62 protein-coding genes, 1 tRNA gene, 2 pseudogenes and 1 other annotated feature (1 of these 66 running past the window's edge) are annotated in these 57,359 nt (G+C 37.8%); of the genes and pseudogenes, 50 read left to right on the plus strand and 15 right to left on the minus strand.

Annotated features, from left to right (window positions below; genetic code table 11):
* The first annotated feature begins 62 nt into the window (after positions 1-62).
* Positions 63-548: a gamma carbonic anhydrase family protein gene (locus AB3I27_RS12460; protein WP_002310223.1), complete on the plus strand. Its 486-nt coding sequence runs from the start codon at positions 63-65 to the stop codon at positions 546-548.
* A 104-nt stretch (positions 549-652) separates the two neighbouring features.
* Here AB3I27_RS12460 and clpP read toward each other — a convergent pair whose 3' ends face one another.
* The gene (gene clpP / locus AB3I27_RS12465; RefSeq protein ID WP_002289402.1) at positions 653-1,246 is read right to left on the minus strand and encodes an ATP-dependent Clp endopeptidase proteolytic subunit ClpP; all 594 of its coding nucleotides are present in this window, start codon (positions 1,244-1,246) and stop codon (positions 653-655) included.
* 179 nt (positions 1,247-1,425) lie between these two features.
* On the opposite strand from clpP, the gene AB3I27_RS12470 reads away from it, so the two are divergent.
* From AB3I27_RS12470 to AB3I27_RS12505, 8 genes and pseudogenes are all read left to right on the plus strand, one after another.
* Positions 1,426-1,953, plus strand: coding sequence for a hypothetical protein (locus AB3I27_RS12470; protein WP_002289403.1), 528 nt, complete (start codon positions 1,426-1,428; stop codon positions 1,951-1,953).
* A gap of 90 nt (positions 1,954-2,043) precedes the next feature.
* Positions 2,044-2,781, plus strand: coding sequence for a glycerophosphodiester phosphodiesterase (locus AB3I27_RS12475; protein ID WP_002290344.1), 738 nt, complete (start codon positions 2,044-2,046; stop codon positions 2,779-2,781).
* A gap of 3 nt (positions 2,782-2,784) precedes the next feature.
* Positions 2,785-3,702, plus strand: a complete 918-nt coding sequence (gene miaA, locus AB3I27_RS12480) for a tRNA (adenosine(37)-N6)-dimethylallyltransferase MiaA (RefSeq protein ID WP_002310224.1) — start codon at positions 2,785-2,787, stop codon at positions 3,700-3,702.
* 1 nt (position 3,703) lies between these two features.
* Positions 3,704-4,933: a GTPase HflX gene (hflX, locus tag AB3I27_RS12485; protein WP_002310225.1), complete on the plus strand. Its 1,230-nt coding sequence runs from the start codon at positions 3,704-3,706 to the stop codon at positions 4,931-4,933.
* Between the two features lie 228 nt (positions 4,934-5,161).
* Positions 5,162-5,554 (plus strand): MerR family transcriptional regulator, encoded by a 393-nt coding sequence (locus AB3I27_RS12490; RefSeq protein WP_002290339.1) that lies wholly within the window; start codon positions 5,162-5,164, stop codon positions 5,552-5,554.
* Positions 5,555-5,581: 27 nt separating this feature from the next.
* Positions 5,582-6,922 (plus strand): type I glutamate--ammonia ligase, encoded by a 1,341-nt coding sequence (glnA, locus tag AB3I27_RS12495; protein ID WP_002287001.1) that lies wholly within the window; start codon positions 5,582-5,584, stop codon positions 6,920-6,922.
* 407 nt (positions 6,923-7,329) lie between these two features.
* Positions 7,330-7,515 (plus strand): annotated as a pseudogene (locus AB3I27_RS12500) (hypothetical protein); the annotation flags it as partial.
* 178 nt (positions 7,516-7,693) lie between these two features.
* On the plus strand, positions 7,694-9,304 hold the full coding sequence (locus AB3I27_RS12505) for a CTP synthase (RefSeq protein WP_002310226.1): 1,611 nt from the start codon (positions 7,694-7,696) through the stop codon (positions 9,302-9,304).
* Here AB3I27_RS12505 and AB3I27_RS12510 read toward each other — a convergent pair.
* A complete protein-coding gene (locus tag AB3I27_RS12510) occupies positions 9,281-9,493 on the minus strand; it encodes a hypothetical protein (RefSeq protein ID WP_083325476.1) in 213 nt (70 codons plus the stop codon). The genes AB3I27_RS12505 and AB3I27_RS12510 overlap by 24 nt on opposite strands.
* A gap of 102 nt (positions 9,494-9,595) precedes the next feature.
* On the opposite strand from AB3I27_RS12510, the gene AB3I27_RS12515 reads away from it, so the two are divergent.
* From AB3I27_RS12515 to AB3I27_RS12530, 4 genes are all read left to right on the plus strand, one after another.
* Entirely contained in the window at positions 9,596-10,465 is an 870-nt protein-coding gene (locus tag AB3I27_RS12515) for a class II fructose-bisphosphate aldolase (protein ID WP_002290335.1), read from the plus strand.
* A 164-nt stretch (positions 10,466-10,629) separates the two neighbouring features.
* The gene (locus AB3I27_RS12520) at positions 10,630-11,901 is read left to right on the plus strand and encodes a UDP-N-acetylglucosamine 1-carboxyvinyltransferase (protein WP_002290334.1); all 1,272 of its coding nucleotides are present in this window, start codon (positions 10,630-10,632) and stop codon (positions 11,899-11,901) included.
* Positions 11,898-13,193 (plus strand): transcription termination factor Rho, encoded by a 1,296-nt coding sequence (rho, locus tag AB3I27_RS12525; RefSeq protein WP_002290332.1) that lies wholly within the window; start codon positions 11,898-11,900, stop codon positions 13,191-13,193. The genes AB3I27_RS12520 and rho overlap by 4 nt, the downstream gene beginning before the upstream one ends.
* A gap of 98 nt (positions 13,194-13,291) precedes the next feature.
* Positions 13,292-13,555: a type B 50S ribosomal protein L31 gene (locus AB3I27_RS12530; protein ID WP_002290330.1), complete on the plus strand. Its 264-nt coding sequence runs from the start codon at positions 13,292-13,294 to the stop codon at positions 13,553-13,555.
* A gap of 92 nt (positions 13,556-13,647) precedes the next feature.
* Here the strand turns inward: AB3I27_RS12530 and AB3I27_RS12535 are convergent, their stop codons facing one another.
* The gene (locus AB3I27_RS12535; RefSeq protein WP_148411550.1) at positions 13,648-14,544 is read right to left on the minus strand and encodes a helix-turn-helix domain-containing protein; all 897 of its coding nucleotides are present in this window, start codon (positions 14,542-14,544) and stop codon (positions 13,648-13,650) included.
* Positions 14,545-14,921: 377 nt separating this feature from the next.
* On the opposite strand from AB3I27_RS12535, the gene AB3I27_RS12540 reads away from it, so the two are divergent.
* The 7 genes from AB3I27_RS12540 to AB3I27_RS12570 all read left to right on the plus strand — a co-directional run bounded on the left by AB3I27_RS12540 (position 14,922) and on the right by AB3I27_RS12570 (position 18,057).
* Positions 14,922-15,236 carry a hypothetical protein gene (locus tag AB3I27_RS12540; protein WP_024636481.1) on the plus strand — a complete coding sequence of 105 codons (315 nt, stop codon included), beginning with the start codon at positions 14,922-14,924 and terminating at the stop codon, positions 15,234-15,236.
* A gap of 333 nt (positions 15,237-15,569) precedes the next feature.
* Positions 15,570-15,932, plus strand: coding sequence for a thioredoxin family protein (locus tag AB3I27_RS12545; RefSeq protein ID WP_070872583.1), 363 nt, complete (start codon positions 15,570-15,572; stop codon positions 15,930-15,932).
* Positions 15,933-16,098: 166 nt separating this feature from the next.
* Positions 16,099-16,425 (plus strand): hypothetical protein, encoded by a 327-nt coding sequence (locus AB3I27_RS12550; RefSeq protein WP_070872579.1) that lies wholly within the window; start codon positions 16,099-16,101, stop codon positions 16,423-16,425.
* A 3-nt stretch (positions 16,426-16,428) separates the two neighbouring features.
* The gene (locus AB3I27_RS12555) at positions 16,429-16,812 is read left to right on the plus strand and encodes a hypothetical protein (protein WP_141762868.1); all 384 of its coding nucleotides are present in this window, start codon (positions 16,429-16,431) and stop codon (positions 16,810-16,812) included.
* 21 nt (positions 16,813-16,833) lie between these two features.
* Positions 16,834-17,235, plus strand: coding sequence for a hypothetical protein (locus tag AB3I27_RS12560; RefSeq protein ID WP_002320697.1), 402 nt, complete (start codon positions 16,834-16,836; stop codon positions 17,233-17,235).
* Positions 17,236-17,289: 54 nt separating this feature from the next.
* Positions 17,290-17,535 (plus strand): hypothetical protein, encoded by a 246-nt coding sequence (locus AB3I27_RS12565; RefSeq protein WP_002310235.1) that lies wholly within the window; start codon positions 17,290-17,292, stop codon positions 17,533-17,535.
* A gap of 156 nt (positions 17,536-17,691) precedes the next feature.
* Positions 17,692-18,057, plus strand: coding sequence for a DUF2512 family protein (locus AB3I27_RS12570; RefSeq protein WP_002289228.1), 366 nt, complete (start codon positions 17,692-17,694; stop codon positions 18,055-18,057).
* A gap of 146 nt (positions 18,058-18,203) precedes the next feature.
* Here AB3I27_RS12570 and AB3I27_RS12575 read toward each other — a convergent pair whose 3' ends face one another.
* Positions 18,204-19,412, minus strand: a complete 1,209-nt coding sequence (locus tag AB3I27_RS12575; RefSeq protein WP_002315436.1) for an MFS transporter — start codon at positions 19,410-19,412, stop codon at positions 18,204-18,206.
* An 18-nt stretch (positions 19,413-19,430) separates the two neighbouring features.
* Positions 19,431-19,709 carry a hypothetical protein gene (locus AB3I27_RS12580; RefSeq protein WP_002335524.1) on the minus strand — a complete coding sequence of 93 codons (279 nt, stop codon included), beginning with the start codon at positions 19,707-19,709 and terminating at the stop codon, positions 19,431-19,433.
* Between the two features lie 192 nt (positions 19,710-19,901).
* Here AB3I27_RS12580 and AB3I27_RS12585 point away from each other — a divergent pair, with 192 nt between their 5' ends.
* Positions 19,902-20,558: a Crp/Fnr family transcriptional regulator gene (locus AB3I27_RS12585; RefSeq protein ID WP_002289231.1), complete on the plus strand. Its 657-nt coding sequence runs from the start codon at positions 19,902-19,904 to the stop codon at positions 20,556-20,558.
* Between the two features lie 381 nt (positions 20,559-20,939).
* Here the strand turns inward: AB3I27_RS12585 and AB3I27_RS12590 are convergent, their stop codons facing one another.
* From AB3I27_RS12590 to AB3I27_RS12600, 3 genes are read right to left on the minus strand one after another with little or no spacing between them, the layout of a single operon-like run.
* Positions 20,940-21,737: a TPM domain-containing protein gene (locus AB3I27_RS12590; protein WP_002335525.1), complete on the minus strand. Its 798-nt coding sequence runs from the start codon at positions 21,735-21,737 to the stop codon at positions 20,940-20,942.
* The gene (locus tag AB3I27_RS12595) at positions 21,734-22,918 is read right to left on the minus strand and encodes a hypothetical protein (protein ID WP_002315433.1); all 1,185 of its coding nucleotides are present in this window, start codon (positions 22,916-22,918) and stop codon (positions 21,734-21,736) included. Before AB3I27_RS12595 ends, AB3I27_RS12590 begins: the two co-directional genes overlap by 4 nt.
* A 24-nt stretch (positions 22,919-22,942) precedes the next feature.
* Positions 22,943-24,190, minus strand: coding sequence for an SPFH domain-containing protein (locus AB3I27_RS12600; protein ID WP_368023014.1), 1,248 nt, complete (start codon positions 24,188-24,190; stop codon positions 22,943-22,945).
* Positions 24,191-24,404: 214 nt separating this feature from the next.
* Between AB3I27_RS12600 and dnaX the strand changes: the two genes are divergently transcribed.
* From dnaX to dinB, 10 genes are all read left to right on the plus strand, one after another.
* Positions 24,405-26,150: a DNA polymerase III subunit gamma/tau gene (gene dnaX, locus AB3I27_RS12605; RefSeq protein ID WP_002329005.1), complete on the plus strand. Its 1,746-nt coding sequence runs from the start codon at positions 24,405-24,407 to the stop codon at positions 26,148-26,150.
* A 20-nt stretch (positions 26,151-26,170) separates the two neighbouring features.
* Positions 26,171-26,485, plus strand: coding sequence for a YbaB/EbfC family nucleoid-associated protein (locus AB3I27_RS12610; RefSeq protein WP_002329006.1), 315 nt, complete (start codon positions 26,171-26,173; stop codon positions 26,483-26,485).
* Positions 26,486-26,509: 24 nt separating this feature from the next.
* Positions 26,510-27,106, plus strand: coding sequence for a recombination mediator RecR (gene recR, locus AB3I27_RS12615; protein WP_002292338.1), 597 nt, complete (start codon positions 26,510-26,512; stop codon positions 27,104-27,106).
* A gap of 63 nt (positions 27,107-27,169) precedes the next feature.
* The gene (gene tmk, locus AB3I27_RS12620) at positions 27,170-27,814 is read left to right on the plus strand and encodes a dTMP kinase (RefSeq protein ID WP_002292339.1); all 645 of its coding nucleotides are present in this window, start codon (positions 27,170-27,172) and stop codon (positions 27,812-27,814) included.
* Positions 27,815-27,828: 14 nt separating this feature from the next.
* Positions 27,829-28,158, plus strand: coding sequence for a cyclic-di-AMP receptor (locus AB3I27_RS12625; RefSeq protein ID WP_002292340.1), 330 nt, complete (start codon positions 27,829-27,831; stop codon positions 28,156-28,158).
* Between the two features lie 13 nt (positions 28,159-28,171).
* Positions 28,172-29,110: a DNA polymerase III subunit delta' gene (holB, locus tag AB3I27_RS12630; RefSeq protein ID WP_070872736.1), complete on the plus strand. Its 939-nt coding sequence runs from the start codon at positions 28,172-28,174 to the stop codon at positions 29,108-29,110.
* Positions 29,111-29,145: 35 nt separating this feature from the next.
* A complete protein-coding gene (locus tag AB3I27_RS12635) occupies positions 29,146-29,970 on the plus strand; it encodes a stage 0 sporulation family protein (RefSeq protein WP_002292343.1) in 825 nt (274 codons plus the stop codon).
* Complete coding sequence (locus AB3I27_RS12640; RefSeq protein ID WP_002288076.1) at positions 29,963-30,310, plus strand: DNA replication initiation control protein YabA; 348 nt, start codon at positions 29,963-29,965, stop codon at positions 30,308-30,310. Before AB3I27_RS12635 ends, AB3I27_RS12640 begins: the two co-directional genes overlap by 8 nt.
* 68 nt (positions 30,311-30,378) lie before the next feature.
* Positions 30,379-31,251, plus strand: a complete 873-nt coding sequence (rsmI, locus tag AB3I27_RS12645; protein ID WP_002292345.1) for a 16S rRNA (cytidine(1402)-2'-O)-methyltransferase — start codon at positions 30,379-30,381, stop codon at positions 31,249-31,251.
* Positions 31,252-31,359: 108 nt separating this feature from the next.
* Positions 31,360-32,481 carry a DNA polymerase IV gene (gene dinB / locus AB3I27_RS12650; protein ID WP_002310241.1) on the plus strand — a complete coding sequence of 374 codons (1,122 nt, stop codon included), beginning with the start codon at positions 31,360-31,362 and terminating at the stop codon, positions 32,479-32,481.
* 53 nt (positions 32,482-32,534) lie between these two features.
* On the opposite strand, the gene nrdG is transcribed toward dinB, so the two are convergent.
* Positions 32,535-33,137, minus strand: coding sequence for an anaerobic ribonucleoside-triphosphate reductase activating protein (gene nrdG, locus AB3I27_RS12655; RefSeq protein WP_002292348.1), 603 nt, complete (start codon positions 33,135-33,137; stop codon positions 32,535-32,537).
* Positions 33,138-33,451: 314 nt separating this feature from the next.
* On the minus strand, positions 33,452-35,641 hold the full coding sequence (gene nrdD, locus AB3I27_RS12660) for an anaerobic ribonucleoside-triphosphate reductase (protein ID WP_002292349.1): 2,190 nt from the start codon (positions 35,639-35,641) through the stop codon (positions 33,452-33,454).
* 319 nt (positions 35,642-35,960) lie between these two features.
* Between nrdD and AB3I27_RS12665 the strand changes: the two genes are divergently transcribed.
* The 11 genes from AB3I27_RS12665 to AB3I27_RS12715 all read left to right on the plus strand — a co-directional run bounded on the left by AB3I27_RS12665 (position 35,961) and on the right by AB3I27_RS12715 (position 47,440).
* Positions 35,961-36,728, plus strand: coding sequence for an ABC transporter ATP-binding protein (locus AB3I27_RS12665; RefSeq protein ID WP_002310242.1), 768 nt, complete (start codon positions 35,961-35,963; stop codon positions 36,726-36,728).
* Entirely contained in the window at positions 36,718-38,760 is a 2,043-nt protein-coding gene (locus tag AB3I27_RS12670) for an ABC transporter permease (RefSeq protein ID WP_002292351.1), read from the plus strand. The genes AB3I27_RS12665 and AB3I27_RS12670 overlap by 11 nt, the downstream gene beginning before the upstream one ends.
* A gap of 405 nt (positions 38,761-39,165) precedes the next feature.
* The gene (locus AB3I27_RS12675; RefSeq protein WP_002292353.1) at positions 39,166-39,315 is read left to right on the plus strand and encodes a teichoic acid D-Ala incorporation-associated protein DltX; all 150 of its coding nucleotides are present in this window, start codon (positions 39,166-39,168) and stop codon (positions 39,313-39,315) included.
* Positions 39,316-39,325: 10 nt separating this feature from the next.
* Positions 39,326-40,840: a D-alanine--poly(phosphoribitol) ligase subunit DltA gene (gene dltA, locus AB3I27_RS12680; protein WP_002292354.1), complete on the plus strand. Its 1,515-nt coding sequence runs from the start codon at positions 39,326-39,328 to the stop codon at positions 40,838-40,840.
* The gene (dltB, locus tag AB3I27_RS12685; RefSeq protein ID WP_002329012.1) at positions 40,837-42,042 is read left to right on the plus strand and encodes a D-alanyl-lipoteichoic acid biosynthesis protein DltB; all 1,206 of its coding nucleotides are present in this window, start codon (positions 40,837-40,839) and stop codon (positions 42,040-42,042) included. Before dltA ends, dltB begins: the two co-directional genes overlap by 4 nt.
* 44 nt (positions 42,043-42,086) lie before the next feature.
* Complete coding sequence (gene dltC, locus AB3I27_RS12690) at positions 42,087-42,320, plus strand: D-alanine--poly(phosphoribitol) ligase subunit DltC (RefSeq protein ID WP_002292356.1); 234 nt, start codon at positions 42,087-42,089, stop codon at positions 42,318-42,320.
* Between the two features lie 2 nt (positions 42,321-42,322).
* On the plus strand, positions 42,323-43,588 hold the full coding sequence (gene dltD, locus AB3I27_RS12695) for a D-alanyl-lipoteichoic acid biosynthesis protein DltD (RefSeq protein WP_002292357.1): 1,266 nt from the start codon (positions 42,323-42,325) through the stop codon (positions 43,586-43,588).
* 141 nt (positions 43,589-43,729) lie between these two features.
* Positions 43,730-44,812, plus strand: coding sequence for a M42 family metallopeptidase (locus AB3I27_RS12700; protein ID WP_002292358.1), 1,083 nt, complete (start codon positions 43,730-43,732; stop codon positions 44,810-44,812).
* A complete protein-coding gene (locus AB3I27_RS12705; protein ID WP_002292359.1) occupies positions 44,812-45,615 on the plus strand; it encodes a DUF975 family protein in 804 nt (267 codons plus the stop codon). Before AB3I27_RS12700 ends, AB3I27_RS12705 begins: the two co-directional genes overlap by 1 nt.
* A gap of 69 nt (positions 45,616-45,684) precedes the next feature.
* The gene (locus AB3I27_RS12710) at positions 45,685-46,425 is read left to right on the plus strand and encodes an MBL fold metallo-hydrolase (protein WP_016853388.1); all 741 of its coding nucleotides are present in this window, start codon (positions 45,685-45,687) and stop codon (positions 46,423-46,425) included.
* Positions 46,426-46,435: 10 nt separating this feature from the next.
* Positions 46,436-47,440, plus strand: coding sequence for a lipoate--protein ligase (locus tag AB3I27_RS12715; RefSeq protein ID WP_002310251.1), 1,005 nt, complete (start codon positions 46,436-46,438; stop codon positions 47,438-47,440).
* 46 nt (positions 47,441-47,486) lie between these two features.
* Here AB3I27_RS12715 and AB3I27_RS12720 read toward each other — a convergent pair whose 3' ends face one another.
* Positions 47,487-49,331, minus strand: a complete 1,845-nt coding sequence (locus AB3I27_RS12720; protein WP_002292362.1) for a hypothetical protein — start codon at positions 49,329-49,331, stop codon at positions 47,487-47,489.
* A gap of 210 nt (positions 49,332-49,541) precedes the next feature.
* Between AB3I27_RS12720 and AB3I27_RS12725 the strand changes: the two genes are divergently transcribed.
* The 5 genes from AB3I27_RS12725 to AB3I27_RS12745 all read left to right on the plus strand — a co-directional run bounded on the left by AB3I27_RS12725 (position 49,542) and on the right by AB3I27_RS12745 (position 53,526).
* A complete protein-coding gene (locus AB3I27_RS12725) occupies positions 49,542-50,060 on the plus strand; it encodes a signal peptidase I (RefSeq protein WP_002292363.1) in 519 nt (172 codons plus the stop codon).
* 127 nt (positions 50,061-50,187) lie between these two features.
* Entirely contained in the window at positions 50,188-50,871 is a 684-nt protein-coding gene (locus AB3I27_RS12730) for an O-methyltransferase (RefSeq protein WP_002292364.1), read from the plus strand.
* Positions 50,872-51,184: 313 nt separating this feature from the next.
* Positions 51,185-51,258 (plus strand) — tRNA-Arg (locus AB3I27_RS12735).
* 156 nt (positions 51,259-51,414) lie between these two features.
* Positions 51,415-51,774, plus strand: a complete 360-nt coding sequence (locus AB3I27_RS12740) for a DUF1304 domain-containing protein (RefSeq protein WP_002329013.1) — start codon at positions 51,415-51,417, stop codon at positions 51,772-51,774.
* Between the two features lie 120 nt (positions 51,775-51,894).
* Positions 51,895-53,526 carry a SulP family inorganic anion transporter gene (locus AB3I27_RS12745; RefSeq protein WP_070872805.1) on the plus strand — a complete coding sequence of 544 codons (1,632 nt, stop codon included), beginning with the start codon at positions 51,895-51,897 and terminating at the stop codon, positions 53,524-53,526.
* 61 nt (positions 53,527-53,587) lie between these two features.
* Here AB3I27_RS12745 and AB3I27_RS12750 read toward each other — a convergent pair whose 3' ends face one another.
* On the minus strand, positions 53,588-54,229 hold the full coding sequence (locus AB3I27_RS12750; RefSeq protein WP_047928086.1) for a uracil-DNA glycosylase: 642 nt from the start codon (positions 54,227-54,229) through the stop codon (positions 53,588-53,590).
* Positions 54,230-54,418: 189 nt separating this feature from the next.
* Positions 54,419-54,495 (plus strand) — a sequence feature (ribosomal protein L21 leader region).
* 19 nt (positions 54,496-54,514) lie between these two features.
* Here AB3I27_RS12750 and rplU point away from each other — a divergent pair.
* From rplU to rpmA, 3 genes are read left to right on the plus strand one after another with little or no spacing between them, the layout of a single operon-like run.
* The gene (gene rplU / locus AB3I27_RS12755; RefSeq protein ID WP_002289450.1) at positions 54,515-54,823 is read left to right on the plus strand and encodes a 50S ribosomal protein L21; all 309 of its coding nucleotides are present in this window, start codon (positions 54,515-54,517) and stop codon (positions 54,821-54,823) included.
* 27 nt (positions 54,824-54,850) lie between these two features.
* On the plus strand, positions 54,851-55,195 hold the full coding sequence (locus AB3I27_RS12760) for a ribosomal-processing cysteine protease Prp (protein WP_002289451.1): 345 nt from the start codon (positions 54,851-54,853) through the stop codon (positions 55,193-55,195).
* 12 nt (positions 55,196-55,207) lie between these two features.
* Entirely contained in the window at positions 55,208-55,501 is a 294-nt protein-coding gene (gene rpmA, locus AB3I27_RS12765; protein WP_002289452.1) for a 50S ribosomal protein L27, read from the plus strand.
* A 92-nt stretch (positions 55,502-55,593) separates the two neighbouring features.
* Here rpmA and AB3I27_RS12770 read toward each other — a convergent pair.
* From AB3I27_RS12770 to AB3I27_RS12780, 3 genes and pseudogenes are all read right to left on the minus strand, one after another.
* Positions 55,594-56,743: pseudogene (locus AB3I27_RS12770) on the minus strand (tyrosine-type recombinase/integrase).
* A gap of 11 nt (positions 56,744-56,754) precedes the next feature.
* Positions 56,755-57,066, minus strand: coding sequence for a hypothetical protein (locus AB3I27_RS12775; RefSeq protein ID WP_222896906.1), 312 nt, complete (start codon positions 57,064-57,066; stop codon positions 56,755-56,757).
* Between the two features lie 53 nt (positions 57,067-57,119).
* A protein-coding gene (locus tag AB3I27_RS12780; RefSeq protein WP_033630947.1) for an ImmA/IrrE family metallo-endopeptidase crosses the window boundary here: on the minus strand, positions 57,120-57,359 show its 3' portion. The gene runs 156 nt beyond the window's last position; only the last 240 of its 396 coding nucleotides appear in the window; its start codon lies off the right edge, out of view — the gene reads right to left on this strand; it ends in the stop codon at positions 57,120-57,122.

Genomic DNA, 57,359 nt, shown 5'->3' on the forward strand with positions numbered 1-57,359 from the left:
ATGCTATGATACATTTATTCAATAGGATTAGTTTCTACAAAAAACGAAAGGAGAAAATAGAGATGGAACGGTTTATAGCATCAAATGCTACAGTGATTGGTGACGTGACATTGTCAGAAGATGTGACGATCTGGTATCAAGCAGTTTTACGCGGGGACAGTAATTGGATAAAAGTAGGACAAAGAACGAATATCCAAGATGGTACAATCGTCCATGTCGATCATGATGCACCTGTGGATATTGCGGAGAATGTGACGGTAGGACATCAGTGCATGCTACATGGCTGTACAATCGAAAAAGGGGCGCTGATCGGGATGGGAACCACGATATTGAATCATGCGGTTATTGGTGAGAATAGTTTGATTGGTGCTGGATCATTAGTAACAGAAGGAAAAGTTATTCCTCCTAATGTCTTGGCGTTTGGTCGCCCAGCTAAAGTGATCCGACCTTTAACAAAAGAAGAAATCCAAAAAAACAAAGAAAACATCCAGCATTATGTCGAAATAGGTCGGATGCATGCGCAAGGAAAATTCAAGGAGCAAAGATAGGCAGTAGCATCCATAAAAATCAAAAAAGGATGGTCAGTTTGAGCTGGCCATCCTTTTTTATGTGGTTTAGATAAGAAGGCTTAAAAAGCTTCCTTTGAAAAAGATTAATTTAATGAAGAACTGTTTTCCATGACTTCATCAATCAATCCATATGCTTTTGCTTGTTCAGCTGTCATATAGTTGTCACGGTCTGTATCTTTTTCAATCACTTCAAGCGGTTGGCCAGTGCGTTCAGCTAAAATTTTGTTTAAGCGTTCGCGTGTTTGTAAAATATGACGTGCCGCAATTTCGATTTCGGTTGCTTGACCTTGAGCGCCGCCAAGAGGTTGATGGATCATAATCTCAGCATTTGGTAAAGCAAATCGTTTCCCTTTTGTACCAGCTGTCAGCAAGAAGCTTCCCATTGAAGCAGCCATACCCATAACGATTGTTTGGACATCAGCTTTGACAAAGTTCATTGTATCGTAGATAGCCATACCTGCTGTAACTGAACCACCAGGAGAATTGATATAAAGATAGATATCTTTTTCAGAATCTTGAGCATCTAAGAAAAGCAATTGGGCGATGATCGAATTAGCAAGATCATCAGTTACTTGGCCGCTTAACATGATGATACGGTCTTTCAATAAACGTGAGTAGATATCATAAGCTCTTTCGCCTCGTGATGATTGTTCAATGACTGTAGGAATTAAATTCATAATAGAGTTCCTCCTTGGTTTCGTTTAGAAATAGTGTACCATAATTTAGTTTCTAATACCTAAAAAGTAGTATACATTTTTGGTCAAAAAAGGTCAAATAAAAAACTTAGGCAAATTAGTCGCATAAACCTGCTTTATGGTATGATAAGCAGAGAAGCAAAACAAGGAGGAACAACAGATTGATAGTTGGTATTACCGGTCTTATCGGCGTGTTGACGGGTGCTGTAGTTGTCTATATCGGCATGATACTGCAAATGCGTCACTTGGAAAATAAAGAACAGCGTAGACGTGAATTGGAATTGAAAGTCAAAGAAATCGAGACGCTGAACCAATTAAATAAAAAGATCAACGAGATCTTGCAAAAACGGACGACGCTGATGGAAGAATATGTCAGCTTTGATGCATTCGATGATTGTTATATCACGATTGACGATTTTGCATATCTCCAATCATTTTCAGCGCAGAATAGTTTTTATCTGCCAAATTATATTTTAGACGAGCTGTTTAAGAACATCTCCCATCGAAAAGTGATTTTATCTCCAGATGAAACAATGAAGATTGGTGGATATGCTTATAAAGGCGGACGCGTGATTTTAGAGAATTTTACGGATAGTTTGACTGAAATGATCAATGAAAAAAAAGCACAGTTGAAGACTATGACGCGCCAGCCGATTGGTTTCTTCTCGAAAGATGATGTTTGGAGCTGATATTTTGAAGTATTGCCGTTGCACATGAGAGCGTGGCAATGCTTTCTTTTTTTCTTAATGATACAATAGAATTGAACGGAGTGAAGAAAGATGTTACAAATCTATGCTCATCGCGGAAGCAGCGGTACCCACCCAGAAAATACGCTTCCTGCATTTGCAGAAGCTGTACGAGTGGGTGCAGATGGTATCGAACTAGATGTTCATCTAAGCAAAGATGGTTATTTGATCGTTATGCATGATGAAGAAGTGGATCGGACGACTAACGGTAAAGGGCTGATTCGAGAAAAAACATTGGAAGAACTCAAAAAATTGAATGCAGGAGGCAAATTCAGCAAAGAATTTCCAGCAGCTAAAGTCCCTGAATTGAAAGAAGTTTTAGGACTGCTTCTCCAAAAAAATTACCGAGGGATGCTAATGATCGAAATTAAAACTGATCAGTATGAATATCCCGGTATCGAAGAAAAATTAGCCGAAACATTAAAAAGCAGAGATTGGCCTTTTCAACATGCATATTGCAGCTTTCATTTGGCTTCTTTGGAAAAAATCGCGTTATTGGAACCAGAGATACAGCTGGACTTATTGATGAGTACTTCTGATAAAAAGATCCAACTAGCAGCAGAAACCCCTTATATAGAAGGAGTACATCCAAAAAATACTTGGTTGTTCGAACATCCTGTCCAGGCAGCTGATTTTCCAAAAGCAATTCGTGCATGGACGATCAATGATGAAGAAGAAATGGCCAAATGTCAAGAACTCAAAATAGATGGAATAATAACTGATTTTCCGGAGAAAGCTCTTCGGTGGAAACAATCAACGAAAAGTAGGTAAAATATGGAAAAAGTATTAGTGATCGTCGGTCCGACAGCAGTCGGTAAAACAGCGCTAAGTGTGGAACTCGCACAACTATTTAGAGGAGAGATCATCAGCGGTGATTCATTGCAAATCTATAAAAATCTGGATATCGGTACAGCAAAAATCAAAGAAGAAGAGATGAATGATGTTCCGCATCATTTGATTGATGTGATCGAACCTACTCAACATTACTCAGCCGCTGATTTTCAGCGTTCAGGTCGACAATTGATTACTGAGATTGCGAACCGAGAGCATCTACCTATCATAGCTGGTGGCACGGGTCTGTATATCCAATCTCTTCTATACGATTACCAGTTAGGGGCGACAGAAGAAGCGAATCCTGAGATTAGAAAAAAGTATGAAACGTTAGCCGAGACAATTGGTTCCCAAGCGTTATGGAATCAGTTGAAAGAAAAAGATCCGGCAGCTGCTGAGAAAATCCACTGGAACAATCAACGCAAAGTGATAAGAGCTCTGGAAGTTTTGGAGACGACAGGGCATAGTATCACGGCACCTAAAGAAGAGCCAAAGCGATTATATGATTACCTCATGATTGGGTTAGATACGAAGCGTGATATCCTGTATGATCGAATCAATCACAGAGTCGATTTGATGCTAGCAGAAGGCTTGGTAGCAGAAGCACGTAAGGTATATGAGCTTGGAGAAGTCCAAGCCAGTCAAGGGATTGGATATAAAGAATTTTTTCCTTATTTTGAAGGGAAAGAAACATTGGAAGAAGCAACAGAACAAGTCAAACTACATTCGAGAAGATACGCGAAACGTCAGTTAACGTGGTTTCGGAACCGTTTGGATGCACAGTGGTTTGATCTTATAAGTGAGCCAAATCAAAAAAGTCAGATTGAGCAAACAATCAAAAAATGGCTGGAGGCGGAATAAAATGGAAGAAAAAGTAATCATCGTAGGGGTAGAAACCGAAGCAAACCAGCGTTACTTTTCAGAGTCAATGGAAGAGCTAGTTCAGCTGACGAACACCGCATCAGGAGAAGTCGTATTCACAATTACACAGAAGAGACCACAAGTAGATCGGCAAACGATTATCGGGAAAGGGAAATTACAAGAATTAGTTCAAAAAGCAGATGCGCATGAAGCAGATTTGATCATCTTTAATCATGAACTGACTCCGAGACAGAGTCAACTGATTACGGATGCTGTTGGCCTTCCGGTGATTGATCGAGTACAGCTGATCCTAGATATTTTTGCGATGCGTGCTCGTTCGAAAGAAGGAAAGCTGCAAGTTGAACTTGCTCAGTTAGAATATCTTCTGCCTCGTTTAGTGGGGCAAGGGAAAACATTGTCTCGTCTTGGTGGTGGGATTGGAACAAGAGGACCAGGTGAAACAAAGTTAGAAACAGACCGCCGACATATACGGAATAAAATTTTTGCTGTTAAGAAAGAATTGAAAGAAGTAGAAGCCCATCGAGAGCGCAATCGTCAAAAAAGAAAAAACAGTGAGATTTTTCAGATTGGTCTTATAGGCTACACGAATGCTGGAAAATCAACCATCTTGAATTTATTGACACAAGCGGATACTTATTCAAAAGATCAGTTGTTTGCAACGTTAGATCCATTGACTAAAAGATGGCGTTTTGCTGAAGGATTTGAGATTACAGTAACAGATACCGTCGGGTTCATCCAAGATCTGCCTACGCAACTGATCGATGCTTTCCATTCTACGCTAGAAGAAAGTCAGAATATGGATCTTTTGTTGCATGTAGTCGATGCCAGTTCTCCAGATCGCATTTTACAGGAGCAGACTGTACTAAAATTGATGGATGAATTGAATATGAAAGAAATGCCGATACTGACTGTTTACAATAAGGCAGACCAGATTGATCCAGCGATGTTTACGCCCACATTATTCCCTAATGTCTTGATTTCTGCTCAAACGAAAGAAGGGAAGACGGCATTGATCGAAGCAATCAAGCGTCAACTGATGGAACTGATGACACCTTATACACTGTCTGTGCCAAGCAATGAAGGACAGAAATTAAGTGAGTTGAGAAGACAAACGATGGTTTTGGACGAAGCCTACATGGAAGAATCAAACGAGTATGAAGTGAGAGGCTTTGCAAAAAATGATTCAAAATGGTTGAGAAAAAGCAAATAAAATTTTGTTTTTTTACAATAAAAATCACTGAGAAAGAATAGCATAGTACAATGAAAGTAAAAGGTATCTGGTACGAAAATCAACTAGATACCTTTTTTTGCGTTCATGTTTTTTGTTATTTTATAAAAAAATAGAGGTCTCATGTTAGAAAACCTAACATATGCAGTTGACAATATTTTTTTTAATTGGTACACTTTAGCCAACTTATAAAACGAAAGGGGACGTCTGATGGGAGAAAAGGAATTGCGCCGATCTATGTCCGTATTTCCAATTGGTACAGTTATGAAGCTGACTGATTTATCTGCTCGGCAAATTCGCTACTATGAAGAACAAGATTTAGTTCATCCGGAACGAAGTGAAGGAAATCGCCGCATGTATTCGTTGAATGATATCGATATGCTGCTTGAGATCAAAGATTATCTTTCAGACGGGTTAAACATGGCTGGGATCAAACGTGTATACGAAATGGCACAGGCGAAAAAACAAGAAGCAAAAAGCAAGAAGCCGTTGACAGATCATGACGTTCGACAAATTTTTCGTGATGAGATTTTGGCGCAAGGTGGGTTAAGCAAAACAGGTCATTATCAGTCGCAAGGATTGCAAAGACAATTCTTTGACTGAATAAATTAAAAAAGGAAGAGGGATACCATGGTAAAGAAACAGATAACAGGTGAAGAGATCAAACGAATCATTGAGGAAGAAAATGTACGATTTTTACGATTGATGTTCACAGACATCTTAGGTACGATTAAAAATGTAGAAGTTCCAGTGAGCCAGATCGACAAAGTGTTAGAAAACAAAATGATGTTTGACGGTTCTTCGATTGAAGGATTTGTTCGAATTGAAGAAAGCGATATGTATTTGTATCCAGATCTCTCCACTTGGATGATCTTCCCATGGGAAAGTGCTCATGGAAAAGTTGCTCGTTTAATTTGTGATATCTATAATCCAGATGGGACACCATTTGCCGGTGATCCTCGTGGGAATTTGAAACGAGCATTGAAAGACATGCGCGACCTTGGTTTTACCTCTTTCAATTTAGGACCTGAACCAGAATTTTTCTTATTTAAATTAGACGAAGACGGTGGGATCACAACGACCTTGAATGATAAAGGTGGTTATTTTGATTTTGCACCAACAGATTTAGGTGAAAATTGCCGCCGTGACATCGTGTTGGAATTAGAAAGCTTAGGCTTTGAAGTAGAAGCTTCACATCATGAAGTAGCGCCAGGACAGCATGAAATTGACTTTAAATATGCGGATGTAGTAGATGCTTGTGATAATATCCAAACCTTCAAGCTCGTTGTCAAAACGATTGCACGCAAGCACGGACTTCACGCAACTTTCATGCCGAAACCGTTATTTGGAATCAATGGTTCTGGTATGCATTGCAATATGTCTTTATTCAATGATGAAGGAAATGTCTTCTATGATAAAGACGGTGAATTGGAACTAAGTGAAACAGCGTATCATTTCTTAGGCGGTTTGCTGAAACATGCTCGTGCCTATACAGCCGTTTGCAATCCAACAGTCAATTCTTATAAACGTCTCGTTCCAGGTTATGAAGCGCCTGTTTATGTCGCATGGAGCGGTCGTAATCGTTCGCCATTAGTACGTGTACCAGAATCTCGCGGTTTGTCCACACGTCTGGAATTGCGTTCAGTTGATCCATCTGCAAACCCATACTTGGCAATGGCAGTATTATTGCAAGCAGGACTAGACGGTATCCGTAATCAGATCACACCGCCAGCCGCTGTTGACCGTAACATTTATGTCATGGATGAGGAAGAAAGAGAAGCTGCACATATCCAAGACTTACCTTCAACTATCCATAATGCTATCAAGGAATTACGTAAGGATAATGTAATGATTGATGCATTAGGACAACATATCTTCTCAAATTTTGTTGAAGCAAAACGTCTCGAATGGGCGGCATTCAGACAAACTGTTTCCGAGTGGGAAAGAGAACAATATCTAGAACTTTATTAAAAGAGGAATGCCGTGAATTAGAGGTTGTGAAATCAGCGGTTTGACCTGAGTATTAGAGAAACAAACGGCAAAATAGTTCCTCATATTTTGCCGTTTTTTGAGCTAATACCGAGGGTCAGCTGATTTAGTGGAGAGGTTGTGAAAAAGCTGCCCTGCATCAAGTAATAAGAACAGCCAAGCAAAAACAGCTACTTATGTTTTTGACTTGGTTGGACTTATTACCGCAGATGCAAGTCTTTGAACACCGTTTATCAAGAGGTTGTGAAAAAGACGTTTAGTTTCGAGTATTAAGAAAAATTTTGTGAAAATGGTTCCTCAAATTTTTGCATAAATTTGGCTTAATACCGAGAAACTGGCTTTTGAACACCGTTTATTTAGAAATAAAGGGGGCACGACGTTTGTCGCACCTCCTTATTTTTTATCTATTGTTTCACTTAAAATTTTTCAGTAAAGATTTCCTGATTTGCTTAAGTTTAACGTTAGCTATGTTTATCTAAAGCCTATTATGTGGGTTGAATTTTTTTGCACTCATAAAGGACTTAAGAAATAATTTCTCAAAGGATATCGAAAAAGAAAAAATTGTAAGCGGATAGTCTTCATTTGAGTACTTGACTTTCCCTCAGTCAGCTTGTATTATACACCTTGGGCACCCTTTTAAAGGGTCAGAAGTTTACAGAAATTTCGGCTCCCTATTCTTATTAAAGAATAGGGAGCTTTGTTTATTTTCTGAGACTTTTCCTGCACATAAATTAAAAAGGAGTTTTTGAACTTATGACAAAATATATTTTTGTGACCGGCGGTGTCGTTTCATCAATCGGAAAAGGGATTGTTGCAGCTTCTTTAGGACGCTTATTGAAAAACCGCGGCTTAAAAGTAACTATCCAAAAATTTGATCCATACATCAATGTGGATCCAGGGACGATGAGCCCATATCAGCACGGAGAAGTATTCGTAACAGATGATGGTGCTGAAACAGATTTGGATCTGGGCCACTACGAACGTTTTATTGACATCAATTTGAACAAATACTCCAACGTGACGACAGGAAAAATCTATTCTGAAGTTTTGCGTAAAGAACGTAAGGGCGAATACTTGGGAGCAACAGTTCAAGTTATTCCTCATATTACAAATGAGATCAAAGAAAAAATCATGCGAGCAGCTAAAATGACTGATTCAGATGTGATCATTACAGAAGTAGGAGGAACGGTAGGAGATATAGAATCTTTGCCATTCCTTGAAGCACTTCGTCAAATGAAAGCAGATGTCGGTACAGATAATGTTATGTATATCCATACAACATTGATCCCTTACTTGAAAGCTGCTGGAGAAATGAAAACTAAACCAACGCAGCACAGTGTAAAAGAGCTACGTGGTTTAGGTATCCAACCGAATATTTTGGTGGTACGTACAGAGCAACCTGTTTCTCAAAGCGTGAAAAACAAATTGGCACAATTTTGTGATGTCGAGCCAGAAGCAGTCATCGAGTCGCCAGATGTAGATACACTTTACTCCATCCCGTTAGTTTTACAAGCACAAGGAATGGATCAAATCGTTTGCGACCATTTGAAACTAGATACACCAGAAGCAGACATGACAGAATGGAAAGAATTAGAAGAACGTGTCTTGAACTTGAAGAAAAAAGTACGGATTGCACTTGTCGGTAAATACGTCGAGTTACCAGATGCATATATCTCAGTAGTTGAAGCATTGAAACATTCTGGTTTCGCCTATAACTCAGACATCGAGATCGATTGGATCAAAGCACAAGAATTAACGAGAGAAAATGTAGAAGAACGTTTGAAAGATGCAGATGGAATCTTAGTTCCTGGCGGTTTCGGCGATCGCGGAGTAGAAGGGAAAATCGAAGCAATTCGTTATGCTCGCGAAAATGACGTTCCATTTTTAGGGATTTGTCTTGGTATGCAGATGGCTTGTGTCGAATTTGCACGTAACGTCGTTGGGTTGGAAGATGCGGCATCAGCTGAAACGAATCCAGATACAGCAAACAACATTATTGATTTAATGGCTGATCAGGAAAACATCGAGAATTTGGGTGGAACTTTACGCCTTGGATTATACCCATGTAAAATCAAAAAAGGAACGAAGACGGCTGAAGCATATGATGGAGCTGATGTTGTGCAAGAACGTCACCGTCACCGCTATGAGTTCAACAACAAATATCGTCAAATGTTTGAAGAACAAGGACTAGTCTTTTCAGGTGTCTCACCAGACAACCGTTTAGTAGAAATCGTAGAACTGCCAGAGAAGAAATTCTTTGTGGGATGCCAATTCCACCCAGAATTGATTTCTCGTCCAAATCGTCCGCAAAAATTAATCAAAGCATTTGTCGGAGCATCATTAGCAGATCATGAAACAAAATAATTTTTTAGCTTGATAGAAAGAGAAAAGTATCAAGAGAAGGGGATAAGCAATTTTCTTGTTACTTTTCTCTTTTTCTGATTTGTTATTATTTATAGGAAAAAAGATAGGAAGTAAAAGACTTTTTTTGAGTAAAGAGCGATTAAGCATTTTATTTTTTGCAAAAAACTTCTTGAAAATTTTCATTTTCATTGATTTTAGTAGAAAACTACCGAAATGTTTGGTAAAATAGGGTCGTTGGTTAAGAATTGTCTTAACAAATTTAGTTTTACAAAACTTAGGAGGAATTTTATTATGCCAGTAGTATCAGGAGCTGAATTTTTAAAAGCTGCTCGTAAAGGTGGTTACGCTGTCGGCGGGTTCAACACAAACAACTTGGAATGGACTCAAGCAATTCTTGAAGCGGCTGAAGCAAAACAAGCACCAGTACTTATCCAAACATCAATGGGTGCAGCTAAATACATGGGTGGTTACAAAATCTGTAAAGATTTGATCACTGATTTAGTTGAAGCAATGAACATCACTGTTCCAGTTGCTATCCACTTAGACCATGGTGACTACGAAGCTGCTTTGGAATGTATCGAACTAGGCTATACTTCAGTAATGTTCGATGGTTCACATCTACCATTCGAAGAAAACTTGAAATTAGCTAAAGACGTTGTTGAAAAAGCACACGCAAAAGGTATCTCAGTTGAATGTGAAGTTGGTTCAATCGGCGGAGAAGAAGACGGAATCATTGGTAACGGCGAATTAGCTGACATCGAAGAATGCAAACAAATGGTTGCTACAGGTATCGACTACTTAGCTTGCGGTATCGGTAACATCCACGGTCAATATCCAGAAAACTGGAAAGGATTAGCATTTGACCACTTACAAGCAATTGCTGATGCTGTAGGTCCAGACATGCCTTTAGTATTACATGGCGGATCAGGTATTCCTCAAGATCAAATCGAAAAAGCTATCTCAATGGGTATCTCAAAAGTAAATGTTAACACTGAATTCCAGTTATCATTTGCTGCAGCTACTCGTAAATATATCGAAGCTGGTAAAGATAAAGAAGGTAAAGGATTCGACCCTCGTAAATTATTAGCTCCAGGTAAAGCAGCAATCGTTGAAGATGCGAAAGCTCATATCGACTGGTTTGGTTCAGCTAACAAAGCGTAAGCATCCACATAACAGATACGATGTATAGGAATGGAGAACGACTTTTGAAGTCGTTCTCCATTCTTTTTTACTTAAAACGGCAGACCATGCTCGTTTCTTTTTTTTATCTATGATAAAATACAAGCATATCCATGAAAAAAGATTAATAAACAAGGTGGAAACAGATGAAAAAAATCGTAATCAAAGGAAACCGACCTTTAGCTGGCGAAGTAACGATCAGCGGTGCAAAAAATAGTGCAGTCGCATTGATTCCAGCTGCAATCTTAGCTGATTCCCCAGTGATCTTGGAAGGTGTGCCGGACATACAAGATGTTCATTCATTAATTGAAATTTTAGAGATTATGGGCGCAACGGTCCATTTTTCCAACAACATACTAGAAATTGACCCTCGAGAAATCGTATCGGTTCCGATGCCGCACGGAAAAATCAATAGTTTGCGTGCGTCTTATTATTTTATGGGAACACTGCTTGGTAAATTTGGGGAAGCGGTGGTAGGCCTGCCAGGAGGCTGTTATTTAGGTCCTAGACCGATTGATCTACACGTCAAAGGATTTGAAGCTCTAGGTGCTGAAGTGACAAATGAACATGGTGCCATGTATTTACGGACAGAAAATGAAGGGTTGCATGGCAATCGGATTTTTATGGACGTGGTTTCAGTCGGAGCTACAATCAATGTGATGTTAGCTGCTGTAAAAGCAAAGGGACAGACAGTAATTGAAAACGCTGCACGAGAACCGGAAATCATCGATGTGGCAACTTTACTGAATAATATGGGGGCAAAAGTTCGAGGAGCGGGTACAGATGTGATCCGTATCGAAGGAGTCGAAGCATTACATGGCTGTCGTCATTTCATGATTCCTGACCGTATCGAAGCAGGAACCTATCTGGCATTAGCAGCTGCAGCAGGAAAAGGTATCAAAGTGAAAAATGTGATTTTTGAACATTTGGAAAGTTTTATAGCAAAATTGCAGGAAATTGGCGTCCATATGAAAATCAGCGAAGATGAAATCGAAGTTTACCCCTCAAAAGAATTAAAAGCCGCAAATATCATGACCTATCCTTATCCAGGATTTGCCACAGATTTGCAGCAACCACTCACTGCGTTGCTATTGATGACCGCAGGCACTTCAGAAATCATCGATACGATCTATGCGAAACGGGTGAATCACGTGCCTGAATTAGCTCGAATGGGCGCTGATATTACCGTGGAAGGAAATATGATCATCGTGAATGGTCCAAATAAACTTCACGGAACAGAAGTCGTGGCTTCCGATCTTCGGGCAGGTGCTTGTTTAGTGATTGCCGGACTATTAGCAGAAGGAACAACGACGATTTATAACGTAGATTATATCTTACGCGGTTATGATCATATTATCGAGAAACTAACAGCCTTAGGGGCATCAATCGAAATGATAGAGGAAGTGGGAGCTGAATGAGCGATTATTTGACAATGGCAGAACTAGAGAACAAAACGTTAAAAGAAGTTTATAGTTATGCCAAAGAATTTAAAATTCCTTATTACAGTAAGATGAACAAAAAGGAATTATCTCTAGCTGTGATTCGTGCACAAGCTGAGAAACAAGGATTTTATTATATGGAAGGGATATTAGATATCGTTGGTCAAGATGGTTACGGTTTTTTACGGCCAATTAATTATGGACCAAGTGCAGAAGATATCTATATTTCTGCCTCACAAATCAGACGATTCAGTTTGAGAAATGGGGACAAAGTGGCAGGAAAAGCCCGTCCGCCTAAAGAATCGGAACGTTATTATGGTTTGATGCACGTGGAAAGCGTTAATGGAAAAGATCCGGAAGAAGCAAAAGAACGTCCGCATTTTCCAGCCTTAACACCTCTTTATCCGCAAAGACAGCTTCAACTGGAAACAACACCGCAAAGACTATCTACCCGAATGATCGATATCTTCTCTCCAATCGGTTTTGGTCAGCGTGGATTGATCGTCGCACCACCAAAAGCAGGGAAAACTTCTGTATTAAAAGAAATCGCAAATGGTATCACCGAAAACTATCCGGAAGTAGAATTGATCGTTCTGCTGATTGATGAACGTCCGGAAGAAGTAACGGATTTAGAACGAAGCGTGAAAGGCGACGTGGTATCTTCTACATTTGATCTGCAGCCGCAAAACCATACTCGAGTTTCTGAATTAGTATTGGAACGTGCAATGCGTTTAGTCGAAGATAAACGAGATGTCGTTATCTTGATGGATAGTATTACTAGACTTGCTCGGGCCTATAACTTAGTCGTTCCACCAAGCGGACGTACATTGAGTGGCGGGATTGACCCAGCCGCATTGTATAAACCTAAGAAATTTTTCGGGGCGGCAAGAAACATCGAAGAAGGTGGCAGTTTGACGATTTTAGCGACCGCTTTAGTCGATACAGGAAGCCGCATGGATGACGTGATCTATGAAGAATTCAAAGGAACTGGAAATCTAGAATTACAACTTTCACGCGAGTTATCCGAACGTCGGATCTTCCCAGCCATCGATATCAAAAAATCAGGTACCCGAAAAGAAGAATTATTGATGCCAAGTGAAGAACTAGAAGAAATTTGGAAACTTCGAAAAAATATGACTGGAGATTCATTAGAATATACGGAACAACTGATCCGCTTTTTGCGTAAAACAAAAAACAATCAGCAATTTTTCAAAGAATTTCAAGATGTCTCCTTTGGTAAAAAAAATCCGACCAGAAATCTGAAAAGATAATTGCAACCTTGACTGAAACATGTTAAGATGTTAATGTTGTAAATCGACAAATCAACTCTGGTTCAGCAAATGGAGCAGGGCAAAGGAGCGAAAAAATCATGAAAGAAAACATCCATCCAGATTACCACCCAGTAGTATTCATGGATTCAACAACTGGTTTCAAATTCTTGTCAGGTTCAACAAAAACTTCACAAGAAACAGTTGAATGGGAAGACGGTAATACATACCCAGTCATCCGTGTCGAAGTAACTTCTGACTCACATCCATTCTACACTGGACGTCAAAAATTCACACAAGCAGACGGACGTGTGGACCGTTTCAACAAAAAATACGGTCTCAAAGACGCAAACGCTGCGGAATAATAAAAACGCTGATAATTCAACGTTTAGCAGACTATCCGATAGGGATAGTCTGTTTTTTTTCGTTTTTGACCATAATGAATAGATGGATATCGTTACTCAAAAATGGGTGGGATACAGTAAATTTTTTCGAATTTTATTAAATCAAATTTAAATTCATTGATTAAACTATCCATCTCTAATAATTCTAGTCCTTGTAAAATTTTCATTATTCGTTTTCGTCCTTTGATGCTATCTCCTTCTATATGACAGATTAATGCCTTATAAAATTGAATGGATATCTGAGTATCTTTTGCAAACAATAATCTATGATGAGTAGCTTCAAATTTTTGTAAGTATTGTTTAGAAAAGTGAATATTTTTGCGTTCTAACATTAAAAGAAAAGCATTATTATAAAGACTGGATAATATCGGATGAAATATTTCAAAATCGTTGTATTTTTCAATTTTGCGTTCGATTTCTGTAAGCCTTTGGGAAATATAGTTTGTATCAAAAAGAAATAGTAATGAGCTAAAACTGATCATTTCAAATCTTCCCCACTCATTTACTTTTTCTAAATAATTGGCAAAGTGATCCAAGTGTTTTTTATCATTTTTATTCAGCTTACGTTTTTCTATGGGCAGAGTATACCAATCAAAAGTTTTTATGATTAAATAGTTGCGAATATCAACAATGTCTCGTGTAGTATTTGCTTTTTTTCGAATGATTTCTAAAGTATACTTCCGTGATCCTCTATTCTCTCTAGTAGCTTTAATAAAATCTTTTATCTTTTTATTTTTCTTTCGTATGCTATCAAATTCTAGATATAAGACAAATTCATCCATGGTTATATTCAATTTATCAAGAAATTCCAATAAAATAACAAAAGGTATGCTATTTTTTCCAGTTTCATATCTAGATAATGTATTTCTTGTTGTTATATTGTGAGCTAATTTTTTTTGAGAGATACCTCTTTCTACACGCAATTTCTTAAGCAATTCCCCGCTATCCATATCACCGCTCCGTTCTTTTATAATTGTTATGCGCAAATTAATCACAAAATGAAAATAATACGTATTTTTAATCATAATAACATAGTAGATAAAATAAAAACACGGGAGGTGTGTATTTAATATTGAAAATCGGGGATAGGTTGTTATTTGGGTGGTGGATAGATTGTCGATCGATTATTTATCCCAGTTCTAAATGTTTCTGCAAGCAAAGTAGTTAATTCTAAGACAACAAATGAAAAAATGATTTCAGATTTTACGGATGAAAAATTAGATATATTCACGAAGTTGTTTGATATTACGGAAACTACAAAGTTAGTAAGTACAATAGTAACTAATGATATGAAGTCAAGATTTCAAATGAATTACGCAATAGAAATATGATTATTCATGTACCAAAAAGCTCGTTGGATTTAACAAACGCAAAAGTTCTACAAGTTACAGAAAATTCAAAGGATTTTTATACGATCACAGTGCCCATAGTAGGCGATGACTATAATTTATTTAGTAATTTGACGGTTACTTACAGTCAGAATGGAGAAAATGAAGGATATCAAGAAACTATTATTAGTCGAGGGTTGAACAATAAAATTCAAATTGAATCTTATGTAAACGGTAAATTGATGAAATCTGATTTACTTAATGAAGAGTTTTTATCTAACGAGCAAATTAAGAAGGACATGCAAAATGTATAAAAGCAAGGAGTTTTGTTACCTCAGAGTAGAGGTGTTGCTGCTAAAATTGCTTGTATTGTTGTTGTTCTTGGTATTAGTAAATACGTTGCGACTATCATTGCAGGAGCTTGTGTTGGTTCGTGCCCAGCTATACCAGTTATTTATGCTGCTTGTATTGGAGGTTTCGTAGCTTTAGGCACTGGGACGATGAGTTCTGTAGTGGCTTGTTTTAAACTTTGATTGGATTGATGAGATGTGAAAAAGTCGATTAAAACTAGCAGAATAATTATATCGTTTCTATGTCTCTTTGTAGTAGCATTCTCGTTGATTTTTTTTCAAACGGGCAGATTTGGTATGAATAATATTCTACCTGAGATAAAGACAGAAGTGTTAAAATCAAAGCTTGAAGGTTCTGATACTCTCTTATTATATGTAGGTAGACCGACTTGTATTCAATGCCAAGAAATCGAACCTACCCTTCGGAACATATTAAAAAGTATAGAAATAAAAGCCAGCTACTATAGAACTGATATAGCTCGAAACGAAGATGAAAAGAGCTTAGAGGAAGTAGCTGAAAAGCTTGATTTAACTGTAGTACCCTCATTATTAATCATTTCTAAAGGTGTTTTAGTTGATAGATTAGATGGTGTTTACACTGAAAAAGCTATTTCTGAATTTTTAGAAAATAATAAAACTATTTTTGAGGAGGATGCATAGTTGTTTATCCCTATATATAGCATGATACTTCTAGGCTTATTTTTAGTATTTTGTCTTTACGCTCTGAAAATACTTCAAAAAAATAATGATGATACGCGACGTCAAATAGCACAATTAAGAAAAGATATTGAGTTGATCTTGGAAAAAATTAGGGAAAATAATTAAAATGGTGGATTTACGTTACTTAGAGAATTATTCTAAGCAAGTGCTTTTGTTAGCGGTTTCGTTTGCCTATGGATGCTTTGTCAGTCCTAGCGAATTAAAATTAAGTAATTTCAATTTTCGTACATTGACAAATGAGTGCGAGAACAAATTTATTTTTAGCTTATCTACGGATAGTCAAACTATTGATAGGTTATCCAAAGCATATGGACAAAAGTATCTAAACTTGGATTTTCTTGAAAATCAAGGGAAAACTTCATGGTGTGCAGCATACGCTACTACAGCTATTATCCGTTATCAAACCAAGAAAAGTTTTCCTACTGCACGATAGATGATGTCAACCTTGTATCCAAGTTCATCCAATTTAGCAGATGAATCTGCCTCAAATATCCAATGTATTAGCTACGCTAATTCTTATGGATTTCATAGTATTTCAAATAGATGGGGGACAGCTACAGCAGAAGGAACGATGCTTGAAATTAATGCGAATCGGCCATATTGGGTATCTGCGCTAAAACAAACTAGAGGGAAGGATAGGCATGCGTTTGTTGTTAGAGGGTACGCTAACTTTGATTTTTATAAAACGATTTCCGTATGGAATCCATGGAGTAATTCAAGCTATGGATATGATCTACTGGACCCTTCCAGTCATTTGATTAGTACTCATGGGGTGGTATTCAAACAAGATTCAGGATTATTTTCTTGGCATTATCTATAAATAGCATTAGGGGTGTTAGGAGTGAAGTATAAAAAAATTTCTTCTCTTATTCTAGTAACAATATTATTATGTACGGCTTGTTCTTCTCCCGCTAGTCAACCGAAGAAAAAAGAACTAGAATTATCAAAGGAAGAATGGGAGCAGCTAACTTTTTTTTGTGGAGAATGGGTATATACGGGAGATGAATCAATGTGGACAATCAACATTGATAAACATTCAATAGACATTTCGTATGATAAACACCAGTTTAATGGTGCTTTCACAGGCATAAAAGTAAATGATGGGTTGACGATATATTGTGAAGATAATCAATGGGCCTACACATTGGATAAGAGAGATGATGAGCGTATATTCGTTATACGCAGTAAGCTAGATTCTGGAACGACTTCAAATGCGATGGGAATAGAGTTAATAAAAAAGTAAAGAAATTAGAATAATTATAAATGAGAGCAAATTCAAGAGTTTGCTATAAGACAAGTGATAAAAACACCTTATATTAACAAAATGAAGAGGGGTTATTTCGAAGTAAAAAACCATTTACCTAAAAATAGAAAACAAGCAGACCGGCTTGCCGTTTTAGTTACACAGCAAAAAATCGCACATAAATTCATGCATCAAGCCATTGCTTTTCATGAAATCGATTATCTGGTGACAAGTAACGAACTGGCAAAAGAACAGTATGAGAAAGTAAAGGAACACCATATCGAATGTCTGTATGGATGAATTATTGCGTGAATATTCTAAGGTGTTTTCCCATTTTTTCATTTTCTTAGATAGGACCTTATCTTTGCTCGCTTCTCTTAGCCGATGGTATAATAACGAAAAGGTTATCTTGTTAGATAACCTTACTTTTTTATCCAGAAGAAAGGAGTGCAGAAAATGAAACATGTGAAGGCGTTGGTAGTGAAGGCAATCATGATCTGGGCAATTCTTTGGGTCGTGCTGACCGGTTTATACGGTGTTAGCTTTATGGATTCAACGATTGTTGGGGTAATTATCGTAGTGATGATCTATGTGCTAGGGGATCTGTTGATCTTACGTAAAGTAGGAAACATCGCAGCAACGATCGCAGATGCTGGTTCAGCTGCAGTTATCTTGTGGCTCTATCTATACTTTATGAATGATACAGTCGATATTTGGATGAAAGTCTTGATTCCTGCTCTATTGATTGGTGTGGCAGAATGGTTCTTCCACAAGTGGTTGCTAAGTCAAGGAATCGTACCAGATGAACGGAAAATGGAATAAATCAACAGTTAAACTATTCTTATCGATAAATGAAAGCTTTAAAAATAAATAGATGTTTAATTAAGAATAATCATAAACTATTTTTACTCAAAAAACCGCTCAGATCATTTTCAGATCTGAACGGTTTTTTTATCTATTCATCAAGATTAAATTTCATTTTTCAATGATTCAATCAATTCGCCCTCTGCTTCATGACTATGTTTTCGGCCATTCGCAAGATAGAGCGCTGTACATATCAATGGAATGACTCCGGCAATCACATACAATCCTCTAAATGAAGTAAGAGATTTTAGCATCCCCATCAAATAAGGACCAACCCCTAAGCCTAGGTCTAAACCAATAAAGTAGGTAGACAAAGCAATACTGATGCGGTGTTCTTTTACGATCTTCAAACAGACAGCTTGTCCATTTGACATGAACGTACCATAACCTAAGCCGACTAATGCTCCAGAAATAAGCAATGTCACACTATTTGTCGTTACACTCAGTAAAAATAATCCTGCTGTTAAGAATAAATAGCTAGGATACATCACGTATTGTTCTCCTTTGACATCGAAAATCCTTCCAGTCAATGGACGTGTAAACGTGATGACCAAAGCATATACGACGAAGAAAAATGACCCAGCAGCAACTAAGTGGATTACTTTTGTATAAGAAGATAAAAATGATAAAACACTTGAATAAGAAAGACCCATCAAAAAGGCGATTCCTGTAATGAAAAGTGCTTTCTTTTCAATAAAACTATTGATATTCCATGAACGAAGAGATGTTTTTTGTTCTTCAGATAATGGAATATTTTTTACAGGAAAGACAAGGCAGGCAATCGTAACAAAGAAGACCAGTACAATTGAAAACCAAATAATGAAACGAAAGTCAGTCATGTTCAGCAAAATCATTCCTAAAAATGGTCCAACAGCGGCAGCTAAACTAGTACTTAATCCGTAATAATTGATGCCTTCCCCTTTTTTAGATGCAGGGATATATGCAGTAACGATAGCATTTGTAGCTGTAGAAACTGTACCGTAACCAAATCCATTCAAGAATCGAACTAAATACAATGCCCCGATAGTTGGTGTATAAAGATAAGCTAATGTTGTCAGAAGATAGAAAATCGCGCCGCCTCTTAAGGTAAACTTCCGACCAAATAGTTCTAACTGTTTACCCATGAATAAGCGTGCCAGCAATGTTCCGATGATATATATTCCAGAAGCAAAACCTGCTTGGCTCAAGCTGGCGTGTAATGTGTCTTGCGCAATGACTGCCATGATGACCATCAATAGATAATAAATCAGGTAGACAATAAAATTGATCAATGTGATTCCGATAAAATATTTATTAAATAATTTCTTTTCCATGTATGTTATACATTCCCCTTAAGCTGAATATGCTTTTAATTTTTGTATTTGGACTTCTACATCGTGATAATTGGATGGATAGCGATCAACAAGTTGGCGAATAAATAAATCCCGTGTAGACATAAACAGGTTTAAAAATTCTTCGCATTCGTTTGTTGGATTCTCATCCACTGCTTTGATCAATTCGATCGAGTTTTGATACGCATCATTTAAAAAGACTAAAGAAGCTTTCATGTCAAATCTTGTTTGATACGCTGTTTCTAATCGATTAATGATTGTTTTCATCCAGTAATTCATGTTTTTTCCCTCTATTCTTAAAAAATTTTACTTCTGCAGTATAACGAATAAAAAAAAGGAAAAAAATCGCATAAGTGATAGAAAAAGGTACTTAACAAATGTTAATATCATTAGTAAAATACCTTTGGACTTTAAAAAGTTTTAAAGTACTGTATGATCTTTTTAGATGAAAGTTTGGATGGGGGAGCATCATTGGATAGTAGAGTCTTAAAGGAATATTTGGATAAAAATGATTTTCCGATAATACGCAAAGGATATCATAAATATTTGACATTCGAAGGGATGGAAGATTCCCATACGTATATCTTGAAAGAGGGAACGGTAAAAGCAAGTGTTATTTCAAATGATGGGAGAGAATTTAACCTTCGCTATATCAAAGATCTTGAAATCGTCTCTCTTTTAAAAGACGAATATTCACAATTCATCGATTCGCCGTATAATATTCGAGTTGAATCAGAATATGCAGAGTTTTATCGAATCAATCGTGTACGATTTTGGCAAAATATCAACCAAGATCCAAAGCTGCAACACTATGTAAAAGAGTATTACCGCTATCGCTTGCTTTATTCGATGAAAAAAATGCAACAAATGCTGTTAAATGGAAAACTGGGAGCTGTTTGTACGCAACTTTACGAATTATATGATTTATTCGGTGTGCGAACAGAAGAGGGGATGCTGATCGATTTTTCGATCACAAATGAAGAAATCGCCAAATTTTGTGGTATTTCAACTGCTAGCAGTGTGAACAGAATTTTAAAGCAGTTGAAAAAAGATGGTATTATCACAGTGAAAGATCATCATATCGTTATTTTGAATATGGACTTGTTAGAAGACAATATTATCTTTTGATGAACAAAGAGGTTGTAACAGAAGTGGTCAGCTTCAAGAAATAAGAAGGAATTTACGAAAATTGTTACTCAAATTTTTGTCAAATTTCGGCTTATTTTCGAAGAAGCTACTTCTGGAACACCGTGAATAAGAGGTTGTGAAATCAGCGTTTTGAGCTAATACCGAGGGTCAGCTGATAGAACACCGTTTACCAAGAGGTTGTAAAAAAGCTGTTCTGCATCAAGTAATAAGAACAGCCAAGTAAAAACAGCTCCTAATGTTTTTACTTGGCTGGACTTATTACCGCAGATGTAAGCTTTTGAACACCGTTTATTCGCAACAAAAGGGCTGTGACACGATTTTTGTCACAGCCTCTTTTTGCGAACTTTCATTTAGCTATTTTTAGAAACTTCTTCCGCCACCGCCAAAAGTCCCGCCACCGCTAGAGTGGGTAGTACTTCCGCCACCGCCGCTTCCAGGAGGTGGGCTTTTGGGGATTCTTCTTGTCGTGACAAAAGAATTTGTCAGACGATCGGTTTTTTCAGTTAATTTGATACTGGATTTTTCTCGGAACGGATATTTGTAGATGCCTGATTTCAATTGATAACGCGAAACAGTCACAAAATAAAAGACAAGACTAAGGATAAGAGCCAAAACAACAGCAATGATGATTTCCACTGTCGTCAAAACTTTATAGCGTGTGATTTTGCCAGTTTCTTCATCTACACGATAATGTCCTCCTGGAACTCCGTCTTCCACATATGTGGCTGATTTAGACAAGTACGCTTTTGCAGCATCGTAGTAGGCATCATTCGTCATCTGATCATAAACATCATCTAAGATCGAATCGATTCTACTGTCAGTCAAATAATCGATCATATTACCAGAAGTCGAAATGTAGATTTCACGCTGCCCCATATCCAATAGCAAAACTGAGCCATTTTGATCATTTCCGACTGCCTTTCTTAAGTAATTATCGGCAAAGTCTCTTGGTTCTTCTGAATTAGAAGTAGTTGTGACGATCAAGACTCGTCCCTTGATTTTTTCATTCAGCTTTTCTGCCTGTTGTTCCAAAGATTGGATTTGATCTGTAGTGAACAACCCAGCCTCGTCATTTACCGTTGCTGTATCCGCATGAGTAGCCACTGGCCAACTAACACTTACTAGCAAAAGAAAGAACAAAAAGAATTTTTTCATCATATCAAGTAACCTCCGATCAGAAAGAGGATCGCTAGTCCAACGAAAATCCCAAGAGCAGTCAGTCCTAATTTTTTCTGGCTAATCGGCAGGACACCGCTGACTTTTCCTGTTTGTCCATTCATTGCATAGTAGTAGACTTTTTTACTTGAGTCATTGCTTCGATAAGTAACGAGCCATACCGGCAACAATACGTAATTATTTACTTCATTTGTGATTGAAGCAGAGGTTCGGACACCTGTCAATGTTGTATACCCATTGGCAGTATCTTTTAACAGCTTCTCTGAATAGTCTTTTAATTCAGATTGGATTTGCGATTTGATTGCCTCGTATTCGATATCTCTTTTTTCTGCTTGGAACCCGGCTAAATACTGGCTTTTAAAATCAATTGCTTTATCTAACGGGAAAGGTTGCACACCTTCGACCATCTTTTGTTGCGTATTTTTTGATAAGGCATTTTTTACTAGTTCTTTAAAAGAAAGCTTGCCTGCTCTTGAAACAGCAAATTGCTTCGTTTCTGTGTATTCGATGTCACCTATTCGCCAAATGCGGATAACGGTGCCGTTTGCCTGCATTGTGCCATCTACTTCAGCATCTGTAGCCCAATAAGGGAAATATACACCCGTCAGCTTATCGATTTGGTCTTTATTGAAAAAAGCTTTTGGAACAAACCATTTTTTCTTGGTCCAAGCGAGAAATCTATTGATTGCTTCTTCTTTCTCGACAGCAAAAGGAAGTACTTTGTTTGGCAAGAATTCTCCGCTTAAACGTCCCGATAGTACGACGGGATTATGGCAGTAGTAACAATAAGTCGCAGCAGTGGTCGCATCGGTCACAATCTCTGCACCACAGTTGGGACAAAGGAAAAGATCCATCGCTACAGTATTACCTGCAGCTTCGTCCGCTGTATCTGAAAAACCGCCTGCCTCGTCAAACGCTTTGCGCTCGGCTTCACTCATGTCGGTAAGCTGTTCTTGGGCTGTAAAAGTAAAATCTTCTGTAGGCGAAGGTTCTTCTTTGTTCTCTTCGCCAGCCATACGCGCTTCTTTTTGCTTCTGCTCATATTGGCTGACTTCTTCTTCGGTATAGATATTCAGGCAGTATTCGCAATGAAATTTTTGGTCTTTAGGATCAAAAGTCAACGGACCGCCGCAATTAGGACATTTATGTGTCAGAACATCCATCAGCTGCACACCTTTCTCAATAAATTAATCAACGGGGATTCCTTTAAACGGTTTGCCGCAGTTTGGACAGAATTTAGGGATGCCGTTGGAAAGATTCACAATCTCGTTGCATTCGCTGCAACGCATCTGTAGCTTAGGTTGAGCTTTTTCTACTGGTTTGGCAGCGCCACAGTTGGAACAGAATTTTCCGGAATTTTCTGTCCCACAGACTGGACACGTCCAAGTATCTGCATTCCCTTGTGCGGCTTGTTGATTTTGTTTTTCAGCTTGTTGCTTGATTTGTTCTTGGTTGTTTTGAGCCGCTTGGGAAAGGTAAGAGCCATTTGCATTCATTCCCATACCTACGCCCATAAAGCCAGTCATTGCTCCTGCTTCATTTTTTCCGGCTGCTTCCATTCCACGGGCAATGGAACCTTGTACGTATCCTTCACGCACGCTAGGATCACCTAGCATTGCCCCTTCATTACGCATATTGATTAGTTTCACAGAATCATCTGTGTAAGAAATGCTGGCCACAGCGACAGAGACGATCTCCATCCCTCGCAACTCGCGCCAAGAATCATCCAGTGCAGTATCCATGTATTTGCTTAACTCCAGACTCTTAGATGGTACATAAGAAATCCGTTGTCCATCCGCAGACATCTGATTGATTGCTGATTGCAATGCTGTTAGGAATTCAGCTAAGTATTGCTCGTTGATATCATTGATTTCTACTTGTGTTTTGTTTTTAGGAATTGCGTTTGTATAAAATAAAATCGGGTCAACGACACGAATAGAATAAGTACCATGTGCCCGTAAGAATAATTCTGCGTTATAGAAATTATCAAAGTAGTTCAATGGCGCACTCGTACCGAATTTGATTCCCTTTATTTCTTGGAGGTTGATATAAAAAACTTGTTGTTTCTGCGGTGTAACGCCACCAAATTTAAATCGGTCAAATGTTTCAGCAATTGCTTCTTTCAGTGTTCCGTTGAACATGGAAGGAGCTGCGTCGTTTTTAATGGTGTAATACCCTTCCTCAGCGGTATAATCAATGATTTTTCCACCATCGACTAAAAGCATCATCATGTTTGGATAGACATGGACGACTGTTCCGTCTGTCAAAACATCTTCTGTTCCTTTACGATTGGAGCCACGTTTGTCATCTTTGCGAACTTTGACACCTTTCGTCATAACCGTTGTATCACTCATATTGTCTGGTTCGATGACTTCTAGCCATTGATCTGCCAGACCGCCGCCGACCATACTTGTTGCTGCTTTGATAAGACCCATAAAAAATTCCTCCTCTGATTCAGCTAATGCCAAACAATTATTGTTTATTTATTATACCATAGGAAGAAGTGAAACTTCTCGGACTAGAGACGGAATTGAAATGGAAACTTGCGTATTGATTAAATACCTGAAAAAGCCGAGAAGGATAGTAGTTTTTTTCCCAAATATCACGTATAATAAGAGATAGTGAATTTTTTAAAAAAGGGGGATCCTTATGGCATATCAAGCACTTTATCGAGTCTGGCGTTCGCAGCGTTTCGAAGACATCGTTGGACAAAAAGCTGTGACACAGACACTAAAAAATGCTATTGTTTCCCACAAAACCTCACATGCCTATTTGTTTACAGGACCCAGAGGAACCGGAAAGACAAGTGCAGCAAAGATTTTCGCAAAAGCAATCAACTGTCCGAACAGTAAAGACGGTGAACCATGCAACGAATGCGAAATGTGTCGATCAATCACTGCTGGTACACAAGAAGATGTGATCGAAATCGATGCTGCCAGCAATAATGGAGTCGAAGAAATCCGATTTATCCGTGATCGGGCAAATTATGCGCCTACAAAGGCAGCGTACAAAGTGTACATTATTGATGAGGTACATATGCTTTCAACAGGAGCTTTCAATGCCTTGTTGAAAACATTGGAAGAGCCAAAAGAAAGTGTCATATTCATCTTAGCAACGACCGAACCTCACAAAATACCAGCTACGATCATTTCACGAACCCAACGATTTGATTTTAAACGGATCAATACGGCAGATATTGTCGAACATCTTGAATTTATCTTAAAAGAATCGACTATCAGCTATGAACCAGCTGCATTGAATGTGATTGCCCGTTCTGCAGAAGGCGGGATGCGGGATGCATTGAGTATTCTCGATCAGGCAATCTCATTTAGTGAAGGAACGATTACTTTAGATGATGCCATGCAAGTAACAGGCAGCTTGACAGACGAAATGATGGACAGCTACTTGAGTGCTTGCGTGAAAAAAGAAGTACCAGAAGCATTGGAAGCGTTGAATCAAATTCTCGCAGCCGGCAAAGAATCACGTCGCTTTCTAGAGGATATGTTACAATACTGCCGTGATCTGCTGATGTATCAGCAAGCGCCCAATCTAGTTGAAGAACAATCAAGTACGATCAGAAGTACATTTACAGAATTGGCACAAACTGTTTCAGCGGAACAGCTATTTTCAATGATAAAGATTTTAAGCGATACACAAAATGAAATCCGATTTACTAATAGTGCCGCTATTTATTTGGAAGTCGCTACAGTCAAACTCGCACAGCTACCGTCTGCTTCTGTTCCTTCAGCAAAAATGGCATCAGCAGATGATCAGATAGTAAAACAGCTGCAACAAGAGATCAAGGAACTGAGAAACGAAATCAAAGAACTTCGCAGTAACACAGGAACTGCGAATACAAAAGTACAGCCAGTACAGCAGACGAATCACAAAAAACAAACAAGTACGTATCGGGTACCGACGGAACGGGTATATAAAGTTCTGCGGGAAGCGACAAGACAGCATCTGAACCAAGTAAAAGAAGTATGGGAAGATTTGCTGATGAGCCTCTCTGTCACTCAGCGGGCAATGCTTAAAGCAAGTGAACCAGTTGCAGCTGGCCCTACAGGATTAGTGATTGCATTTGATTATGAGATTGTTTGTCAAAGAGCAGCAAACGACGAAGAACTGCAGCTTTCGGTACACAATAATTTAAGCCGAATGATCAAAGACTATGCGCCTGATCCGGTTTATATCACAAGAGAAAGTTGGCCGGAACTTCGAAAAAATTATTTGACGCAAGCACAAGAAGAGGGAACAGAAAATTCTTTTGCTTCTGAAGAATCAGAAGGAGAAATCGAATTACTCCCTCAAGAACAGGAAGTACCAGAAGAAACACTTGTAGTAAAAGCAGAGGAACTTTTTGGTTCCGAGGCTGTTACAGTAGTAGATGACTAAGAAAAAAGGAGTAGATAATTATGATGCGTGGAATGGGCAATATGCAAGGCATGATGAAACAAGTACAAAAAATGCAAAAAGAAATGGCGGAAGCACAAGAGCTGCTAAATAAAACAGAATTTACAGGTAAAGCCACTAATGAATTGGTCAAAGCCGTATTTACAGGTGATCGCCGCATGAAGGATATCCAAATCAATGAAGAAGTCGTTGATCCTGATGATATTGAGATGCTTCAAGATCTTGTCGTAATGGCAGTCAATGACGCAATCACACAAATTGATGTGGAAACTGAGAAAAAATTAGGGAAATACGCAAAAGGGTTACCAGGATTTTAGTTTTAAACTGAAGGAGTAATGAATATGCAATATCCAGAACCAATTGCGAAACTGATCGACAGCTATATGAAACTTCCAGGAATCGGCCAGAAAACAGCGACAAGACTCGCGTTTTATACAATCGATATGAAAGATGAAGTAGTGAATGAATTTGCTAAATCTTTGTTAAGTGTAAAACGAGATTTACACTTTTGCAGTATCTGCGGAAACATCACAGAAGAAGATCCTTGCGAAATATGTAGAAACCCTTCACGTGATCGCAGCATTATCCTAGTGGTCGAAGAGCCGAAAGATGTAATGGCAATGGAAAAAATGCGGGAATATCACGGACTTTATCATGTACTCCATGGTGTGTTATCACCGATGGAAGGGACAGGTCCAGAAGATATCAATATTTCTTCGCTGCTGCAGCGGCTGCATGATGCAGATGTAAAAGAAGTGATCATCGCAACAAATGCGACAACAGAAGGAGAAGCAACAGCAATGTATCTCTCACGTCTAATTAAACCAGCCGGTATCAAAGTAACACGTTTAGCACATGGGTTGTCTGTAGGCTCTGATATCGAGTACGCAGATGAAGTCACGTTATTGAAAGCTGTCGAAGGAAGACGCGAGTTATAAATTTCTAATTAAATGTTTTTTCAGATACAATATAGAAGCAGCATAAGAGATGGGGGCAACAATGTGAACGGACTATTTATTACAATCGAGGGGCCTGATGGTGCAGGAAAAACCAGCATCTTGAATGAACTTTTCCCTCTTTTGAAAGAAGTAGCAAAAACAGAAATCATTCAAACAAGAGAACCGGGAGGCATCCCGATTGCTGAAGAGATTCGAGCGGTGATCCTGGATCCAAAAAATGATCGGATGGATGAACGCACGGAAGCACTACTTTATGCGGCGGCAAGAAGACAGCATCTAGTCGAAAAGGTCTTGCCTGCTCTGGCAAAAGGGAAAATCGTTTTATGCGACAGATTTGTCGACAGTTCTCTTGCTTATCAAGGTGCAGGCCGACGCATCGGCGTTACCGAGATTGCTCGGTTGAATGAGTTTGCTACAGAAGGTACTACGCCAGATTTTACCCTTTATCTTGACGTAGATTCAGACACCGGATTAAGAAGAATCAAGAAAAACAGACAAAACCAAATCGACCGTTTAGATTCGGAAGGTTTGGAATTCCACCAGCGTGTACGACATGCTTACTTAAAGCTGGCAGAAGAGAATCCGGAAAGAATCCACAAAGTTGATGCAAGAAAAAGCTTTGAAGAAGTGCTGCAAACAAGTTATCATACAATTATTGAACAATATCCGCAATTTTTTGAAAACTAGGAAGGTGAACGTTTATGAAAATTATTTTAGCGATTATCCAAGACAAAGACAGCAACCGTTTATCAAATGAATTGATTGATGCAAATATCCGTGCCACAAAATTATCATCGACAGGCGGCTTCCTTAAGGCTGGAAACAGCACGTTTATCGTGGGTATTGAAGATGATCGAGTAGAAGAAGCATTGGAAATCATCAAAAAAACGTGTGAATCAAGAAAACAATTTGTATCTACACCTGTTACATTGGATATCTCGATGGATGGGGGCGTCCCTTATCCAGTAGAAGTAGAAGTAGGCGGTGCAACAGTCTTCGTCTTACCTGTTGAAGGATTCCATCAATTTTAGGAGGAGCTGAGCTATGAATCAAGAAATAAACTTGGCTCAAATGCAACCGATCGTGTATCAGCAGCTTCAACGGAGTTTTGAGCATGGGCGTCTCGCTCATGCTTATCTTTTTGAAGGAGAAAAAGGAACAGGAAAACATGAAGTAGGTGTGTGGCTCGCACAGCACCTGTTCTGTACCCAAATGGAAGACAATCAGCCTTGCGGAAAATGCAACAAGTGTCAGCGGATCGAAAAGAAAGAACATCCAGATGTTCTGGTTATCGAACCGGACGGACAAACAATCAAAGTTGACCAGATCAGACGTTTGCAGACGGAATTCAGTCGCAGCGGATATGAATCAAGAAAAAAGGTTTTTTTGATTAAAGAAGCTGAAAAAATGAATAGCAGTGCGGCAAACAGTCTGTTGAAATTTTTGGAAGAACCACCGGGAGATTTTTTAGCGGTATTAGAGACAGATGCAGTAGGAAGGATTCTCCCTACTATTCAATCCCGTTGTCAAGTGCTGCATTTTCAAGAACTTTCAAAAGAAGCATTGATCCATCGATTGCAAGAAGAGCAGATTCCATTAGAAAAATCAAAACTTTTGGCTTTCTTAACAAACAGTTTAGGAAAAGCAGTTGAAATCTCTCAAGATGAATGGTTTAATGATGCTAAGGACTTGATTTATCAATGGTTCGTTTACTTGCAAAAGCAAGACACTCAAGCCTTTATCTATGTCCAAAAAAAATTAGTGAAATCATTTAAAGAAAAAACACAGCAGTTTACAGGATTATCTGTCCTGATGTTTTATTATCAGGAAGCACAGCGTCAAGCAGTAGCGAAAGGCGAATATGGCAAAGTGAAACAGATAAACCAGATAATTGAACGAATATTGATCGCAGAGCAGAAACTACGTAGCAATGTCGGTTTTCAAGCTGTTGCGGAACAGTTCGTTTTGCAGACGATTTTTTAGCTTGCCGCAGAGGACGAGAATCGAGGAGGATGGAAATGGTAGAAGTAGTAGGTGTCCGATATAGAGATGCAGGTCATATCTATTATTTTGCACCAGGAGACTCTGAATATATTTATAATGACAAGGTATTAGTCGAATCTCAGCAATCCTTACATATTGCTACTGTTGTCCTTCCTAAAAAAGAGATTGATCCCAATGACCTTCCTGAAGCTATTCGTCCAATCTTGCATAAAGCATCAAAAGCTGAACTAGAAAAAGACAAAAAAAATAAAGAAGATGCGCGTGATGCATTGCAAATCGCAAAAGAAAAAGTGCAGTTGCGTGAGCTGGAAATGAAAATAATCAAAGCTGAATATACATTTGATCGAAACAAACTGATTTTTTCTTTTACGGCGGACGGGCGAATCGACTTTAGAGAATTGGTAAAGGATCTAGCCGCTGTATTTCGTACTCGTATTGAGCTTCGACAAATTGGTGTACGCGATGAAGCGAAGATAATAGGCGGAATTGGTCCATGTGGGCGTCCATTATGCTGTTCTTCTTTTTTAGGCGATTTCGTGCCCGTATCGATCAAAATGGCAAAAGATCAAAGCTTATCTTTGAACCCAACAAAAATTTCCGGTTTATGCGGACGCTTGATGTGCTGTCTACAATATGAGAGCGAAGAATACGAGACAGCAAAAAAAGAACTCCCTGACTTTGGAAAAGTAATTGTTACACCTGATGGTAAAGGGAAAGTCGTAGGGTTGAATCTGCTTAGCCGTATCGTTAGTATTCGGCTGACTGGACGGGAAAATCCTGTCGAATATGAATGGGATGAATTGAAAGAATTTATCCAAGTAGGTGAGATAAATGGATAAGAGATCATTATACGACGGATTGAATCAGTTAGAATCAGAGTTGAGAAATACATTAACAGAACTTGTTGAAATGAAGCATGCTTTGCATGAAATCGTAGAAAAAAATACGACTTTGGAGATGGAAAATCAACGTTTGCGAGAACATCTTCGGGAATTGAACCAAGTTGCACAAGCTCCAGCTGAAAATGTGAAGCAAGAACTTTCCAAGTCTCGTATGAATCTTGAAAAAATTTATGAAGAAGGCTTCCATGTCTGCTACGATTTATATGGATCAAGACGGGACAATGACGAGCCTTGTGCGTTTTGTCTAGAAGTGATCTATCGCGAAAGCGGTCGATGATCAATAACAAGAGGAGACTGGAGCGGAGAAAGACTGCTCCAGTTTTTTTATTAAGGAGATTGTGACAGATGTATAATCAAAAAAGTTTCAAAGGAAATCCAGTATACGGGAATTTATATCTTGTACCGACGCCAATCGGAAATCTAGAAGATATGAGCTACAGAAGTGTTCGTATGCTACAAGAAGCAGACCTTATCGCAAGCGAAGATACGCGTAATACACAAAAATTATTGAATCACTTCGAGATTCCTACGCCCCAAAAAAGTTTACATGAACATAATTATAAAGAACGTGTCCCTCAATTGATTGCTTTGTTAAAAGAAGGAAAAACGATTGCTCAAGTCAGTGACGCAGGAATGCCTTCCATCAGCGATCCTGGACATGAGCTAGTTTTAGCCTGCATAAAAGAAGGGATTTCTGTGATCTCTATCCCAGGACCTACAGCTGGGATGACGGCTTTGATTGCTTCAGGGCTAGTGCCTCAACCATTTTTATTTTATGGCTTCCTTCCACGCAAGAAAAAAGAACAGAAAGAAACATTGGAAAAGCTAAAAGAACAAACAGCTACGCTGATTTTCTATGAGTCACCTTATCGGATCACAGCTACGTTGACGAATTTCTTAGACATTTTTGGTAATCGCCAAGTCGTTTTGTGTCGAGAATTGACAAAGATCCATGAAGAATACCTTAGAGGAAGTACAGAAGAACTACTTGCATATATTGAAGAACATCCAGTAAAGGGGGAATGTTGTCTGCTTGTAGAAGGAAATTTGTTTGAAACGACAGGGACAGAAGTGGATGAAGAGCAGGGATCCTTAAAAGAACAAGTAGAAGCAAAGATTGCATCAGGCGAAAAGCCAAATGCTGCTATCAAAGCAGTAGCGCTTAAAAATGGACTGAAAAAACAAGAAGTTTACCGTCAATATCACGAATTAGACTGAAATAGTATAAGTAGTATACAATGAAGCGGCAATGTGGAAAACAGCTACTAACTTCTCAAACCTCTTGAACGCGAACGAACGTTCCTGTATAATGGCTAAGAGGTGAGGATGATGGAGCTGCAATTTCCTTTACATAATGATACATCAAGAAAAATCATTCATATCGATATGGATGCTTTTTTCGCTTCTGTTGAAGAACGAGATCATCCTGAGTTTCGTGGGCACCCATTAGTAATTGCTAGACATCCCAGTGACACTGGTGGGCGTGGAGTAGTGACTACGGCAAATTATGAAGCAAGAAAATTCGGAATTCATTCAGCAATGAGTGCACAAAAAGCGTATGAACTTTGCCCGCAAGCCATCTTTAAGCCTGGCGACCATCATAAATACAGCGAGATTTCCAAACAAGTACGGGAAGTATTCTATCATTATACAGACATTGTGGAACCAGTTAGTATCGATGAAGCGTATCTTGATGTGACCGAAAATAAAATCAATTGCAAGTCAGCCATCAAAATCGCCCGAATGATCCAGGCAGATATTTGGGAAAGAGTCCAGCTAACATGTTCTGCGGGAGTAAGTTACAATAAGTTTTTGGCCAAATTAGCATCAGACTATCAAAAACCTAGAGGGATCACAGTAGTTGCACCTCAAGATGCTGTGCCATTTTTAAAAGCTTTGCCAATTGAAAAATTTCATGGAGTAGGAAAGAAAACTGTACCTAGAATGCATGAGTTAGGGATTTATACAGGAAAAGACCTATATGAATGCACAGAAATGATGTTGATTCGAAATTTTGGAAAAATGGGCTATTCTCTTTATCGTAAAGTGAGAGGAATCCATGATTCTCCAGTAAATGTTACAAGAGAGCGAAAATCTGTGGGAAAAGAGCATACGTATGGACAGCCATTGCAAACGGAGGAAGCCGTGCTGGCTCAGTTGCGCCAACTAGCTGAAAAAGTAGAAGAAGCACTGAGAAGAGTCCAAAAACATGGGAAAACAGTGGTTTTGAAGGTCAGGTACACGGATTATTCTACTGTGACCAAAAGAGTGACATTGCCAGAATACATCTATAAAAAAGAAGCGCTCTTTTATCAAGCAAGTCTTATATGGGAGGAAATCTTGGGAGTAGAAAAAGGGATCCGATTGTTAGGAATCACCTTGACGAATCTTGACCCGATGACCTATGAAAATATCGTCCTTCCGTTATGGGGAAATCAAGAAATATAAAAACAGCTTTGAGAGTTGAAAATGGAAATCCGTTTTCTCTCTCAAAGCTGTTTTTATATCAAGTCTTGTTTTTTGATTTGTTCATAGGTTTCTGTTGCATCCGTACATTTTTCCCAAATCATAACTTGGTTGGATTCTAAAGATTTTTGGACATCAATGATTCGCTGGTTGCTGCTTCCGCGAAATTGTAGTTTTAGGTCACGTTTGCTCAATTCAAAGCGTCCGTCAACAAGGATATCGATTTGCGAAAGGAGTTCTAATTTATCTTCTGAATCTTGTAACAATTCATCAAAGGTATAGCCTGTCCATGACCAGATATCTTTTGTCGTACCGAACTCTTTTCGGATACGTCGTACGACTTGCAAACAAACATCTGTATTCAAAAAAGGCTCGCCGCCCAATAAAGTCAGTCCTTGTACGTAATCGTTGCGCAAGTCAGCGATGATTTGTTCTTCTAATTCAGGTGTGAATGGTTTGCCATATCGAAAATTTTGCGCCGCTTTGTTGAAGCAACCTTCGCAGGCGAATAAGCAGCCACTAACGTAAAGACTGTTACGGACACCTTCACCATCGACAAAATTAAACGGTTTGTAGTCAGCAATATAGTTTTGACTGTAGTCTTTTGCTAACCATTCTTTTGGTTTTGGATTTCTCATAAAAAAACTTCTTTCATTTAAGGTTCAAAGATATAGCTATTGAAGATAAAATCTACTCGACCACATAAATAAGAACAAACCGACCTAAATCCATTGTTCAAAAAAAGCTTGTTCTTATTTTGATAGAGAGCGTTCAAAGGTACAAAGCATCGAAAGAGAGTGGTGAAAAAAGATTTGTCACTGCCTCTTATTCTGAATAAACGGTGTTCAAAAGCTTGCATCTGCGGTAATAAGCCCAACTAAACGAAAAATATGAGGAGCTATTTTTGTTTAGCTGTTCTTATTACTTGATGCAGGACAGCTTTTTCACAACCTCATTTCATGTGTTTCACACGTGAGGAAATTTCTTTGTGGCGTCCATGTACCATCGGACGAGCTTGTGGATTTCCTAAATAACCACAAGTACGTTTGACTACATCACATGTTTTTGGGTCATGATTTCCACATTCTGGACATTCGAAGCCTCGTTCTGTTGGTTTGAAATCACCTTCAAAACCACATTGATAGCAATGGTCAATTGGCGTATTCGTACCAAGATACCCGATTTTATCATATGCAAAATCCCATACAGCTTCTAAGGCTTTCGGGTTTTGTTGGAGCATAGGGTATTCACAGTAGTGGATGAATCCACCTGAACAATATTTTGGATAATCCTTCTCAAATTCCAATTTTTCAAATGGCGTTGGGTTTTTACGTACATCATAGTGGAAACTGTTTGTATAATATTCTTTATCTGTGATATTTTCGATGATACCAAATTTTTCTGTATCTAAACGACAGAAACGATCAGTCAGACTTTCACTTGGTGTTGAATAGACGCTGAAATGATAACCGTATTCATCACCCCATGCATCCGCATTGGCTTTTAATTCTTTGACGATGTCAAGTGTGAAAGCTTTTGCCTCTGGGTTTGTTTCCCATTCGCCACCGAAGAAAGCTGAAGCAACTTCATATAATCCAATGTAGCCTAATGATACAGTAGCTCGGCGGTTTTTGAATAATTCATTGACAGAATCGGTACGTGAAAGACGTTTTCCGAAAGCACCATACATGTATAAGATTGGCGCATTTGCTGGAATGGCTTCTTTACAACGTTCTACACGATAGAGAAGCGCATCTTTCATGATTTCTAAACGGTCAGACAATAGCTGCCAGAATTTGTTCTGATCTCCTTTTGATTCGATCGCGATTCTTGGTAAATTCAATGTAACCACACCTAAATTCATTCGTCCGACATTTACTTCTTGACCATTTTCGTCTTTCCATCCTTGCAAGAATGAACGACAGCCCATAGGTACTTTGAAACTTCCAGTTAATTCGACGATTTTGTCGTAATTCAGAATATCAGGATACATTCGTTTCGTTGCACATTCCAATGCTAGTTGTTTGATGTCGTAATTAGGATCTTCAGGGTTTAAGTTTACACCTTTTTTTAAAGTGAAGATCAGTTTAGGGAAGATAGCTGTTCGCTTTTCACTCCCTAATCCATTGATTCGGATCTGTAAAATCGCTTTTTGGATTTCTCTTTCAAACCAATTTTCCCCCAAACCAAACCCTAATGAAGTGAAAGGGGTTTGCCCATTTGAAGTAAATAAGGTATTGATTTCATATTCCAAACTTTGCATAGCATCGAAGATATCTTTTTTGGTTTTTGCTTTTGCATATTCTTTTTGGCGTTCTGGCGAATCGATCCATTCTTCCGCGTCTTTTAGATGTTTTTTATAGTTCAATTCTGCAAAAGGAGCCAGCAATTCATCTGTTCGGTCGGCAGAACAGCCACCATATTGACTTGACGCAACATTAGCAATGATCTGTGAGATTTGTGCTGTCGCTGTTTGGATAGATTTAGGTGATTCCACTTCCGCATTTCCAATTTTGAAACCGTTGTTCAGCATACCTTTGAAATCAATCAAGCAGCAATTTGTCATCGGTGTGTAAGGATGATAATCCAAATCATGGTAATGGATATCACCTTTTTGATGGGCATTTGCTATATGTGGCGGCAACATTTTCAGTCCGATCGATTTTCCGACGATGCCGGCTGTTAGATCACGCTGTGTATTGAAAACATTACTGTCTTTATTTGCATTTTCATTCACGACAGTCTGGTCTTTGTTGATTAGTTTTTCAATCGAAAAGTTGATATCTGTCGCTTTACTGCGAGCAAAATCCCGTTTTGTACGGTAATTGATATACTCTTCTGCTAATTCATATTCGTTTTTTTCTAATAAGATATGTTCCACGATGTTTTGAATCTCATAGATCTTGACATTTTCAGCAAACCGGCTTTTGATTTCTTGGACAACCAAGTCTGCAATCATTTGGATTTTTTCGTAAGTAAGTGGGGATAATGAGCCGTGAATTTTCTTTTCAGCTTTGATTAGTGCTTCGTTGATCTTTTGTTCATCGAAATCAACATGGCGGCCATCTCGTTTGATAACTTTCATCTGGTGTGCCTCTGGTTGCTGAGTAACGACTGTTTTCTCTTCATAATTTACTTTCATTATCTTCAACTCCTGCTAAATTGTTCTTGTCTATCATAAAACAAAATTTAGGAAGGAGCAACTAATTATCGGCTATATATAGTATTCAATCCGCTGTATAATTGGATTTCTATACTATATGTAGTGTATATTTTATTGTGAAAAAAAGTGAAAACTTGTAGTTGATGGATTTATTTTTTGCATATTTAATTTAGCTGAATAAAATAATTGAATAAAATTTTTTTATTTGGGCTAAGAAAAAGTGACAAAAACATAAGAGCAAATTGTTCGTAGATATGCTACTATGCAAATAAACAGAAATGAAAGAGGAGAAGAAGAATTGGAAAAGATGATCGAAGTGAAACATCTCAGTAAAAGCTACGGTAGCAAACTTTCTCCCGTCAAAGCTTTAGATAATATCTCATTCACAGTAGAAGAAGGCGAATTTGTTGGGATCATGGGTCCAAGCGGTGCAGGCAAGACGACGTTGATGAATATTTTATCCACGATCAATTTGCCTACGATGGGTAGTGTCTTGATCCAAGGAAAAGAAATCACAAAAATGAAAAATAGTGAGCTCAGTGACTTTCGCCGAAAAAAACTAGGATTCATTTTTCAAGAATTCAATTTGATCGATACTTTAAATGCAAAAGACAATATCCTATTGCCCCTAGCAGTTGAACGGATGACTAAGGAAGAGATGGAAAAGAGAGTAAGACACGTAGCTCAATTGTTGAATATAGAAGAACTGCTAAAACGATATCCAGATGAGCTTTCTGTCGGTCAGCGACAACGAATTGCAGCCGCTAGAGCCCTTGTTGTTCAGCCACAAGTAATCTTTGCAGATGAACCAACTGGATCTCTAGATTCGAAGTCGGCCACAGAATTGTTGAATTATTTACAGACTATGAATCAAAAAGAAAAAGCGACAATCTTGTTAGTCACCCATGACCCATATACAGCGAGCTACTGTGACAGAATTTTATTTATCAAAGACGGCGTGATTTTTTCAGAAGTTGTGAGAAGAGGGACAAGAAGAGAATTCTTTGAAAAAGTAATCGACATGCAGGCGACGATTGGTGGAGGAGGAAAAATGAATGCTGTATAAATTAGCCGTCAAAAGCTTTTTTCGGCAGTCCCGAGGGTATCTTGTTTATTTTTTCAGTTTGACTTTATCCGTGATGATTTATTATTCATTCAGCGCAATGACCTATGATCAATCTTTAGTTAGAAGAGCAAGTCCAGATACTTCGATAGATGGCGGATTGAGTTTTGGCGGACTGATCATTACTGTCGTTTTACTTTTTTTCGTATTCAGTGCCAACCGATTTTTTTTGAATAGAAGACAAAAAGAAATAGGTATCTATCAACTTTTTGGTATGAACAAACTACAAATTTCAGGTATATATGTATTGGAAATCATGATAATTGGGTTATTTGCCTGTATTTTTGGGATATTGCTCGGCATTATTTTCTCCAAACTCTTTTCCATGATTTTGGTTCGAATGATGGATATGGATCTTAATAGTCCGTTTTTTATCTCCATTCCATCAGTCGCAGATACTTTATTTGCTTTTTTCATCATCCTTTTAGCAGTATCTGTGTATTCGATATGGAAAATCTGGCGCTACCCGATGATTCGAAGTTTTGGAGAAAAAGAACAAGCAGATAGTTCAACGATGCGTTTCAGAACAAGGCATCGATTACTCGCTGTCATTGGGTTATTGCTTTTAACGAGCGGATATTTTGGGGCTAGTCATTTTAGAGAAATCACTTCATGGATGATCAGTCATCATTACCTTGAGACATTCATTCTCTTTTTGCCTTTTCTGATCTTTTTCATTTGTGTGATTGGTACTTATTTGTTTTTCTGCTATACATTTCGACTCTTTTTGATCATATTGAGTAAATGGAAGCTCTATTACTATGGGATCAATTTTTTAATAATAGGTAATACACAAGTGCACCTGCTCAAAAGCTGGCGGACGAATTCTCTAATTACAGTCATTCTTGGAATTTCTTTAATGACGATTGGCGGTACGGCTAGTATTTCTACTATTTTATCGTATCAGGAGAAAGTATCCTCCCCGATGGACTATCAGTTTGATGTCGAGACAGAAAAAAAAATCAAGCCTATTCTGGCAGAGGAAGGACAGAAGATAACTAAAAAAATCACCTTGCATTATAAAGTCATAGGTAGTATCTACAGACCAGATCTCGAAGAACCTATGTTTCAAACTGCTAATCTGATCACAGAAACAGAATATCAAGCCTTCAGAAAAGTTAATCCGGATTTGCCAAACGTTTCTTTGAAATCTCCTAACTATACTGTTTTGCTTGATCAAATGCAAACTCTTTTCCGGAACATTTCATTATATGGTTCTAGTATTGGATTGCCAGATAATCAAGAGTTGAAGATTCAACAAATGCTTCCAAGTGTATTAGGTGACGAAACGATGGTATATCTAAGTCCTGTACTAGTCGTGGATGATAACGTTTTTGAAAAAGCAAAAGGTGTAGATTATCAAGTAGTCAATGTGGATGTGTCAGGTGAGAATAATGAAAAGATAGATGAACGACTGAGCAGTGAAATGTCGATAAAGTGGCTCAATGCTATTTATTATTCTTATGATATCGTAAATGGGCGTCTGCAAGGAGAAATTAGTACAAAGAAACTGCCAGATGACAAAATGAAGGAAGCGCAATTTAGTCAAGAAGGTTCTCGGTTGAACTTCTCCTCCAGCTATTCAAAATTGCGTGCAGTCAACCGGCGGATTGGTATCAATATTTTTGTCACACTGTTTGTCGGAATGATCGTCATTATTGCTACTGGCAGTATTCTGACCGTTCGACAATTAGCAGAAGCAGAGGAAGAAAAAGAAAATTATCACCTATTGACTAAACTGGGGATACCACAAAGAAGAATTAGAAGGATGATTTTCGAGCAAAACGCACTTACCTTTTTTCCACCCATGATATTAGGAATCACTCATGCAGTATTTGCAATCAATGTTTTCACTCAGTATATCAAAACTGCCGATTATTGGTTGGCTTATCTTGTCAGTGGCTTATTGATCCTTATCTATCTTTTGCTTTATGTCATTACGAGTCAGTTATATTGTCGGATTATCGAGGAATGACAGGCGGAATAAGACAAGATAATAAAAAGTACTAAATTTTAAACACCGTTTAAAGAAGAGATTGTGAAAAAGCTGTCCTGCATCAAGTAATAAGAAACAGCCAAGCAAAAATAGTTTCCCATGTTTTTGATTTAGCTGGACTTATTACCGCAGATGCAAGCTTTTACACACCGTTTATTTGGAAGAAGAGGTTGTGACACGCTTTTTGTCACAACCTCTTTATTTTTTATATTTTTTAAAATTACTAGAAATTATAAAGAAAAAAGCAGTGTTTTGATGTGCTATTTTTATAAAAGCTATGTGACAAAACTGTTAGTAAAAAAACGGTTTCTGTAAGCTAGACACATGTTTCTTTTTGTCAAAATTCGTTACACTTTGTGTGAGGTTATATGAGGAGGGAATCCAATGAACAAATGGTGGTCTAATCCAAAATTGAATTATTGGGGAAAATTCATCATTCGAACAATTTTTTATAGTGCGGTACTGCTGTTCCTGATCTACCTGTATCACTATAAAAATATTCAAGGAGGAACATTTATCTATAACGAATTTTAGGAGGAAGAGTATGGAAATCAAAACGATTATTGAAGCAGTCGATGATTGGGGAATAAGCGAACCTGATCGAATTGCTTATCAGGCGGATGAGATGCATACTTTTGGAGAATTGAAACAAGCATCAGACGCACTTGCTTATTATTTAGAAGAAAAGGTAGAAGGGGATGGACCAATCGTCGTTTTTGGTAATTTAGAATTTGAGATGATTGTCGCATTTCTAGGAATTGTCAAATCTGGTCATGCCTATTTGCCAATTGAAGAACACACACCCAAAGAACGTATCCTGTCGATCTTTCGGGTGGCTAAACCATCTATGGTCATCAGTATTGGGAATTGGATAGAAGACATTCCTTCTGTTCCTGTCGTAACAAAAGAAGAATTTCAAGAAATCGAGAAGATACCAGTAGAATTTTATCCCAGAAACAGCGTAAAAGGTACAGAAAATTTTTATATTATTTTTACTTCTGGTACTACTGGAGAACCAAAAGGCGTACAAATCAGTCATGATAATCTAGTCAGCTTTGTTCAATGGACGATGGAAGACTTTGGGATCAAGCCTGGTATGCATTTCTTAGCCCAAGCGCCATTTTCTTTTGATTTATCGGTATTTTCTATTTATCCTGCATTAGTTTCTGGTGGAATGCTGAAGCCGTTAAATAAAGCAGTTATTCAAGATTTTCGTCAATTATTCGCGACATTGCCTAACTTGAAGTTGAATATTTGGGTTTCTACTCCATCTTTTATGGATATTTGCTTGATGGAGCCTACCTTCAATGGAGAAAATGTACCAGAATTGGACATGTTTTTATTTTGCGGAGAAGAATTGACAAAAAAAACTGCAGAAACACTACTTGATCGATTCCCAAATGCACGGATATATAATACTTACGGCCCAACAGAAGCAACTGTGGCTATTTCAAGTATCCAGATTAATCAGCACGTACTAGATAAATATGACCGACTACCGATCGGCTATGTAAAAAAAGACACCAAAGTTTCTATTGTCCAAGAAGACAAACTTGTTCCAAAAGGAGAAACAGGTGAGATCATTATTGCAGGGCCAAGCGTATCAAAAGGTTACCTGAACAATCCAGAAAAAACAGCAGCTGCGTTCTTTTGTCAAAATGACTTAGCAAGTTACCATACAGGGGATGCAGGAAGGTTGGATGAAGACGGGCTTTTATTTTATGAAGGCCGTATGGATCAGCAAGTCAAATTACATGGTTACCGGATCGAGTTAGGGGATATCGAACATTATCTGTTGCAAGACTCCCGGATCAAACAAGCCGTTGTCGTACCAAAATATCAAGGAACAAAAGTGCAGCAGCTTGTTGCTTTCATCGTATTAGAAAACACAACGAAACAACCGGATTTTCAACTGACCAAATCGATCAAAGAACAATTACTGCAAGTTGTGATGGAGTATATGATTCCTCAGAAGTTCCATTATGTCGATTTGCTGCCTCAGACAGTAAATGGAAAAATTGATCGAAAAAAATTAACAGCTGAGGTGAATCCTGAATGATGTTTCCTCATATGATCCCTTACGCAGAGCCGTTTTATTTTTTTCTTTTAGCCATTGCGCTTATACCAATCGTTCTATCTTTACTGATATGGAAAAAAAGATTACCAATTTATCAATCAGTGGTGACACTTTTCTTTTTATTTGTCAGCTTTGGAGGTACTTATTGGGAACAGGGAGCGGCGCTGATTGGGTATGTTTTTTGGCAGACAATCCTTGTATGGGGCTATTTTGTTCACCGGCAAAGGAAAAATCAAACAGGATGGTTTTACGCCGCCGTTATTTTAGCAATAATTCCACTGTTTTTAACGAAAGTGACTCCTTTTTTTGAACATGGAAAAGCATCGCTACTTGGTTTTTTAGGAATCTCTTATTTAACCTTTAAGTCTGTGCAAATGATCATGGAAATAAGAGATGGCATGATCAAAGTATATAATCCATTTCGTTATATCCAGTTTCTGCTGTTTTTCCCGACAATATCTTCTGGACCCATCGATCGTTATAGGAGATTTGAAAAGGATCAGCTCCATCCACCTGTTCGTGATAAATATGTTGATCTCTTGGGAAAAGGCGTCCAAAATATTTTTGTCGGTTTTTTATATAAGTTCATTATCGGTTATTATTTTGGTCAAGTACTGCTCCCTGCAGTAGGGCGCATCGCATTACAGCATGGTGGGATTTCATGGGCGTTAGTGGGTTACATGTACGTGTATAGCATGTATTTATTTTTTGATTTTGCAGGTTACAGTTTGTTCGCAGTCGGTACAAGCTACATGATGGGGTATCAGACGCCAATCAATTTCAATAAACCATTTTTATCATGGAATATCAAAGAATTCTGGAATCGATGGCATATGACCTTGTCTTTTTGGTTCCGCGATTACGTGTATATGCGGTTGATGTTCTTCATGATGAAGAAAAAAATCTTTAAAAGCAAGATCGTGATGTCAAATATCGGGTATTTCGCTTTGTTTCTTCTAATGGGTGTCTGGCATGGATTGACGTGGTACTACATCGTATACGGTCTGTATCATGCTTGTCTGATCTGTCTGACAGATGCATGGATCCGATTTAAGAAGAAGCATAAAGATCAGTTGCCTTCTAACAAATTTACGCATGGCGTAGCCGTATTTTTGACATTTCAAGCGGTATGTTTCAGCTTCCTGATTTTTTCAGGATTTTTAGATAAACTTTTTTTTAGCTAACGAATAGTGACATATTAATTTATATAACAAAGGAGAAAAGGAAAATGGAAGAACAAATTTTATCAATCTTAGAAGAAATAACAGGAACAGATGAAGTAAGAAAAAATCGTGATATTGATCTATTTGATGAAGGTTTGCTTGATTCTTTAGCATCTGTGCAATTATTAGTCGAGCTAGACGGAGAGTTGGATATCCAAGTCCCAGTCTCTGAATTCGAGCGGGAGGATTGGCGCACACCGAATAAAATCATTCAACAAGCAACTGCATTGAAGGGTTGAGTATGAAAAAGAAACTCTTTGCTATTTTTGGACCTGTTGTTCTCGCTTTTGGTCTGCTTGCCCTATTCTTCACTTCTTCCTATCGAGTAAATATTGATAACCCGGAAGTAATCAAGCGAGCGTCTTCATCTATGTCAGCAAATGTACTAAAGGGCGATGCAATAAAAAACAAAGCTTTGTCTGAAAAACAATATATCCCCTTTTTTGGGTCGAGTGAATTAAGCAGGATCAGTCCATTTCATCCGTCTGTTTTGGCTGAAAAATATGATAGAGGTTATCGTCCTTTCTTGCTAGGAGCGCCGGGAACACAATCATTAAGTCAATATATGATGATGCGATCTGCAGGGGATGATTTGAAAAACAAAAAAGTGGTGTTTATCATCTCGCCTCAATGGTTTGTAAAAGATGGTGTAAAAACAGATTATTTCAACACTTACTATTCTGAACTTCAGACCTATGATTGGTTGTTCTCATTGAAAAAAGTTACATCAGCTGATCGCTATTTAGCTAGAAGACTATTAACTTTTTCAAAAGTAAAAGAGAACGATACGCTGACAGGAATTCTACAAACGATTAAAGAAGGAAAGTTACCTTTACCTGATTCTTTGGATCAGTTGCACAGCCAATGGAACATGTTGAAGCGTGAGGATGAGATATTCAGTGATATCGGTTTGAAAGATCGTCAGCAAAAAATCGATCATGAATCAAAACAATTACCAGACCACTATCAAGAAACAGAATTATCCATTTTGGCAGATGAGATTGGAAAACAAGAAACGACAAATAATCCATTTGGTTTGAAAAACGATTTTTATACACATCGTATCCGATCCCACGAGCCAGAACTCAAACAGTCACAAAAAAATTGGGATTATCGTTTTTCACCAGAATTTTCTGATTTTCAGCTAATCTTGGATCAATTAGCAAAAAACCATAATGAAGTGTTGTTTATCATTCCACCGGTCAACGAGAAATGGAGCGATTATACCGGACTATCTCAAGAAATGCTACAAGGATTTGCCAAAAAAATCAAATTTCAATTAAATAGCCAAGGATTCAATCGAATAGCTGATTTTGTCAATCAAGCTGGTACCAATTATTTTATGGAAGATACGATCCATTTAGGGTGGAAAGGCTGGCTGGCCGCAGATCAACAGATTAGACCGTTTTTAGAAGAAAACCAGCTTCCTAGTAGGTACCATCTCGATGATGCTTTTTTCAGCAAAGCTTGGCAACAGCAAGTACCAGATAAACTACGATTAAAATAAATAAAACAGGTGGAGGATATCTGCCTGTTTTATTTATTTTAGAATATTCTGAAATAAACAGTAAAAATACCAAGTTTGCCTGAACAAAAAACAAAAGCAATGGTATAATCACAATATGAATATAGAAATGGGGGAAAACATTTGGATACAAAAGAAGAACAGCTACTAATTGATTTGACTTCTGCAAAAGGAGTACCTGGGAATGAAGAAGAGGTAAGAGAAGTATTCAGAGAATATGCTAAACCATTCGCTGATGATATTTTTTATGACGGATTAGGCAGTGTGATTGCTAAGCATGGCGCTGGCGGAGGACCAAAAGTCTTTATTTCTGGTCATATGGACGAAGTTGGTTTTATGGTAACAAAAATAACCGAAAAAGGCTTCTTGGAGTTCCAAACACTTGGAGGCTGGTGGGGACAAGTGATGCTTGCTCAACAAGTGGAAATCAAAACACGAGAAGGAAAAATCATTCACGGGGTAATTGGTTCAAAACCACCGCATGTTTTAACACCTCAGGTACGAAATAAACCATATGAAATCAAAGATATGTTTATTGATATCGGCGCATCAAACCAAGAAGAAGCCAAAGAGTGGGGCATACGTCCGGGAGATATGGTCACCCCATATATTGAATACAAACGAATGAACGGCAGTAAATATTTACTGGCAAAAGCATGGGATAATCGGATAGGGACAGCTGTTTCTTTGCGAGTATTGGAGAATCTATCTAAAGAAGCACATCCAAATGTTTTATTTGCAGGAAGCGATGTGCAAGAAGAAGTGGGCTTGCGAGGCGCTCGAACAAGCACGCACCTTGTAAATCCGGATATTGCTTTTGCTTTAGATACTGGTACAGCAGGTGATACTCCAGGAATGACACCAAAAGAAGCAGATTCGATTTTAGGAAAAGGTCCACAGATTTTGATTTTTGATGCATCGATGATTCCGCACAAAAAATTATTGAATTTCGTTATCGATGTAGCAGAGGAAATGGCTATCCCATTCCAATATACAGTGATCTCTGGCGGTGGAACGGATGCAGGACAAATGCATTTGACAAGAGACGGTGTTCCTTCTGTAGCCATTACTGTTCCTGTTCGTTATTTGCATTCCCACACATCAGTGATCCATGAAGATGATTATTTGAATACAGTGAAGCTAGTTACTGAGTTAGTGAAACGGCTTGATAGTGAAACAGTTGAACAAATCCGGAGTTATGAATAATGAATAATAAAATGCCTATTTCTGAATATCGAAAAAAAGCGCGAGCTTCTTTAGAGAATCAATGGGGAATCAATGCTTGGCTTGTTTTCTTATCCATATTGTTCACAAGCGTCATACAGAATTTTTTTGACGGTTTCAGTCCTTTTACGGAAGAAAGCATGCAGCAAAACCTATTGAGTTTTCTAGTCAATAATTTGCTTTTATTCGCATTCAACTATGCATTGTTTTATATTGCGTTAGTAGTTGTACGAGGTGGCAGACCAAAAAGCAATCTTCTATTTTCAGTTTTCCAAAAAAAATATTTTGGTTCGATACTTGTCATCAATTTGATTAATTCAATCATCAACTGGTTGCTCAATAGTTTGATCTTTCTGCCCATGTTTTTAATCAGCGGAGTGAGTGCTTATACGCAGTTGCTTTTCAATTCAAGTACGGTACCTACGGATGTCATGCCAGGAGATTTTCTTGATATCAGCTTTGTTTTATCAATGGTAGGGATGATTTTTGTTTCAGCACTTATCATGAGCATCGTTGGCGGATTGTTCCAATTTGCTGCATGGACGAAGTTCGACTATCCTGATTTGTCGGTCGTACAATGCTTAAAATATGGCTGGTTCTTATTGAAAGATAGAATCGGTACGTATATTTTGTTGCAACTATCTTTTATCGGCTGGTATTTGTTAGGGGCAATCGCTTTATTCATCGGTCTTTTGTGGGTCATCGTTTATGTGAATGTATCAGTTGCAGAATTTTATGAACAAGCACGGATTGAAAAAGGTGGTCCAGAAGCCTATTTTGCTTAATCTGTAAGCAGTTCATTCATTAGAAAAATAACTTTTGTGGTAGGATAAATCTTTGAGGGGGAATGTATGATGAAATTAACTGTTTTAGGCTGCTTAGGGGCGTATCCTTATAATAATCAAGGGACAACAGGTTATTTACTTCAATCTGACGGTTTCAACTTGTTGATTGATGCAGGTAGTGCTACGCTGATCAAATTACAAGAACATCTTGATCCACTTGATTTGGATGCTGTGATCCTTAGCCATTATCATCATGATCATATTGCTGACCTTGGTGTATTACAGTATTACTGGCAACTTCATCCCAAGAGAGATCCGGAGACATTGCTTTCAATTTACGGGCACACAAAAGATTCTGTCCACTTTGAAGAATTGACGATGGCGAATGTCTCAAAAGGACATCCTTATTTTGAAGCCGAAGAATTAAAAATTGGTCCTTTTCTGATTACTTTTATGGAAACAATCCATCCAGTAGTATGTTACGCCATGCGAATCGTAGAAGAAGCAACGGGGAAAGTATTCGTATTTACAGGAGATTCAGGTTATTTGGAAAGTTTCGCTGATTTTGCGAAAGAGGCTGATTTGTTTCTAGCAGATACCTATCTATTTGAAGGAAATGAACATCATCATGCACATTTCACTTCAAAAGAAGCTGGAGAACTGGCGAAATCAGCTAACGTAAAGAAACTTGTACTTACCCATCTACCTCAGTTTGGCGACTTAGAACAATTGAAAAATGAAGCGCAAAAAGCAGCAGGTAAAGGGATAGATGTAGAACTTGCTGCAGTTGACAAAGTGTTTGACATTTAGGAGGAAGAACATGATTTTTGTACCAAATGAAAACCACGACCCAAGAATCAATTTAGCAATTGAACAATACTTGTTGCAAGAAATGCCATTAGATGAACCCATTTTGCTCTTTTATATCAATGAACCTTCAATCATCATCGGTAGGAATCAGAACACGATTGAAGAAATCAATCGAGATTATGTGGAAGAACATGGTATTCATGTGGTCCGCCGTCTAAGCGGAGGCGGAGCTGTCTACCATGATTTTGGGAATTTGAACTTTAGTTTTATTATGCCTGATGATGGTGATTCCTTCCGTGATTTTGCGAAAGTAACACAACCAATCATCCAAGCACTTCATGAATTGGGTGTTGCCGGGGCTGAGTTGAAAGGCCGAAATGATTTAGTCATTGATGGTATGAAATTTTCCGGTAATGCGATGTATGCTACCAATGGCCGAATGTTTGCTCATGGAACGATCATGTTCGACTCTGATATCAATGAAGTAGTCAATGCATTAAAAGTAAAAAAAGACAAAATCGAATCAAAAGGAATCAAATCGATCCGTTCTCGTGTGACGAATATCAAACCGTTTCTTCCCGAAGAAAAACAAAAAATGACAACGGAAGAATTTCGTCAAGAAATCTTGTTGAAAATTTTTGGTGTAGAATCAGTAGAGGAAGTAAAAACGTACGAATTGACCGACGAAGATTGGAAAAAAATCAATCGAATATCTGAAGAATATTACCGAAATTGGGATTGGAATTACGGAAAGTCCCCAGATTTCAATTTCTCTCGTCAAAAACGTTTCTCTATCGGTTCGATCGAAGTCCACTTGAATGTATCAGAAGGAATGATTAAAGAAGCAAAAATCTTTGGTGATTTCTTCGGACTAGGAGATATCTCTGATGTCGAAAAAAAATTGGTGGGACAGAAATATGATAAAGAATCTCTATCAAAAATAGTTGACCAAATTGATGTGAAAAAATATTTTGGTGCGATAGAATCAGAAGAATTGCTTACCTTACTTTATTAAAAACAAAAAGCAGCGGAATCCTTATGTATTGGATCCCACTGCTTTTTTATATAGAATTCGAGTAATTTCGGGAAAGCTGAACAGTGATTCGATCAATCAATGTATCTTTTTCCTGCGTTAGTGTTCCAGTGTAACGATCTGCCACATCTTTCATCATCATCAAATCAAAGCGTTCCTGATCATCTAATTCTTCTGTGATACCTCGACTGAATATATTCGTATCATAATGTGCACTATGTTCGCAACAAATGATGAAATGATCCTCTTGTTCGTGTATCGACAAATGAATTTTTCGATACAGCGGATTTTCGATGGCATGAGTTTCTCTAAAGGAATGCTCTAGGGCATGAATCAAAAGCTGGGCTAGATCATCATCTTTGATAGGAAGATCCTCAGGAAGTTCTGCTTGGAAGGTGATCTGGATATTCCGTTTAGCAGCTAACTGTTGATAGCGCGCGAAAATCAGATTTGTCATCTGATGATTGCAAAAAGAACACAGCATTTCAAAATTTTTTGCTTCTTCCAAGATTGTTTCCACATATTTTTTTGCTTTTACTTGATCCGTATGCATTAAGTCTTGCAGATTTTCCATTTCCTGAACAAATTCTAAACGAAGCGTATTTACTTCTTGGATATGCTGTCGAAGTTGCTCATAATGCTGTTCCAGCAAATCGTTTTTGATTTTTAAGAAATCTACTTGTCTTCGGTCTTTATCTGTGTTCAGAATGTGGTCAATCAGATTGTAACTGATAATAACAATCAAAATAATAATGAATAAAATCGTAGACCAATTGATCGTCGTTTGATAAATACCTAGTGCTGTTTGGATATAAATCAAGCAGTGGATAATAGCAACCAAGACGATCCAAGGTGTACAAACTACATAAAAACGATTGTTTTTATATGCTTCACCAATGCAGGTAAGCGAAGTGACTAGAGTACTGATAACACTAGCTATATTAGCAATTGGCATCAATTCAGGAAGTTCTGCAGAAGTAAAAGCTGCATAAAGCAGAACACCAGAAAAGATCGAAAGCTGGATTATACAAAAAATCCCATACCATTTTTTATAATAAATCATCCGGCTCCAATAATAGCAGATAATGAAAGCCGAGGTTAGGATAATAAATAAATGAGATAAAAAAGAGTGAACGAATGGTTCAAAAAGGATGCCACTTAAAATATCTTCTGAAACAGCTTCAAATCCTAATGCCAAAGCAAAGCAGCTTAAGATAATCAGCGAGTATTCAAGCCGTTTTTGTTTGTACATCAAGTAGATGGTATAGATAAACGTCCCAATAGCAATGAAAACTGCAATGATCATCGTTAATACTTGCGGTACTGATTGAGAATAGATAAAACCGATTAACGGACCAGTTGTACCTATATAGACTTTCGGTGGCAACCCAGCGTAGTTTTGATAAGGAGATGAGACAGAGATCATCAATTTTTTTCCGATGTAATCTGATGGTAAATCTATCACAGCCAGTGATAATCCAGGGTTGCTTTCTGCGTCGTAATCTTCCCGTTGGTATAAAATGTTTCCGTTTAGATACACAGTAATCCATTGATGATTTCCTTTGATTAGTAAATTTGCTTCGTTCAACGGTTTCTCAAGTGTCGTTTCCATAATAAATGTTTCATCTTTGTCTACGGTAGGAATCGTACGAGTGTACTTGCTGTCAAACTTAAAATCAGGATCATCTTTTGAATAGAAAACCCATGAATCTTTTATTTCTTTCATTTGATTACTATTAGCAGGAGAGAAGATAAAATAGAAGAAATAAGCAATCCCTGCTAAAAATAACACTGATAATATAATTATTATGCTCCATTTTATGCGCATATAGAAAGATTCTTTTTTATTATATATGTTATTAAAAAAAGCCATAAAGGTATTCCTTTCTAAAACTTGTAATTTTAGGGTAAACGTTTTTTTTACTAACGTCAATTATTTATAATGAAAAATGAGATAAAGATGAGGAAATAGAATCAAAAAACGTCGTTGTCATAAAAATGTGTTTTTACAGTTATAATTTGAAAAAAATTTATCGTTATTATATGATTAAGAAGGATTGAAGAAAGAAAGGAGTTGAAAACGATGCCTGATTACAAAAAAATAACTTTTGTTAGTTCTGTAACGCTGATTATATTTTTAATACTTATTCTTCTCGTCGTCTTGGTTCCCCGAATTTTTGGATTGACTCCTTATATTATTGAGGATAGAGAAATGAACCCATATTATGCACAAGGAAATCTGATATATGTACGACCAAAAAATACAGATGAGATTTTAGTCGGAGATATTATTACATATTATGAAAATTCAGGTAAAAAAATCTCGACACGTCGCGTAATAGCCATTGAAAACAACTACAACGACTTTTATACAAAAGCTGACACACGGACTTATATCGAGCCTGGAGTAGTAAAAAAGAGAAATATTATCGGTAGTCCAATCTTCCAGATTCCATATATTGGTCTGGTCCTTTCCAAAACAGCATTTGCATGGATCCAGGGGTTATTCTTTACGATTGCTTTTTGCTTAACAGGAATCACAGCTTGGAATACTTTTGTAGAGTTGAAGAAGAAGCGGAGACGAACACAGAAATTTTTGTGAGAATGTTGAAAAAGACAAATATATTCAAGAGATACCATTACTCTTCTGAACGAGTGATACGGAAAATACTCATACAGCTTGTAGATTTAGCTAGTTGTTCGTATAATGTGTAAAGAGGAGGAGTAGTATGCGCAATGAAATGATGCATCGTCCTGTAGTCAAAGAAGAACTATTGGACTTTATGCGTACCCAGCAAAAAAAATTACCGGGTGAGCTAGGCAAATTGGAAGAAGAAGCTCATGTAGCAGAAGTACCGGTTATTCCCCACGAAACAGTTGTATTTTTGAAATTTTTACTTGGACAGATTCAGCCTGAACGAATCTTAGAGATCGGTGCAGCTATCGGTTTTTCATCAAGTGTCATGGCGACAACAATCGGAGAAAATGCTCATGTTACGACCATTGATCGTTTCGATGTCATGATCGAGAAAGCGAAAAAAAACTATGAACGTCTAGGATTGACAGATAAAGTAACCTTGCTTGAAGGGCAAGCCGCAGATATTTTGCCTGAATTGTCTGGTCCATATGACTTTATTTTTATGGATAGTGCAAAATCAAAATATATTGAATTTTTACCTGAATGTTTGCGTTTGTTACGAAAAGGTGGCGTTTTGATGGTAGATGATATTTTCCAAGGAGGGACGATCTTGCTCCCTGATGAAGAGATTCCTCGTGGCAAACGAGCTATCCATCGTAAATTAAATGAATTCCTTCGTGTCGTGATGAACCATCCTGATTTGACATCGACCATCTTACCATTAGGCGATGGTGTAATCTTAATGACAAAAGAAGCAGAAGAAATCGATTGGTGATACATGATTATGACAATCAGTAAGTGATTGATTATATCAAGGAATCCATCTAAATTTGATGTGAAAGAGACTGTATTTGTAAAACAACTGAAGGAAATAGTAAATAGATTGAAATAAACAGGAGTAAGCATGAAGACAATGCAACTCCTGTTTTCGACTGATAACCTTAGAATAGATGGAAGCGAATGTTTCTTTTCAAAGGATTGATTTGGTAGTTGAATTAAAATAATTGGCTATTTGCTAATTAAATAACTATTTCGTATTGACAGAAGCAATTTAATTATCTATAATTATTGATGTTCCGCTGATTCCTGTCATAGTAGCTCAGCTGGATAGAGCATCCGCCTTCTAAGCGGACGGTCGGGGGTTCGAATCCCTCCTGTGACGCTAAAAAACCGTTAGAAACCTCAGTTTCTAACGGTTTTTCTTTGTTTTTTGTGCCAATATTGTTTGTTTTCAAAGGCAAATAAAATAAAAAAAACATCTTTATCTAGTACAATTATAGGAAGTAAAAATAAAATCCATCAGAAAGAGGAAGCAAATATGTCAATATTATCAAAAATTTTAGTCACTCTAGTGGCCATCGAATTTTTTTATATCATGTACATCGAAACAGTAAGAACTGATTCCGATACGACAAGCAGAGTTTTTAAAATGAATAAAGAAGAATTAAGCAGAAAATCTGTTCAAACATTATTTAAGAATCAAGGAGTATACAATGGACTATTAGGGGTGGGACTACTTTACGGAGCTTACCTTTCTTCCGCACCTAAAGAAATTACAAGTATGCTGTTGCTATCAATTTTTATTGTTGCATTGTATGGAAGTCTGACTAGCGATCGCTGGATTTTACTAAAACAAGGTGGGTTAGCTCTGTTGGCCTTGCTTTCTATTTTCTTCTAAATGTAGAAAAACAAGGATCTATTGGACAGGAAACTTTGTGAAAAATATTACTTTTTCTCATGAAATATGCTATTCTAATGAATGGTATTTTAGAAAATTTCATGAAAAGGAGTTAGATAGGTGTTCAAAAATTATGTTTTATCACTAAAAAAAGAATTTTTAGGTTATGATCTTTCAAGATTTCAGAAAGATCTTTTGGCTGGAATCACAGTAGCTGCTGTAGCATTGCCTTTAGCTTTGGCTTTTGGGGTATCAAGCGGAGCCGATGCGTCCGCAGGTTTGATTACGGCTATCATTGCCGGTCTCGTTATTGGCGGTTTATCAGGCGGTTTTTATCAAATATCAGGTCCGACAGGCGCAATGGCAGCTATTCTAATGTCCATTGCGGCAACAAAGGGAATGCAAGGTGTGTTGCTTGCTACTTTTTTGGCAGGTCTATTTTTACTTGCAGCAGGACTTTTCCGATTAGGAACACTAACTTCTTTTATCCCAGCACCAGTAATCACAGGATTTACTTCAGGTATTGCTATTATTATTGCATTAGGTCAGATCGATAATTTGTTTGGTGTTCATTCGGAAGGTACAAATGTTATTGAAAAGCTAAGTAGTTATCAAACACTAGGTTTTCCAATAAACATAGCATCTTTGATTATGGGAGGACTAGTCATTTTAGGGATGTTCATCTATCCGAAAAAATGGGCGAAACGAATGCCTAGTTCGCTGTTGGCCATCATTTTAGCAACAGTAGTTACGCTACTGTGTCATTTACCAGTAGACACTGTTGGTAACATCCCACAAACACTGATCAGCAGTAATCGCTTGGGCTTGGGAGATTTTAGCTTTTCTGCCTTGCAACAAGTAGCCGTTCCGGCCATTAGCATTGCTCTGTTAGGGATGATTGAGAGCTTATTATGTGGTGCTTCTGCTGGTCGAATGGCGAATAAGTCATTAGACAGTAACCAAGAATTAGTGGCACAAGGGGTGGGAAATCTATTGCTTCCTTTTTTTGGCGGGATTCCTGCTACTGCAGCCATTGCTCGTACAAGTGTGGCCATCAAATCTGGCGCACAAACCAGATTAGCTGGCATGATCCATGCAGTTGTCTTGTTGCTTTCCATGCTTGTTTTTGCGCCAGTGATGTCACAGATTCCGATGCCGGCACTTGCAGGTGTTTTGATCGTGACGGCTTGGCGTATGAATGAATGGAGAACGATTAAGGAGCTATTTGTTCATAAATATTGGTCAGCTATTCTATTGTTTGTTCTTACAATGATTTGTACAGTCATCTTTGATTTAAGTATTGCTATTGTAATTGGGATTATCGGCGGTTGTGTATTTTTTGTTGTAAAAAGTGCGGCTATCACGATTTCATTAGAAACAATCGATTGGCAAAGAATGGGGCTGCCAGAAACGGAAAAGCTGAATAATTGGACAGTAGTGTACATCAGCGGTCCGCTATTTTTCATGTCTTCAGAGAAACTAAAAAATAAATTGGAAGAACTAAACCATCACGACGGTGTCATCTTCTCCATGCGTGGCGTACCAAGTATTGATTTGACGGCACGCGCAGTTTTTGATGAATTTCAAGAAAAAGCAGAACAGAGAGGACAAACGATTATCTATACTTCCTTGCAGCCGGAAGTAGAAAAACAACTTTCTCACTTATGGGAATATACATCCACACATCAACATCAAACAGTTGCTCATGCGTTGACAGCATTGCATGCGAAATATACTGCAATGAGCCATTAAAACAATGAAAAAGAACAGACAAGACTGTAAACTAACAATTTCACCGTCTTGTCTGTTCTTTTTAATCTTGTTGTAAAAGTGAAGCTAGTACTTGCCAATCTTGATGGATAACAGGTACAAGGGAACGATTATAAAAAATAGCTGCTGGATGAAAAAGTGGAAGGATACGATAGTTTTTTTCTGACCATTCGTAGGCATCTTTTTGTTTTGTTAGCTGTAAGACGGGACCTGTATAGAGTTGACCATGGTTTTTGGTAACAGTATATTCTTTACCAAGTAATCGTTGCAGGCCAATATTTCCAAGTGTCGCAATTAATTTTGGCTGGACTTCCATCAGTTCGTAATCCAGTATCGGTGCGTGTGCAAATACTTCGGATCGCGTAGGTGTACGATTTGGATAAACAGTTTCTGTCTGTTGTGTCCGTTTATTGATCCGATGAGTCACGCGATACGGGCGACTCCGTACAGCACTGGTGATATAGACATCTTCTCGTGTTAAACCAGTGGAAGAAAGTGCCTGCATCAATTCTTTTCCAGCTTGTCCGCTAAAAGGGATGTGTGTATCAATCTCTGTTTTCCCTGGGGCTTCTCCTACAAGCATTAATTTAGGATGAAGAGGTCCTTGCCCAGCGACAAACCCTTCTACAGGACGGTCGTTCATCCTTAAAGAAGCCTCTTGTATCAATTCTGTTGGGTATTCCATTTGTGCTCCTCCTTTTTCTTTTATTATAAGAAGAAAAGAAACGCAATGCGACTATTTTATTTGGCAGAAACGAAGAGGAAAGAAAAGCAGGAGAACGATTGTTTAAATCTTTATTTCATTTTTTGACTTTAAATTTAGTTGACGAACAGCGGCTGTTCTGGTAAGCTAGTACTGTTGTAATTGTGGACTCCACAGCTACAACCGCTCAGAACAAGTAATAAGCACAGCAGATGCTGTCACTTCGGATGGCGAGTCTAAGTATATCAGAAGGAGGTGCTTTATAGCATGTACGCAATTATTAAAACTGGTGGTAAACAAGTAAAAGTTGAAGTTGGACAAGCAATCTATGTTGAAAAACTTGACGTTGAAGCAGGAGAAAAAGTTGTTTTTGACGAAGTTATCTTAGTAGGTGGCGAATCTACAAAAGTAGGCGCTCCAACTGTTGCAGGTGCAACTGTTGAAGGTACTGTTGAAAAACACGGCAAACAAAAGAAAGTCGTTACTTTCAAATACAAACCTAAAAAACATTCACACCGCAAACAAGGTCATCGTCAACCATATACAAAAGTGGTTATCGACGCGATCAACGCTTAATCAGCGTTTGAGAAAGAAGGCCTATATATGATCAAAGGAACATTTAAGCGAAATGACGCAGGTCAGATCGTTTCATTCACTTTGACCGGGCATGCTGATGCTGGTCCTTATGGAAGTGATATCGTTTGTGCAGGTGTTTCTGCGTTAGCGATCAGCACTGTCAACGGGATTGCCTCATTAGCCGGTTTTGAACCGATTGTTGAAATGAATGAAGAAGAAGGCGGTTATCTTTATACCGAAGTCACTTCAGGAATGACACAAGAACAAAACAATATTGCTGAGATTCTATTAGAAAATCTTTTATTAGGTTTACAATCAATAGAAGCTGAAAACTCAGAATATATCCAAATTAAAACAATCAATGATAAATAGGAGGTGCAGACCATGTTGTTATCTATGAATCTACAATTATTTGCCCACAAAAAAGGTGGCGGTTCTACATCTAACGGCCGTGACTCAGAATCAAAACGTCTAGGTGCTAAACGCGCTGATGGACAAACAGTTACAGGTGGATCAATTCTTTATCGTCAACGCGGTACAAAAATCTATCCAGGTGTAAACGTGGGTATCGGTGGAGACGACACTTTATTTGCAAAAGTTGATGGCGTAGTACGTTTCGAACGTAAAGGCCGTAACAAAAAACAAGTGTCTGTTTATCCAGTAGCTCAAGAAGCTTAATAAATAAACTGCTCTATCTCTTGTGTGGCAAGGGATGGAGCTTTTTTTGCTAAGTAAGGGATTTTTTTGACCATACTTTTGACCATACTTTCTTAGAAGTTAATATAATTTGTTAGTTTTTGTGTTGTTTCTTCTTTTTTGCTGTTAGTGATGTGTGTATATGTGTCCATAGTAGTTTTTATATTTGCGTGGCCCATTCTTTCTTGGACTTCTTTGTGATCTGCGCCTGCCTCATATAGCATTGATGCATGTGTATGTCTAAAACCATGCAGACCGATATAAGGTAAGCCGGCACGCTCACGATATATATTGTATCTTTCTGCCACTGACTGATTAATTGTGAAATTATTTTCGTCATTGGTAAACAAATAATTAGCTTTAGTAAATCCTAATTGAAATAAGTACTTTCTTTGTTCGAGCTTCCAAAATTTTAGTTGCTTTATAGTTTTTTCATCTAAATAAATTATTCGATTTGATTTTTTTGTTTTAGGAGTTTTAGATATATAATATTTATCTGAACGAGCTACAGTTTTTTTAATGGCCATTTCATTTGTTTTAAAATTAATATTGTCCCAAGTGAGTGCTAATATTTCGCCGATTCTACATCCGCTGAATGCTAATAGTCTAAAGAGCGTATAGTCTCTGTTTTTAAAAATATGGATTCTGTTCTTGAGATACTTCATTTAGAAATAATTCCAACTGTTCTTTTGTATATAATTTTAATTTCTTTTCTGTTTTAATTTGTGGCTTTGGAATAATTAAATTTAATGTTGGATTATCAGATGTTAAACCAATATTTATAGCATACTTAAAAACTTTGTTCATATAGTTGATGAAAAGAGGGTATTGCTTTGAAGTTCCTTTTTCACTCCAATCATTTACTACCTTTTGACAATATGCCGTATTAATTTTAGAAAGCTTAATATTTCCAAATTTGGGATATAGATGTTTGTTAAAGATTATTTTAGTCCTTGAATATGAACTTTCTTTTACAGTTTTTTTATAGCTTTCTAGCCATAATTCTGCTGCTTCTTTGAAAGTAGTATTTGTACTTGTGGGAATTCCTGTTTTTTGTAATTCTAGTTCTAACCTAGAAAGTGCTGTTTTTGCTTCTTTTTGTGTTCTAAATCCTCTTTTAGTAGTATATTTTTTCTTTCCTGTTAACGGATCAATACCGAGATAAGTTTTAAAGTACCATGCTTTTTCGCCATTTTTCTTTTTATATTGTTTTATCATTGCCATCAATATTACCCCTATTCAAATTCTAATTCTGCCATGCTATCATTGAAAAATTCGATCAGTCCTTGTTCCTCTATAAATTCAAGCCATATTTCCTTCCCGTTAATTAATGGAACTCCTTTTTCTTTACGAATTGTTTGATACAAGTTAGTCACAACTTGTTTCCACATTTCTAATACAGCTTTATCTATTTTCTTATCATCCCAGCGTTTTTTTGGGGGTCTATTTTTGTTTTTTTCAATTTGATAATTAGTAGCTTTGATGGTAAATGTTTCGTATCCGGTTGTGTTTTTTTCTAACCATTCTTTGAATTCTGTATATATCATTTTTGTTCACCTTTCTATTTTTGAACGTATGTTCTTTTTTTGCTTAAAAAATTTTAGAGAGCTGCATAACAATAGATGCGAGCTTTTAATAATTCTTTCACAAGTGGTTCGAAGCGAACGCTTAAATTATTATCTTCTATAAATTTCATGTAATTGATATTGTGTGGTTCTAATTCAGACTTTGCAATATATCTATCTAATAATTTTTCAATCATGAAGCGATCAGCCTCATATTCCATTTTTGAATGGAGAGAGAATGCTAAGTTATATAAAAAATAATTATCATGATGTTT

Source organism: Enterococcus sp. C46 (assembly GCF_040887565.1).
Lineage (GTDB): Bacteria > Bacillota > Bacilli > Lactobacillales > Enterococcaceae > Enterococcus_B > Enterococcus_B lactis.

Coding starts and splice junctions, on each gene's coding strand:
- AB3I27_RS12740 (WP_002329013.1), top strand. CDS start 51,415: ATGTCAATATTATCAAAAATTTTAGTCACTCTAGTGGCCATCGAATTT.
- AB3I27_RS12530 (WP_002290330.1), top strand. CDS start 13,292: ATGAAAGAAAACATCCATCCAGATTACCACCCAGTAGTATTCATGGAT.
- AB3I27_RS12545 (WP_070872583.1), top strand. CDS start 15,570: ATGAATAATATTCTACCTGAGATAAAGACAGAAGTGTTAAAATCAAAG.
- AB3I27_RS12610 (WP_002329006.1), top strand. CDS start 26,171: ATGATGCGTGGAATGGGCAATATGCAAGGCATGATGAAACAAGTACAA.
- dltD (WP_002292357.1), top strand. CDS start 42,323: ATGAAAAAGAAACTCTTTGCTATTTTTGGACCTGTTGTTCTCGCTTTT.
- dltC (WP_002292356.1), top strand. CDS start 42,087: ATGGAAGAACAAATTTTATCAATCTTAGAAGAAATAACAGGAACAGAT.
- AB3I27_RS12490 (WP_002290339.1), top strand. CDS start 5,162: ATGGGAGAAAAGGAATTGCGCCGATCTATGTCCGTATTTCCAATTGGT.
- rho (WP_002290332.1), top strand. CDS start 11,898: ATGAGCGATTATTTGACAATGGCAGAACTAGAGAACAAAACGTTAAAA.
- AB3I27_RS12600 (WP_368023014.1), bottom strand. CDS start 24,190: ATGGGTCTTATCAAAGCAGCAACAAGTATGGTCGGCGGCGGTCTGGCA.
- clpP (WP_002289402.1), bottom strand. CDS start 1,246: ATGAATTTAATTCCTACAGTCATTGAACAATCATCACGAGGCGAAAGA.
- miaA (WP_002310224.1), top strand. CDS start 2,785: ATGGAAAAAGTATTAGTGATCGTCGGTCCGACAGCAGTCGGTAAAACA.
- rsmI (WP_002292345.1), top strand. CDS start 30,379: ATGTATAATCAAAAAAGTTTCAAAGGAAATCCAGTATACGGGAATTTA.
- AB3I27_RS12570 (WP_002289228.1), top strand. CDS start 17,692: ATGAAACATGTGAAGGCGTTGGTAGTGAAGGCAATCATGATCTGGGCA.
- AB3I27_RS12670 (WP_002292351.1), top strand. CDS start 36,718: ATGCTGTATAAATTAGCCGTCAAAAGCTTTTTTCGGCAGTCCCGAGGG.
- AB3I27_RS12760 (WP_002289451.1), top strand. CDS start 54,851: ATGATCAAAGGAACATTTAAGCGAAATGACGCAGGTCAGATCGTTTCA.
- AB3I27_RS12550 (WP_070872579.1), top strand. CDS start 16,099: ATGGTGGATTTACGTTACTTAGAGAATTATTCTAAGCAAGTGCTTTTG.
- AB3I27_RS12725 (WP_002292363.1), top strand. CDS start 49,542: ATGCCTGATTACAAAAAAATAACTTTTGTTAGTTCTGTAACGCTGATT.
- holB (WP_070872736.1), top strand. CDS start 28,172: ATGAATCAAGAAATAAACTTGGCTCAAATGCAACCGATCGTGTATCAG.
- AB3I27_RS12705 (WP_002292359.1), top strand. CDS start 44,812: ATGAATAATAAAATGCCTATTTCTGAATATCGAAAAAAAGCGCGAGCT.
- glnA (WP_002287001.1), top strand. CDS start 5,582: ATGGTAAAGAAACAGATAACAGGTGAAGAGATCAAACGAATCATTGAG.
- AB3I27_RS12555 (WP_141762868.1), top strand. CDS start 16,429: ATGTCAACCTTGTATCCAAGTTCATCCAATTTAGCAGATGAATCTGCC.
- nrdD (WP_002292349.1), bottom strand. CDS start 35,641: ATGAAAGTAAATTATGAAGAGAAAACAGTCGTTACTCAGCAACCAGAG.
- rplU (WP_002289450.1), top strand. CDS start 54,515: ATGTACGCAATTATTAAAACTGGTGGTAAACAAGTAAAAGTTGAAGTT.
- rpmA (WP_002289452.1), top strand. CDS start 55,208: ATGTTGTTATCTATGAATCTACAATTATTTGCCCACAAAAAAGGTGGC.
- AB3I27_RS12635 (WP_002292343.1), top strand. CDS start 29,146: ATGGTAGAAGTAGTAGGTGTCCGATATAGAGATGCAGGTCATATCTAT.
- dnaX (WP_002329005.1), top strand. CDS start 24,405: ATGGCATATCAAGCACTTTATCGAGTCTGGCGTTCGCAGCGTTTCGAA.
- AB3I27_RS12675 (WP_002292353.1), top strand. CDS start 39,166: ATGAACAAATGGTGGTCTAATCCAAAATTGAATTATTGGGGAAAATTC.
- AB3I27_RS12750 (WP_047928086.1), bottom strand. CDS start 54,229: ATGGAATACCCAACAGAATTGATACAAGAGGCTTCTTTAAGGATGAAC.
- AB3I27_RS12590 (WP_002335525.1), bottom strand. CDS start 21,737: ATGATGAAAAAATTCTTTTTGTTCTTTCTTTTGCTAGTAAGTGTTAGT.
- AB3I27_RS12625 (WP_002292340.1), top strand. CDS start 27,829: ATGAAAATTATTTTAGCGATTATCCAAGACAAAGACAGCAACCGTTTA.
- nrdG (WP_002292348.1), bottom strand. CDS start 33,137: ATGAGAAATCCAAAACCAAAAGAATGGTTAGCAAAAGACTACAGTCAA.
- AB3I27_RS12460 (WP_002310223.1), top strand. CDS start 63: ATGGAACGGTTTATAGCATCAAATGCTACAGTGATTGGTGACGTGACA.
- AB3I27_RS12730 (WP_002292364.1), top strand. CDS start 50,188: ATGCGCAATGAAATGATGCATCGTCCTGTAGTCAAAGAAGAACTATTG.
- AB3I27_RS12640 (WP_002288076.1), top strand. CDS start 29,963: ATGGATAAGAGATCATTATACGACGGATTGAATCAGTTAGAATCAGAG.
- AB3I27_RS12715 (WP_002310251.1), top strand. CDS start 46,436: ATGATTTTTGTACCAAATGAAAACCACGACCCAAGAATCAATTTAGCA.
- AB3I27_RS12580 (WP_002335524.1), bottom strand. CDS start 19,709: ATGAATTACTGGATGAAAACAATCATTAATCGATTAGAAACAGCGTAT.
- AB3I27_RS12515 (WP_002290335.1), top strand. CDS start 9,596: ATGCCAGTAGTATCAGGAGCTGAATTTTTAAAAGCTGCTCGTAAAGGT.
- AB3I27_RS12575 (WP_002315436.1), bottom strand. CDS start 19,412: ATGGAAAAGAAATTATTTAATAAATATTTTATCGGAATCACATTGATC.
- AB3I27_RS12720 (WP_002292362.1), bottom strand. CDS start 49,331: ATGGCTTTTTTTAATAACATATATAATAAAAAAGAATCTTTCTATATG.
- hflX (WP_002310225.1), top strand. CDS start 3,704: ATGGAAGAAAAAGTAATCATCGTAGGGGTAGAAACCGAAGCAAACCAG.
- dinB (WP_002310241.1), top strand. CDS start 31,360: ATGATGGAGCTGCAATTTCCTTTACATAATGATACATCAAGAAAAATC.
- AB3I27_RS12520 (WP_002290334.1), top strand. CDS start 10,630: ATGAAAAAAATCGTAATCAAAGGAAACCGACCTTTAGCTGGCGAAGTA.
- dltA (WP_002292354.1), top strand. CDS start 39,326: ATGGAAATCAAAACGATTATTGAAGCAGTCGATGATTGGGGAATAAGC.
- AB3I27_RS12475 (WP_002290344.1), top strand. CDS start 2,044: ATGTTACAAATCTATGCTCATCGCGGAAGCAGCGGTACCCACCCAGAA.
- AB3I27_RS12595 (WP_002315433.1), bottom strand. CDS start 22,918: ATGGATGTTCTGACACATAAATGTCCTAATTGCGGCGGTCCGTTGACT.
- AB3I27_RS12775 (WP_222896906.1), bottom strand. CDS start 57,066: ATGATATATACAGAATTCAAAGAATGGTTAGAAAAAAACACAACCGGA.
- recR (WP_002292338.1), top strand. CDS start 26,510: ATGCAATATCCAGAACCAATTGCGAAACTGATCGACAGCTATATGAAA.
- AB3I27_RS12510 (WP_083325476.1), bottom strand. CDS start 9,493: ATGAAAATGAAAATTTTCAAGAAGTTTTTTGCAAAAAATAAAATGCTT.
- AB3I27_RS12535 (WP_148411550.1), bottom strand. CDS start 14,544: ATGGATAGCGGGGAATTGCTTAAGAAATTGCGTGTAGAAAGAGGTATC.
- dltB (WP_002329012.1), top strand. CDS start 40,837: ATGATGTTTCCTCATATGATCCCTTACGCAGAGCCGTTTTATTTTTTT.
- AB3I27_RS12505 (WP_002310226.1), top strand. CDS start 7,694: ATGACAAAATATATTTTTGTGACCGGCGGTGTCGTTTCATCAATCGGA.
- AB3I27_RS12540 (WP_024636481.1), top strand. CDS start 14,922: ATGATTATTCATGTACCAAAAAGCTCGTTGGATTTAACAAACGCAAAA.
- AB3I27_RS12710 (WP_016853388.1), top strand. CDS start 45,685: ATGAAATTAACTGTTTTAGGCTGCTTAGGGGCGTATCCTTATAATAAT.